The organism is Gemmatimonadaceae bacterium (assembly GCA_035633115.1).
In the GTDB taxonomy this organism is placed as follows: Bacteria; Gemmatimonadota; Gemmatimonadetes; order Gemmatimonadales; family Gemmatimonadaceae; genus UBA4720.
In genome coordinates this window covers 57,672-112,462 of sequence record DASQFN010000014.1, presented here as the reverse complement: position 1 = coordinate 112,462, position 54,791 = coordinate 57,672, and the positions used below count along the sequence as shown (strand labels likewise).

Below are 54,791 nucleotides of genomic sequence, written 5' to 3'. Positions count from 1 at the left end.
TAAGGGTTCCGGCACCGACTTCGGGCGCTCGCAGCTTCCATGGCGTGACGGGCGGTGTGTACAAGGCCCGGGAACGTATTCACCGTGGCGATGCTGATCCACGATTACTAGCGATTCCAGCTTCATGCCGTCGAGTTGCAGACGACAATCCGAACTGAGGATCGGTTTTGGGATTGCCTTGGCATTGCTGCCTCGGCCCCCACTGTCCGACCCATTGTAGCACGTGTGTAGCCCTAGACGTAAGGACCATGATGACTTGACGTCGTCCCCACCTTCCTCCGGTTTGGCACCGGCAGTCTTCCTAGAGTCCCCGCCATTACGCGCTGGTAACTAAGAACAGGGGTTGCGCTCGTTGCGGGACTTAACCCAACATCTCACGACACGAGCTGACGACAGCCATGCAGCACCTGTGCATGGATCCCGAAGGAGGCTCCTCGTTTCTGAGGAGTTTCCCATGCATGTCAAGCCTAGGTAAGGTTCTTCGCGTTGCGTCGAATTAAACCACATGCTCCACCGCTTGTGCGGGCCCCCGTCAATTCCTTTGAGTTTCAGCCTTGCGGCCGTACTCCCCAGGCGGGGTACTTCCTGCGTTAGCGCCGGCACCCAAGGGGTCGCTCCCCCAGGCACCTAGTACCCATCGTTTACGGCGTGGACTACCAGGGTATCTAATCCTGTTTGCTCCCCACGCTGTCGCGCCTCAGTGTCAGTAACTGCCCAGCAGGCCGCCTTCGCCACCGGTCTTCCTCCGGATCTCTACGCATTCCACCGCTACACCCGGAATTCCGCCTGCCCCTACAGTACTCGAGCCTGACAGTCGGCATGGCCGACCCGGGGTTGAGCCCCGGGCTTTCACCACACCCTTATCACGCCACCTACGCGCCCTTTACGCCCAGTGATTCCGGACAACGCTCGCACCCCCCGTATTACCGCGGCTGCTGGCACGGAGTTAGCCGGTGCTTATTCACCCGGTACCGTCAAATCAGCTGAAGCTGATAGTTCGTTCCAGGCAAAAGAGGTTTACACTCCGAAGAGCGTCATCCCTCACGCGGCGTCGCTGCGTCAGCCGTTAGGCCATTGCGCAAGATTCCCCACTGCTGCCTCCCGTAGGAGTCTGGGCCGTTTCTCAGTCCCAATGTGGCTGGCCATCCTCTCAGACCAGCTACCCGTCGTAGCCTTGGTGAGCCGTTACCTCGCCAACTAGCTGATAGGCCGCGAGCCCCTCATGGTGCCCCGAAGGTTTCCTCAACTCGAAATGCCTCGTGTTGAGCGTATGCGGTATTACCCGTCCGTTGGGACGGCTATCCCCCACACCTGGGTAGGTTGCTCACGTGTTACGCACCCGTTCGCCGGTTGCCCAAGGCTTGCGCCTCGGGCCCCCTTGACTTGCATGTGTTAAGCACGCCGCCAGCGTTCATCCTGAGCCAGGATCAAACTCTCCAATAGTTTAGAGATTTGTCTGCTCTCCGAACGCGGCTATACCAGACGCATAATGCCTCTGGCATTCACTGCGTCCGGAATCACTTGTAATGTTTTCAGGTTGAACTCTAACCGCATCCCTGAATGGACACGGATCATCGAGTTCGCCTCGCACATCACTTGATCTCAACTTCGATTTTCAAAAAGCTCTGGTGCCCATTCTTGGGCAGCCTTCAATTATATCAGACCGAACAGGCCCCGTCAAGTGTTTTTCACAAGTTTTTCGGGGGCCATTTCGTCGGCCGCGACTGCCTCCAATCAACTCCCGCTCCGCCGCGCTACCGACATCTCATGTTACCGATTCCGAGCCGCAACTTCAACCCCTCGAACCACCCGGAAATCAGTTCGTTTTCAGCGGCCGGACAACCTATTACAAACTTCCCGAAGAAAAGTTTCGAGCGAGAGAAAAGAATACTAACGCGCCGGCGGATTGTCGCGTCTCTTGGTGGCGATCGTCTGAAACAGTGGACCGATGCGTAAGAGAACATGTCGTGCCCAGGGCCAACGCGTGAACATATTGTAGATGCGCGCAACTGTCGCCCGCGGCTCACTGAAAGTCTCGAGCTCGTAATCGGCAATCGGCGGTGCGGTGATCACGGCGTCAAATCCTGTGTATCGCTGAATGATTCCTCTCAATTCCGCCGCGCTGAGAAGCCACGTCTGCGGGTACGCCCGCCCGCTTCTCCGGCGGATGAAACCTTGCTGATACCGCCGCGGAAGCCAGCCCACTCCCCATACGAACACGTGCGGCTCGGCGGCAAAACTGTACCGGTTGGGAGTTCGGCATGCAAGAACTCCTCCCTGTCTGATGACCCGGCTCACCTCCGCGAGCGCAGCCGACGGCCTTTCGATGTGCTCGATGACGTCATACATCACAACCCCATCGAGCGACTCATCGGCGAGTGGGAGAGACTCCGCATTGCCCCAGCGGCGAGGATTGCTGTACCGCCGGCTGACTCGATGAGTTTGCGAGCGATGACCAGAACGTCCATCCGGTTGTCGATTCCGATTCCAGTAACGCCCTCCGCGTGAGCAGCCGCGAGGAGGCCGCCGAAGCCGCAGCCAAGATCGAGAAACATTCCGCCTCGCGCCGGAGAACCGAGCCAGCCTCTCAGGTCGCGTCGAAGAGCCTCGGCTGCCGTGAGGGAAGCGCACGTTCTATAAGCGGTATCGCGAGCAGTCCAACCATCCTTCCCTTCCCGTTCAGCGAAGAAAGATCTGATTGCTTCTTCGGCGGACAAACCTGCCAGCTCTGCGCTGCGCTTTCGTGCGGCTGCCCTGTCGCGGAGGGTCTCGCTCGACTCGAGCCGAGGATCGCGGAGGTCTGGAATTCCCAGCAGCATCTCGTAATCGTGCTGACAGGTCGAGCAACGAAGTGCATCCCCAGCGGCACCGAGCTCACCATGACAAACGGGGCATCGCCATACTTGCAGGGGAAGAACGCTGGGAAAGCCGCGCGCGCTCATCATGATGAAGGCAGACCTCTCGACCGCCAATTCAAAGCTTCAATCGCCCGTTTTTCTTTGCGGTTGGCTCACGCTGTGAAGGAGCGCCTGGCCGCCCAAGCTGTTCCCAGGGGAACGTGGTTCTTCGTGCCCTTCGTGTGGCTCGTGGTCACTTCCGCCGCAATGCAAACTACATTCTGAAGCGTGTCCAAGCCCCTCATCATCGGCATCGCCGGCGGATCCGGAAGCGGCAAGTCCACCGTCGCCCACAAAGTTGCCGGCGCTCTACCCGCGCCGGCCCTCTCTGTAGCGTTCATCGACATGGACGCCTACTACCGCAACTTCGACTCGCTCACGCTCGACGAGCGCCGCCGAGTCAACTGGGATCACCCCGACGCGTTCGATTTCGATCTCCTCACCGAGCACCTGGAACATCTCTCGGAACGCGGCACGATCGACAAGCCGGTGTACGACTTCGTCACTCACCTCCGGTCTTCGAACGTCGTTCGAGTTGAACCGGCGGACGTCATAGTAATCGACGGGATTCTTCTCTTCGTCGACGAGCGCGTCCGCGAGCTGTGCGACGTGAAAGTGTTCGTCGACGCCGACGCTGACATCCGACTCATCAGGAGATTGCGCCGCGACATGCGCGTCCGCGGGCGTCCGCTCGACGAGATCATCAAACAGTATCTTTCGACCGTGCAGCCGATGCACTTGCAGTTCGTCGAGCCAAGCAAGCGTTACGCTGACATCATCGTGCCTCGCGGGGGACACAACGCCATCGCGATTGAAATGATCGTCGCAAAAATCAGCCGGCGGCTCGCGGCCGGAGTGACCTAGACCTTCGCGACTTCCGGCCTGGCGGCCTTGTAGGACTCGATCGCCTGGCGCAGTCTGAGCAGCGCCGAGGCCTCGAGCTCGTGCTCGATTCGCAGCGCCATGAACTCGTTCTTGCTGTGGCCGTCCTCGCCGCGCAGCAGGCGCTTCGACGCGGCCTGGTGTCGCAGGTACTCCGTCGCGTTGCGCCATACCATGTTCGACTTGTGCCACCAGTCGTCGTTTCCGTGGCCGGATTCCTCCAGACACGCGATCTCGTACAAATCGACCGCCTCGTCAAGAACCTCGTCCGAGGCCCGCACGGCCGCCCGCGCGGCCTTCTGCTCCCCGTCACTGGCATCACGATCCACCAGCTCCGCGTAGCGCCGGTGCTCGCGGCAGGATTCGGATGCACCGCGGTAGAGAGTATCCGCTATGTCGCGGAGCGCGGCCTTCGCCTTCGCCTGCGGGGTCACCGTCGCGGCCGGAACAGCGACGACATGAGCCCGGTTCCGCGGCGGTCGAACTCCTCTATCATCTCGAGCTCGCCTTTGTCGAGCCACATGCCGCCGCATTCCTCGCACTCGTCCACCTTGATGTGATTGTGCTCGCGCTCCCGCAGATCGCAGCCGCATTTCGGGCATTTGTTAAGATGCGACGACCGCTCCTGCTTGAGCCGCTCGACGTCGAGTTTCACGCGGCGTTCCTTCATCAGCTCCGCGTCGAGACGGGCAAAGTATTCGTCCTCGTTCCTGCTCGGTTTTTCTTCGATTGCCATACGCCGTCCTCTCGCTCAGTTCAGTTCTCGATCATTGCCTGGAGACTCGTGAAGAATTATTGTCCGACCGCCGAACAAACGGAAGTGCGCGTCCGTCCCCCGGGCTTGCGCGTCCGGCACGCTACGAGCCCGCGAGGATAAGCCCGCAACTTGGAAGCCATAAAATCATCCTACCAATTCCATCGGGAATTGGAATCGCCGGTCTCGTTTGTCCGCCGCGAATGGCAGGCCCTGACGGTCTTCGGCGGAGTCTTCGTCATCGTCCTTCTGATCGGCGTACTCGCCGTCGATCCCGCGTATTTCTATCCGCGCCTGCAGACCGATCCGCTCCTCTATTGGCTCAAGGGCCTGGCCTTCGCGGAAACGGGACATACGGTCGCCCGAACCGCAATCAACCGAGTCCCGTTCAATTACGTCGCGATGCCCGGGGTCATGCGGGCTCCGTTCATGATGATGTTCAGCGATTTCGACAACCAGCTGCGGGCAATCCAGCTGTCGAACATCGTCCTTCTGCTCATCATCGCGGTGATGTTCGCCTACGTGTTGTCCTGGGCTCTGCCGCGCTCGAGGCACTGGATCGCCATCGGATTCACATTCGGATTCCTGCTGATCAATCCGAACTGGGTGGCCAATGTGTTCGCGCCGCTGGCCGACGCACCGTATGCGGCGTTTACGCTCGGGGTGATAATTCTGGCAACTCGCCTCCTCACTTCAGATCGACCATTCGGCAGGAGAGCACTCGCGATTGCGGGAGTCGCGGCTCTGTTCGCGATGGCGTTCCTGGTGAAGTTCACGGCGCCTGTGCTCGCTGTTTACGCGGGAGTGCTCGCCGCCGGACGACCACGAAGCCACGCTCTTCCGCGTCGCGTGAAAGTCCTCACGGGGCTCGGCGCGATCGCGGCCGTAGCAGTGCTGATCGCACTCAACTGGGGTCCACTCGTCAACAGGTACCTGCCGGAGCCATTCATATTCCTCCGCCGCGCGAGCAAGACGGGGATGCTCCTCAATCTCATGGGAGTCGCGCTGCCGTCGAGCATAATTCCGGTTTACCATCTGGCGTTTGCGCAGTATCCGATAACGAAAGGCGCGTTCAACCCGGCTTTCGGCGCGACGATGGGAGACATGGCAATCACCGCTGCCGGCGTAGGAATCTCGCTCGTGCTCATGTATGGAATGTGGCGCGCGCGTCGCCGATTCATGCCTGAGATCTTGTATTTCCTGGCTGCGCTCCCGGTGCTCACTGTGATGATTCCAAGTACAAGGCGCTACCTCATGCCGTACCAGCCGTTCATCTGGATATTCTTTTATGTGGGTGCGGCCGCACTGCTCGAGCCCGTGACGAGGAGACTCAGACCGGTACGGGTTCCTGCGATCGTCTCGGTGGGGCTGGCTGGGGCACTCGTCCTTGGGTTGCTTTTCCTGCGCTCACAGCGCGTGGCCGGAACGACTGTTGATCGCGGTGCCGCGATCTCCATCGGTCAGACCAGGGGATATGTCGGCGAGGTCGTCTCGACCTTCGGGGACCTTCGTCGGTATCTCGAGACTCTGCCCAGGGATCGATCGCTGCTGATCGGAGGCCCTGGAGAGGGAGGCCGCTGGAAAGCAATTGCCGGCCTCGACTACTACCATGCCGACAGCACGCTGGCCGTGGCCGCGCGCCAGTACGACATATATGTTCTTGTCGAATGTGGAACGGTGGACGTCTGCCAGGACTTCGAGAGCTGGGATAGCCGGTTCCGCAAACGAATCGATAGTGTCGGCCCGTTTGCCTACGAGCGCGTCTTCTCGCGGTCTACCGAGCGCGCCAAAGCGCGGGTCTACCGACTAAGGAATCCTCAGTGACCGATTCCGTCCAGTTCAGCTCGAACCTCTCGACAGCCACACCGCTGGCCGCTCCGACGATTTCGGCCCCATGAAGCTGGGAGCATCGGAGGCGGGGAGCGCGAGGCAGTTGAGGCCGGGCGATCGTATCATCGTCTGCGGTGCCGGGCCGGCCGGCCTCACGGCTGCGTATCTGCTGGTGAAGCAGGGCTACCAGGTGACCGTGCTCGAAGCGGATACTGTAGTCGGAGGCATTTCGCGCACCGCTCGTTACAAGGATTACCGGTTCGACATTGGCGGTCACCGATTCTTCACGAAGATCTCCGCTGTTCAGTCGTTATGGGAAGAGCTGCTTGGCGACGAGCTGATCGACGTTCCCCGGCTGTCCCGAATCCTCTACAACGGGAAGTTCTTCAACTACCCACTCAAGGCGAGCAATGCCCTTGCGGGACTCGGGTGGTGGCAGGCGGCGATGATCGTTTTCAGTTACGTGCACGCTCGCATGTCGCCCCATCCGGTCGAGGAGAACTTCGAGCAGTGGGTCTCCAATCGTTTCGGCCACCGCCTCTACCGGATCTTCTTCAAGACGTACACGGAGAAGGTCTGGGGCGTACCCTGCACCGAGATCAGGGCCGAGTGGGCCGCGCAGCGCATTCAGGGGCTCTCACTCGCTCACGCAATTCTTTCGGCTACTTCTCTCAATCGCCGCGCGCCTGCGATCAAGACGCTGATCGAGCAGTTCAAGTACCCTCGCCTTGGGCCGGGGCAGATGTGGGAGGAGTGCGCGGCGAGAGTGGCGCAGCTCGGCGGCACGGTGCTCCTCGATCATCAGGTTGCGGGCCTCGAGACGGACGGCACGCGCGTCGTCGCCGCTACAGTGGATACGCCAGGCGGAACACGTCGCATTGAAGCCGAGCATTTCATAACGACGATGTCCCTTCGTTCACTCGTGCAGGCGTTGGGGCCCAACCGACCTCCCGAGGCGCTCGAGGCGGCGGAGGCGCTGACCTATCGCGATTTCATTCTCGTGGCGCTCATTCTCGACAAAGAGAATCTGTTTCCCGACAACTGGATATATGTGCACACCCCTGGTGTCACAGTGGGACGCATCCAGAATTTCCGGAACTGGAGCGCCGCGATGGTTCCCCACGCAGGCCAAAGCTGCATTGGCATGGAATACTTCTGCTTCCACGGTGACGAGCTCTGGAACAGCAGCGACGCGGAGCTGCTCGAGCTCGGCATGCGTGAGCTCGAGACCCTCGGGCTGGCCAGGTCGGCGAAAGTCGTCGATGGCGCGGTAGTTCGAATGCCGAAGGCTTATCCGATTTACGACTCGACCTACCGCGAGAATCTGGACGCTGTCCGGAAGTACATCGACCCCATCGAGAATCTGCATACCGTGGGCAGAAACGGAATGCACAAGTACAACAACCAGGATCACTCGATGTACACGGCAATGCTCGCCATCGAGAACATGCAGGGCGCGGCGCACGATCTGTGGGAGGTCAACACCGATCTCGAGTATCACGAAGAGCAGCGCGTCGAGAGCTCTCCGAGTGATCGGACTACGGCGGCGGCATGACCGTAGACAAATCCATCACGCCGAGCGCGGCCCCGATTCCCGCCGGGGAGGACGAGCCATCACTACCGCCGTCGACGACGCTTCTGTTCGCCCCGGTTGACAAGCGCGCATTTGGTGTGGCCATCGGTACTGTGACGGGGCTGGGAATTTTCACGGTTACGGCAATTGATCTTCTCCGCGGCACGCCGTGGCGTGGTCTTCGGCTGCTTGCCCAGTACTTCGTAGGCTACGATCTGACGTGGGAAGGCGCGTTGATCGGACTGGCGTGGGGATTCGCAGTGGGGTTCGCAGCGGGCTGGTTCGTGGCATTCACACGAAACCTGGCGCTGGCAATATCGCTTTTCATTCTTCGAACTCGAGCCGAGCTCGACACGACTCGTGATTTCCTGGATCACATCTAGATGAACGAGGCGAAGATGGTGGAGACACAGGACGAGGTCAAAACGACGCTTTTGCGTCTGAACGCGCGCGCATGGGGAATCGCCGTCGGATTGCTTTTCGGGGCGGTGCTGTTTCTCGGGACGATAGTTCTTGTGATGCGCGGGGGACCGAGGGTTGGACCTCACCTCGGTATGCTGTGGGTGTTCCTCCCGGGATATCGCGTCACGGTAGGCGGCGCGTTCATCGGCTTCGCCTATGCGTTCGTCATCGGTTATGCGGTTGGACGGTTGATCGGCTCCGTATACAATGCATTGGCGCGCTCGGAGAGCTGACGGCACCGTCTGACTCCAGGTCGTAACGCGTGCGGGGAGTTTCGCGACGCCTCTTACGGAACGTTTCGCTCGCAGCGCTTTTCCTGGGCGGCACTTCCGTTCTCTATCTCGCGATTGATGGACCGCCCGCGCAACGGCTCAGCGTGGCGACGGCTTACGTCGGGCTGCTGCTTCTCGCCGCTACCCTGCTCGTGGGTCCGCTGAGCGATCGAAGCGGACGGGCGACTCCCGTGAGCACAAACCTGCGTCGAGACATCGGCATCTGGGCGGCGATCGGCGGACTCATGCATACGGTCGTTGGCCTGCAGGTCCATATGCGTGGACAGGTCGTGCGTTATTTCGTTCCTGATACGGAGATGGGTGCTCTTTCGAAAGGTGCGATTGCGTTTCTTTCGGCGAATTACACCGGCCTTGCGGCGACTTTGCTGCTTGTGCTGCTGCTCGCGATCTCGAACGACCTGGCCCTGCGAAGTCTGGGGACCGCGCGATGGAAGCGGATTCAGCGGTTGAATTATCTGCTCTTCGCGTTGGTGGTTGTCCATGGAGCCCTTTATCTCGCAGTGGATAGAGCGACATGGCGTCTGATCCTACCGTTTGTGCTCATCGTAGCTGTCGCATGCCAGATCCAGCTTCAGGGACGCCGCTCTCGAGCGAGTGGCATCCGCCAGTGAGACGACTTGCTTCCTAGCTCTTTCTTCCGCTGATGAAGTATTGCGGTACGATTGGGCCCATCATCCATCGAAGCAGCGGTATGTGTCGCATCATCTCCCAGATTCGTCGAGCCCGTTCGTTCCGCTCGCCCAGCTCGCCCGGCTCGTAAACGGGCAGCTCCACCCGCCCGGTGTCGCGAAAAAGTCGACGCAGCTCGCGCCGGGAGTGAAGGCGCGCCTTGTACGGGGTTTTTCGGAGCGCCAAAGCCATCCTTTCCATCCATCTGCGGGGGATGAGCCCGAACCCGAGGATACGAACGTGCGGCTCCGGAAGGATGCTGAATCTGTTGTTCGTTGTGAACAGGAATGCTCCGCCGCCCCGCAGAACCCGCATCGTCTCGCTTTGCATCCGTGTGCTGTCTCGCACGTGCTCGAGCACCGAGTCGGCCATCACGGCGTCGAAAGTCGCCAGGCGGAATGGGAGCGCCTCCGCATTCGCGCAGATCAAAGCGACTCCTACAGCCGGCGCGCCCGCTTCGTTCAGCCGCTGGCGGGCAACGAGGAGCCAACGCAGCGCAGCATCGACAGCCACCACTTCGGCGAATTCCTTCGACGCCGCGAGAGCAAGCGCGGCGGTGCCGCAGCCGAGATCGAGAAAACGCGTGCGCCCAACATCGGGAAATGCGTTGCGCAGCTTTCGGAGAAGCGCCTCATCTCTTGTGGCACTGTTCTCGATGGCGGCGACGTAACGGACGTTGAGCTTGCGCGGACTCTCCGGTGACAGGTCGTAGTACCTGGTGAGAAGCTGACGAAAGGTCGGCGCGGGAGGAGCGAAGAGCCTGTCGATCTTCGCCAGCTCGTCCGCAACCGACACGTACTCATCGGGCCAGAGCCTGAAATCGGGAACTCCATGCCTTATGGGATATGCCGCGGCGCAGGACGCACACCGGTAGAAATCGGCGGAGCGCGCGACGTCACCGTGGCATGCGGGACAGACGAGCAGCGCCTCTATCCACCTCGTTACGGCGTGATGCGGCCCCAGAGCAAATACTCCCTTGTTCCTGGTGGAGATGCCACCTAAACTGACTCTGCGTCGTTGTCCGGCAGCGACGTCCCATCCTGCACGCAATTCCGACTACCAGAAGATAGCAATGAGAGATCGGCCGTGAACGCCGCGCAGCGGGTTAGCCGCCATATCAGGCTGACGAGCGACGCCTACCTGGGCGTCGAGACGCCGCCGTTTCTCGTGCTGTTCATCAACTCGATCTGCAACATGAAGTGCGAGCATTGCTTCTACTGGACGGCGCTCAACAAGAAGGACGACCTGACGCGTGACGAGCTCTTCGCCTTGTCGCGGGAGCTTGGTCCGATCGAGAATCTCAATCTCTCAGGCGGTGAGCCGTTTCTCCGTCCGGAGTTCGCCGAGATCTGTGCGCAATTCATCCGGCACAACGGAGTCAAGCAGATCTACGTTCCAACGAACGCCTATTTCACCGCGCGCGCAGTAGAACAAATCTCACGCACTCTCGCCGAGAAGTTGCTCCAGCTCTTCGTGGTCGAGATCTCGCTCGACGGAATGCCCGAATTTCACGACAACTTCAGAGTCACCCGCCGCTCGTTCGAGAAGGCCATGGAGACTTACGACGCGCTTGCCGAGCTGCAGAAATCCGACGAGCGACTGCGGATCCATTGCATCTCGACTGCGACCGATATCAATATGGATCAGATCCGTCAGCTGACGACATTTCTTTATGAGCGCTGTCCGCAGATGGATCATCATAACCTCGCCCTCATCCGCGGCGACCGTAAGAATCCTTCGCTGAAGGGGCCGTTGCTCGAGCAATACGAGGAGCTGTACGAGTACATCAGGCGGCTCTGGGCGCCGCGCGAGGAGGGACGCTACGGCGCAATCGTCGAGCCGATGCTTCAGTGGGCCAAGGTGAAGACGGCGAGAGAAGACCGACAGGTAATCCCGTGCACGGCCGGCCGGCTCGCCGCCGTGGTCCATGCCAATGGCGACGTCGCCGTATGCGAGCAACACGCGCCGCTCGGCAATCTGAGGCGAAACACTTTCCGCGAAATCTGGGCATCAGAGGAGGCCACGAGGCTGAGGCAGTCGATCGCCAACAGGGAGTGCCACTGCACCACCGAAGTCTTCATGTGGCCGAGCATCACGTACCAGCCGGCTCAGCTGGCGCGCGCAATGGTGGGTGGCAGGGTTTGGCGGCGCCCGCGGGAGCTGCCGGTTCTCGATAGGCAACACATTGTGAGCCGCGACCGCAGCGGAGCGCTGCGCTGAACGCACGACGCGGTCCGGAGCGGGCAACGGCCACCGCTCGAAATCGCCAAAGCGGGAATGCACAGCCGGTTTCGGTGTCGGTAGCAGTCGTCGCTATCTGCGGCGAGTCGCATCTGGAACGCTGTCTGAATGCCCTGTCACATCAGCACGAGGCCCCCGAATTCGACATCGTGATCGCTGCCGCGCCGACGCTCGGTGAACTCGGAAACGTGCGACAACGCTTTCCGGATGCGCAAATCAGGATTCATGAAGGCGTGACCTCGCCCGTGGAGCTCGCCGCGAAAGCGCTGGCCGGCGCTCGCGGCGACGTAATCCTCCTCACAGAAGATCATTGCGTTCCCGACAGCGAGTGGGTGAAGAGTCTGACCCGCACGGTACAGCGCAACGGAAGCGCGGTTGGCGGAGCGGTCGATCCGCTGGACCCCGAGGACATGACGGCTTTCGACTGGGCATTTTACTACGTGGATTTCTACAGGTATCAGGCGCCGCTCACGGCGGGAATCGCCGACTCGCTGAGCGTATGCAACGTCGCATACCGACGCAGCAATCTGGAGTCTCTCGATGAGCCTTGGGACACGTCGTTCCACGAGACCCGGATTCATACGGCACTTGCGAGACAGGGCGCTCCACTATGGATGGAGCCGCGTGCGTCTGTTCGAGCCGGACGCAGGGTACATCGCAGCGATGCGCTGCGCGAGCGATACTCGTTCGGACGATATTATGGTTGTCGCAGAATCGAGCCGCCGCACGATGGCAGCCGGCTTCGATTGCTTATCGCCTCACCCTTGCTACCCCTGCTTCTCATTGCACGAATGGCCCGTGCCTCAGCCCGAGATGACAGGAGGGCGCGAAGGTTCCTGCGCTCGCTTCCGGACATTGCCGCTCTGGTGCTCGCATGGTCGATTGGCGAAGCACTCGGATATCTCACTCGGAAAGCTCCCGCGACAATGGAGGCCGCCTCAGAGCGTGGTATGGCCGGGCCGCAACCCGGCGACTGAACGGGCAATCAATCTAGCCGACGGCGCCCTCGCGCCGGAACGCGGCGACGATCGCGTCGCGGGCAGCGGCCACGTCGGTTGATTCAGTCGAGCCGATGGGCGACGCTTCCTTCGCCCCCACGGCCGCGTAGAACCTGCGGATGAGCTCGCGAAGACCCGGGAACGCCTGCTCACGGCGCGAGGCGCGCCGCAGCAGATTCGAGCTTGCCGCAGCCAGAGTTTGACCCGAAGCAGCGAATGGGTGGATGATCTTGCCGAAGCGTGAAGCTCCTACATCATCGAACGACACGAAGCCATGAAACAGGTCGAGGTTTGCTGTTCCCCGCTCACCGGTTAAACGCAACGCGTTGACAGGCGGCCGGCTGTGAGTCGAGATCTGAATCGAGAGTGACGCTCCCTGGTGAGTGCCGACCGCCTGCATCTCGCCGGACTGCGCCCGAGTCACATTCCAGCTCGTGTTGGCCAGACTTCCCGGGATCAGTCGCCCAACAAGAGATAGAGGATGCGGCAGGACGTCCATGGCCAGTCGGTCGCGCGCGGCGTCGTCGCCTCCGTCAGAGCCGGCGCTGGACATGAAAGCTGCCGCTGACGTGAGTCGGCCAAGCTGCGGCAGGCGCCGCGTGAGACGCATCACGCCCTCCTGAAACAGATATTGATGGACCGGACAAAGCAGCAGCTCTCGCTCTGTCGCTTCCGCGTGCAGCTCGGCAGTAGTCGCCGCTGTTTCCGCAAGCGGCTTCTCGCAGATGACGTGCAGTCCGGCCACCAGCGCCGACCGAACAATCGCGGGATGATCCGAGGGAGGCGTGCAGATGTGGACGACGTCCACGAGGTCACCCGAGAGCGCTGCGCCGACCGAGCCGGTGGATGCCGCGCCGACGCCAAGCTCCCGGGCGAAACCGTAGGCACGAGACGGATCCTTGTCGGCCACGATCGCAACGACTCCGCCAACTTTTCTGACGGCGTCCGCGTGCCATTTGCCCATGAGACCAGCCCCGACTATCGCCGCCCTCAGCCGGGTGCCATCGCTCATTGTTCGAGTACGGCGCGCGGTCGCTCCGCCTCGCCATCCGAAGCCGCCGGGGCATCCTGTCGCACCGGGGTGCGACGGCCGGAAGCCGCGGCACTGTAACACGCATCGATCACCTCGAGCGCCGCGCGTCCGTCCGCGGCGCTCGCCGGCAATGGGCCGCCCGATCGAAAAGCGGCCAGAGTTTTTTCGAGCAGATATCGTGTGGCGGCAACGCGAGGATTTTTCGGGTTCCGCGCCAGTATTTTCCGCGACTTGCCCGTTTCACGCCAGGCGATTCCGGATGCGCCGTACTCGAATCGCAAATGCGGAACGGTGCTGCGGAAGAGTCCGAGGGTTAACCTCGCACGACCGCCGAACGATGCGCGGTACGAGGCATTGCGACTTTCAGCTCGAACCTCGAAGTACTGCGTGTCGCCCTTCGACAAACGGTTTTGAACGAGCTGCGCGAGGCGGCCATCCGAAAACTCGAGCGCGACGACTGTAAGAGCGTCCGCTCCTCCGTCCAGAGTCCCGCCGTCGAGCATCGAGGCCCAGACGGCGATTGGCTTCTCGCCGAACAACGCCAGGAGATAGTCCACGAGGTGGACTCCGGCTTCGTGGAGCGTGCGACGCTGCATCTGTCGGCGCCACCCCGACTCGCTTCCGGGTGGCAGATAGATATTCTGCCACGCCTGGGCGAAAAACACGGCTTCGCCGCTTTCCGGACCGGCGTGCTCGAGCACCGACCGGAAAATCGGCATCTCGCGGAATTCGTGATTCAGTGCAACGCGCCGCCCCGTGAGGCGAGCTGCATCGATCACGGAATCCGCCTCATCCAGAGTCGAGACAAACGGCTTCTCGCAGATCACGTCGATGCCCGCTTCGATCGCTTTGAGACATAACGACGCATGCGTATCCGGCGGCGTCGCGACTATGAGCACATCGGGCCGGCCCACAGCCAGCATCGAATCGAGATCAGTAAAGAGCGGGACGTTGAACTTCTGCTCAGCTCGAGCCCGATGGATCGGATCCTCGGCACACGCGCCGACGACGGTTACTCCCTTGATGCCGGAGAGCGCGGGCAGATGTATCTCGTAACCGGCCTCGCCGAGGCCGATGATCGCTATCCGGTCTGCAGCCATTGCGTGTCTCGTCCTAATGCGCCTGCGTGGCGTGCGCTGGGGTCGAGCGTGCGGAGGTCTACCTCGGTGCCCGGTTTGCGCGACAGAGCGCAAAGATGGTTCGTCCAAAGGGAAGTTGCCAACCGGCGGCTATCGCGCGACCCTCGAGGTCGAGCCAGGTTGTCTTGAGGAAATGAGCGACGCCCGCCTTGCGTGTCGGCAAGCTGAGGAGACCCGTGTAGGAGGGCGCCCCTGAGCGGTTCGCGCGCAACTCGCGTGGTATCTCAGCCAACCCGAGCAAGGAATTGCTTCTGCCGAGCACCATGATCTCAAAACCGGCCGCAGCAAGATGACCGCGAAGCTTGTCGGGTTCATACCTTCTATAAGAGAACACCGGATCGTCGCGAGTTTTCGGATAAGCCTGAGCGTTGGTCCGTATCAGCAGCGTGCCTCCGGGCCGCAACACCCGATGGAACTCCCGGAGCGCTCGCTGATCGCCGCCATCGAGCGGAAGATGCTGAAGCAGGTCCAGTGCGATGACGAGGTCGAACGTGCGGCTTGCGAACGGCAGCTCGAGGGCGCTTGCCCGTTGTACCGACAGATGTGCGCCGCGCGCCGAAGCCAGCGGCTCCGGAGCGGCGTCAATACCCGTAGCAGTCCATGCGGAGTGAGCGTCGAGAAACCACGACATTGTCTGGCCCGATCCGCAGCCTGCGTCGAGAAGCGAGCCATTGGCCGGGAGCTTCGCCCTCGCGAGGAGGCGGGCCGCGATTTTCCGCATGCCCGCATTCCACCACGACATGCTCTCGAGATCACGCATTCGCGCGTAGTACTCGGGAGAGAAGATTCGTGGAGCGGCAACCGCTCGCTCACGCGCATGTTTCATGGTTGACCGGGTTGTGCTGATCGGCGACCTTTCCGGCGCCTCAACCCACAACATTCATTGACCGCAGCGATTCCCGCCAGCCAGTCCCGCCGCCAGATCGGGGTGGGAGGATTCCGAACGAGCGCTCGCGCTAAGCAGCTGGTCAACGAGGTGCTCGACAGCAACCGCCTCACGGCCGGCCCAATGATGAGCCGGTTCGAAAAGGAAATCGCCTCGCTCCACGGCTGCCGGTACGGCCTCATGTGCGACAGCGGGACCGCCGCGCTCCAGATAGCTCTCGGCGCTCTCAAGGAGTCCTGCGGATGGAGTGACGGCGACGAGGTGCTGGTCCCCGCGATCACTTTTGTCGCTACGGCAAATGTCGTTGTCTACAACAATCTTCGACCGGTTTTCGTCGACGTCGATCCGAAATACTTCACGCTCGATCCGTCTCAGATTGAAAAGCGAATTACGTCGCGCACGAGGGCGATAATCCCGGTCCATATCGGCTGTCTCCCGTGCGACATGTCCCCCATCGTGGAGATTTCCCGCGCGCATGGTCTCCGGATTGTCGAAGATTCCGCGGAAGCGATGTTCGCGCTGTGCGACGGCAAGCCCGTTGGATCGTTTGGCGACATCGCCTGCTTCTCGACTTACGCGGCTCACATGATCACGACGGGAGTCGGCGGGCTATGCATCAGCAACGACGGCGATCTCGTGACCATCATGAAGAGTCTCATGAACCACGGGCGTGATTCGATCTACATCAGGATTGACGACGACGAGGGCAAGACAGGCGAAGAGCTTTTCAGAATCGCAGACAGTCGTTTTTCGTTTGTGAGGATGGGTCACAGCTTCCGCTGCACGGAGATGGAGGCGGCTGTGGGCATCGCCCAGCTGGACGATCGCCACGAACACTGGGCCTGCCGCCAGAGTCTCGCAGGCAGAATGCTGGCGGGACTCGCCAAGGTCTCAGACCGATTGCAGCTGCCATCGGCACGGCCAGGATCGGACCACGGCTACATGTTCTTCCCTCTCGTGCTTCGGCGCGATTCGGACAACCGTTCCGAGCTCATCCACCACCTCGAGGAGCACGGCGTAGAAACGCGATATCTTCTACCGCTCATCAACCAGCCGGCCTACCGCAAAATGTTCGGTAATCTCGACCACGAGTATCCGGTGGCCGCAAGGCTGAACGAGTTCGCCTTTTATGTCGGCTGCCATCCGGAAATGAGCGACGCCGACGCCGATTACATAGTGGACTGTCTCGAGTCCTACTTCGCCGCGAGAGGTTGACGCAGCCGCGAATGCCCCGGGAGGCAACCAGGCGCCCACTTCCTTCGGCGAGGCAAAGCGACCGCGCGCGAGCGGTTCGATGCCAGATCTGCCGCGCAAAGACGACGCCTGGACTCGACGTCGGACCGCAACCGGTTGGCGACCTCGTTCTCTCGAGATCGCAGCTCAATCATCCCGAGACGTTCTATCCCATGCAGCTCCACCACTGCGGCGACTGCGGTCTGACGCAGCTGGGCTACATCGTGAATCCGCGAATCGTCTACCGGAATTTCCCGTTCGTCAGCGGTACAACCGAGACTGCCACCAGACACCTGCAAAGCCTGCCGCCGCGGCTTGTCGAGATGCTGCGGATGAACGAGCGCTCGTTCGCAATCGATATCGGGTCGAACGACGGTACCCTTCTCAAAGCGTATCGGCCATCCGGTGTGCGATTCCTTGGCGTCGACCCCGCGGGTGATCCCGTGCGCATCGCGGTGGACGCGGGAATTCCCACCCTTCACGCTTTCTTCAATGAAGAGGCAGCGTCGGCCATTTTCGCCGAGCACGGGCAGGCGAATGCAATCACGGCGTGCGGAGTATTCGGACACGTTGCCGACCTTTCCGGCCTCATGCGAGGCGTGAAGCTGCTTCTGGCTCCGGGCGGAGTGTTCGCCACCGATTCGCAGTACTGGCTCGATACGATGGCGAAGCGGCACTACGACAACATGTTTCACCAGCACCTCCGCTACTATGCCCTGAAGCCTCTGCACCGACTGTTCGCGCAGTACGGTATGGAGATGTTCGACGTGGAGCGATCGGAGGTCTATGGCGGCTCAATTCGCGTGTTCGCCGGCAACGCGGGAGAGCACACGGTGAGTTCACACGTCAATGAGCTCATGGAGATCGAGGAAACTGAGAAGCTCTACGACGCGGGGACAATCGCGCACTTCGCCGCGGACGTTCAGGTTCGCCGCGAGAAACTGTTCGACGCGGTGCACAAACTAGCCCGGGCTGGAAAAAAAGTCATCGGCATCGGCGCGCCGGCGAAGGCCTCGACCGTTTGCAGCTACTGCCGGCTTGGTCCGGAGATGATCGTGTACATAACCGAAGTCAATCCGCTCCGCGTCGGAAAATTTCTGCCCGGCGTGCACATTCCAATTGTCGACGAGCAACGAATGTTCGACGATGAACGGCCGGCCGATGCGGCGGTCCTGTTCGCGTGGAACTATTACGGCGAGATCGTGCCGCGACTGCGTCAGCGAGGCTTTGCCGGTGAAATAATTCTCCCGTGACACCCTGATGCCGGATCAATCAACAGGCGCGGGCACGATTCTCTTCGGTGGAAGCGGCTTTCTCGGGCCGTACATTCTCGAGAACTATCCGGACGTCATTTCAATTGGGAGGACGCAGCCGACGACGAAGAATCGCCATATCCATATCGATAGTCTGGCGAATCTCGATGTTCTGCGCGACGTAGAGTTCGACAAGGTCATATACATCATCGGCAACACGGACCATTACAGTCTGGAGCAGGAGACCCTGTCTCCGGGCGAGCCGACGGCCTTCGACTATCACCTCTTCCCAACCGTTCAGGTGATGGAGCAGCTCAAGCAGTATCCGATCAGGAAGCTGATCCACTTCTCGACAATCCTGCTTTACGACCGGAATCGGATCACGCTCCCGGTGTCAGAAACGGCGCCAATCGATCCGTATCGCACGCGCTACGTGCTCAGCAAGTACATGAGCGAGGAAGCCTGCAAGTTCTACTCGGCCTGGATTCCGATCGTCAACGTCCGGCTTTCGAACATCTATGGCCCTACACGTTTACGCCGTTTCGATCTCATCCATGTGCTCATCAGGCAGCTTCTGGAGACGAGGCGCGGCTCGGTGTGGACGACCAAACCCGAAAGAGACTTCATCTACGTCGAGGACGTTGCCCACGCCGTGATGCAGCTTCTCGAGTCCGACTATACGGGCACCATCAACCTCGGGACCGGAACTGCAACACGGGTGAAGGCTGTTGTCGACGTGCTCGAGGAGCTGAGCGGCACCAAAATAGAGGATCAGAATCTGGACGTCAGCGGGCCGATGCGCTTCCAGTGCGACATGACGACAGTGAACCGGATAATCGACTGGGAGCCACGGTACACCATGAACGAAGGTATCCGCCGAACGTGGTCGATGATGAAATCATGGTCAGGAAGCTGACGCTGGGCATCAGTGGATGGCGCTTGCATGGGCAGCGCACCGGCATCGCCCGGTATCTGTTGAGCATCATCGAGCAACTCACGCCCGAAATCGTGCAGGATCGATTCGCCTCGATCACCGTTTATACGCCGCGTTCGCTGGCATCGTCTCAGATTCAGCTGCCTGCGGGCGTCAGGGAGCGCGTCCTCCGCTCACGCCTCCCGCTGCTCCCATGGGAGAACTTTCGCCTCGGTCCGGCGGCCGGCGACGACGTCGTGTTCTACCCCGCGTACTCGCGGGCGCTGGCAGCGCGTGGTGCGACCGTCGTCACGACGCACGACGCAACGATGAAAGTAGTCCCCACGATGTTCGACCGGCGTGCGCGATACCTGTACGCTCCTCTCTACGGCTGGAGTGCCAGAGCGGCGACGGTGGTGCTTACGACGTCGGAAGCGGCGCGGCGCGACATAGTCGCTGCCTGGAATGTAGAGGGCGAAAAGATTCGAGTGACACCGCTCGCGGCCGCAACCTCTTTCGCGCCGCTTGGCGACTCAGCGGACCGTGGTGAGCTACGCGCGACGATGTTGGGCGAAGACGTTCCGTATTTCCTTATTGTGGGTAAGGCAACCGGTCGACGAAACATCCCGGAGTTGATGCGCGGGTTTCTCGCGTTCAAGCGGCAGACCACCCTTCCCCATCGCCTCCTGGTTACCGGACCCGACTACTCGATCGAGCTGGCTCGCCGGACCGCCGACGAAATAGGCGTAGGCGATGACGTCATGACACGGCCATACGTTCGGGATGACGAACTCAACGTGTTGTACAATTGTGCCGAGGCGTTCATCACCCCGTCGGTCTATGAGAATGGATCGCTCCCGGTTTTCGAGGCGCAGGCCGCTGGCACACCGGTGATCTCAGTGGATACGGACGGCACTCGAGAGGTGACTGGAGGGGCCGCTCTTTTCATGTCGGCATTGACTGCGCACGAGGTTGCAAATGCGTTGTCGACCATAGCCGGCGATCTGGAACTGCGACGCGACCTCTCCCTGCGCGGACTTGCAAACTCCAGGCAGTATTCATGGGAGCGGTGCGCACGCGAAACGCTCGACGCCTGCTATGACGCTGCGCAGATGCATCGTTCGTGACAGGGTTCGACGCACTTGCCCGCGGGTTCACACTGCTCGGCTTGGTGCGCTGCGCTCTGAGCGCCGTTTAAGCGAGTGTGTTATGACACTGTATCCGAGCGCGGCCACGTTCGTGGCGTGGTAGACGAGATGCATTAGAGCGGCGCGCGCGGCGAACCACGGCCCGCGAACCCGTGCGAACCAGCCGAGCAGACGTCGATTGACCAGGACGAAAGCGGCGATACAGGCGATTGTGCCAATGAGCCACCGCCAGTCGCGGAAAACCACGGCGCACGCAATCGCCATCACAGTCACTGCGATGAGCACGGTGCTCGCCTTGTCCGAGCTGCCGACGCTCAGCCCCTGGGAGCTCAGCAGCCGTCGACGCTCGAGGAGCAGGCGCGCGTAGGGCAATCCACGATGCTGGAAGTTCGCGCGGACCATGCCGCGGAACGTCCATCGCTTCAGATGGGTTCCCTGAATCTGAGGATCAAGAATGATCCGATATCCGCGGTCCCGGAGCCGGTACCCCAGCTCGATGTCTTCGATCTGCGGGGTCGTGTAGCGCGCCTGGTCGAACATTCCGACTTCGAGAAAAGCGGCCCGTCTCACCGCTCCGCAGCCCGCCCAGAAGCTCTCGACGTCTCCGCTCTTCTGCTGGTGCACGTAGTGATGCAGGAGGTTCCGGTACTGTGAGATAAAGCCCGGCTCCGCAGGCGACGCGTCGTACGATCCGAAAACGCCGGCGAGCTCGGAGTCTCTCCGAAAATGCTCGACAAGTCGCCGCAGCACGTCCGGCCGAACGCACACGTCGGCGTCCACGAACGCGACCAGCGGTGCACGTGCTGCTTCCGCGCCGGTGTTTCTTGCGGCCGCGGGCCCTCGAGGTGTGCCGTGCATGTCGAGCACCGAATCGGCGCCGGGTACCTTTGGCGCACCACCCGGGCTAACGTCGTCCACGACGATGAGCTCCCACCGCTTGCGCGGAAGATCACTCTTCAGGAGCGCAGCAATTACTAGGGGAAGAAACGGTCCCGCGTTGTGTGTCGGGATAACGACTGAGATGACAGGGGCCTCATTCATTCCCGCGACCCAGCAGCCGTCCCACACTGCTCTTCAGGCTCCGCCCCTGCCTTCGAGCTCTCAGGTAGCGGGCGAATGCCGGTGTACCGAAGCTCTCCAGGCGGCCGCGTCGCCGCAAATAGTAAGCGTCGACTCGCGGCACCGCGTAGGGATCCTCGTCCTCGGCGATGGGTCGGAGCTCCGTCGTAACTGCCACCCGGTACGCACGCGCGGCTGCGGTCCTCTCCCTTTCCGTCGCATCGCCGTAGGGATAACAGAACGTTGCCGGCGAGATTCCCAGCTCGCGTCGAAAGTCATCCAGCGAGCCACTGAGTTCGTCTTCGAGCTCCTGCTGCTCGAGCGAGGGAAGACGGCGATGCGTTCTCCCATGTGAGCCGAGCGTAACGCCCCGCTCCACCGCCCGCGCGATTCCTGCCCAGTCGAGGAGTGTAAGTACCGGCAGCGACGCCGCCGCGGCGCCGGGCTCCCATGCGTTGGTACCACCGACCTTCCCGGTGACAATGAAAACCGTCGAGGCGAGGCTATGCTCGGAAAGGAGATCCAGGGCGATTTCGCCGAAGCTCTTGAAACCGTCATCGAACGTCAGTGCGATGGCGTCGGAGTCAACGCCCGCTGACAGTATCGCTTCGAGAGGCACGACAGGGACAGAACCACTCGCGAGCCACTGGATGTGGCGCCGAAACTCCGCCTCGCTTATGGAGATTGCGGAGTTGGAAGGATCTATCGAGTGGTAGGTGATGACGGCGCGCACCAGCCGTCTCCTAGGTTGGCGTCAGCCGCATCCGTCGGTCTGCGATAACGTCGGCAATGATCTGCTCGAGCGAGCGCTTCGGCCGAAACCCGGTCCACTTCTCGATCTTGCTGCAGTCGGGTACGCGCCGCTCCATATCCTCGAATCCCTCGGCGTACGCTTCCTCGTAGGGAACGAGCTCGATTGGCGAAGCGCTGTTTGCAGTCCGGCGCACCAGCTGCGCAAGATCGTGCATGCTGATCTCGCGGTCGGAGCCAACGTTGAACACCTGCCCGTCTGTGTCAGGCGTATCGAGCAGTCGTATTATCGCTTCGACCGTGTCGCTGACGTGACAGAAGCAGCGCGACTGCCGCCCCGTGCCGAACACCGTGATCGGCTCGCCGGCGAGGGCCTGGTCGGTGAAATTGGGAAGCACCATTCCATAACGCCCCGTTTGGCGAGGTCCGACCGTGTTGAAGAAGCGGGCAATCGTGACAGGCAGACCGTGCTCGCGCCAGTGCGCCAGACCGAGCCATTCGTCCATCGCTTTCGAGCACGCATAAGCCCACCTGGAGTTGGTCGTCGCGCCGAGCGTGAGATCGTCGTCCTCTCGGAACGGTGGGCGGTTGCCTTTTCCGTAAACCTCCGACGTGGACGCGAGCAGCACGATCTTGCGGCTGCCTGCTCTGTGTGCATCAGCAGCGGCAGTAAGAACCGCGGCGGTCCCGAACAGATTGTTCTCGATCGTGCGCACGGGACTTTCGAGAATGAGACGCACCCCGACGGCGGCAGCCAGATGAACGATCGCATCGCTCCTGGCGACGAGTGGCGCAACCACTTCATCATCCGAGGCGGAGCCGACTACGCATTGAAAGCTCGGGTTGCCACGAAGATGCGCGATGTTGTCCGGGGATCCACTCGAGAAGTCGTCGATGACGAGCACGTCGTCGCCGCGGGCCAGCATCCTGTCGGCCAGATGGGACCCGATAAATCCCGCGCCGCCCGTAATCAGCACCTTCATCTGCCGAAGCCCTCCACCACTTCGAGGTAGCGCGGAATGACTGCGCTTTCCGACCACACGTCTATCGAAGCACGATAGGCGCTTTCCGCCAGCCGGTTCCGGTAGTCAGTGTCACCTTGAAGACGACGCATTGCCGCGACGAGCTCAGACTCGCTCCCGAACAGCTCCCCACCGTGTGCTCGCTCCACAATCTCGGGGAACGGTCCCAGCCGCCTCGCGATCACCGGAGTTTTCTGTCGAAACGATTCAATGAGTATGATCCCGAAAGTCTCGTAGCACACGGACGGCACTACCGTGGCCACGGCATGCTGATAGTAAGCACGCAGCCGCTCGAACGGAACGCGCCCGAGGAACACCACGCGCGGGTTGCTGGCCGCCAGCTCGCGCAGATGGCCTTCGTAGTTCCCGTCGCCGGCGATCAGGAGGTCTGCGTCCTCATAGTCATGGAACAGCGGAATCACGTCGTCCAGACCCTTTATCTTCTCGAGCCTGCCGACAAAGAGAAAATACGGACGCGCGTGCCGACGCTCGAATACCGGCACGGCGGCTTCCGGGCCGGGGCCGGGGTCGGCGAGGAAGTACGGCACGACTTCCATCTCGTGCGGAAAACCGAATTCGTGATGCTTCGCGCGGCTGAACTCGCTCATCGCGATAAATCCATTGAGGTGTTGCAGCTCCCTGCGCATCAGGCCGGTCCAACGCCACCACTGCGGCGGCCGGCGATAAACGAGCTGACACCGAAGGCACTGACGCTCATCACACAGCTCGCGGTTGTGACGCCACAGCACGTGCGTTGGACAGACCAGCCAGTGTTCGTGCGCCATGTACAGCTTGGTGGCGCCTCGGCCATACGAAAAGATTCCAGGCCCGCCGATCAACGACGTGTTGTGAAAGTTGATGACGTCGAAGCGGCCATCATCCAGTATCGACCGAAGACGGCGGGCATTGGCCATTGGATGGCCAGTCTGCTGAGTCAGCACTGGCGCAAGCCATCCCACCTCGCTTTCGAGTCCGATGACGTGCACGCCGTCATCGGAGGTGACTCCGCGCGGCTCTTTGCCGTTCGTCAGAAGTCGATACGCATCCTTGTTGTAAACCACCGTCACTTCGTGGCCCCGCCTGACCAGGGCACGCGCCAGACGCTGAACTCCGACAGCGTCGCCGCCGAAGCTGTACGGCGGATAGAAAGTTGTGGGGAAGCAGAAGCGCAATGGGCTCAACGCGCCGCCTCCCGGATCGCGGCGAGCGCTGCGCGAGCGCCCCTGTCCCACGTCAGCTTCCTTGCGGCGGAAAGCGCGTTCGCTCCGAGCTCCCGGCGTGTCTTCTCGTCGGTCGCCAGCGTGCGCATCGCCGAGAGGAGCGAAGCGTCGTCGCCTGGACGAATGAAAATGCCACCTCCTTCGAGCAGCTCCGGAAGCGGACTGTCGGTGGTGGCAATCACGGCCGTTCCGCACGCCGCGGCCTCGACAGCGGGAAGTCCGAACCCCTCGGCTTCCGACACGAGCACCAGCCCGAGAGACCCGGAGTGCAGGTGTCTCAAGGTCTCATCCTCGACAAAGCCGGTCCATTTGACGAGATGCGATGCGCCGCCGGTCTCGATCGCAGACTGAATGTCGGCGCCTTCCGTCTGAAAGACGTCTCGGTCGCGCGTTCCAATAAGCAGAAGATACGGGGCGGCGTCGCCGAGCTCAGCCGCCAGCGCAGCGTGCGCGCGCACGATCGCCGGAACGTTCTTGTGAGGATTGAAGCCCCCGAGGTAAACGAACCATCGCGCGCCCGCGGGCAATCCGGCACGCTTGGCGGCTGCGGTGACGTCGCCTTCGCTCGTCGAAGGACGGTACTCCGTCGCCGGGGCTTCGACGGCGACGCGTATCTTCCTGCGGGCGACACCGAGCACGCGCACAAGGTCGTTGGCGGCGTGATCCGACACTGTAAGAACGATGCGCGCCTGGAACAGGGCAAGCCGAACTTTCATCCGCCAGAACAGCCTCGACCGCGCAGACGGGAATGTCAGCTTCGAGAATCGTTCAGGAATCGCGTCGTGAATTGTGATTACCGCAGGAATATTCAAGGGAAGCGGGAAGTACGTGTAGACGGAGGGCGATAAGAATACATCCAGCGGCTCACGAGCGACGGCGCGCGTCATTCGCAGTATGTCCCCAAGGCCCCGTCGGCCCGCAGCTGATGCAGCAACCACCGGGGCCTCTCGAAGATCGACAACTATCGGACGGACGTTCGACTCGCTCAGCGAAAACACATCTGCTGCTTTCCGATCGAGAAAGCAGATGAACTCATTCTCGGGCGCCAGGGCAGCCATCGCTGTAACGATCTCGCGCGTGAAGCGGCCGTACCCCCGTTTATTTGCCCAGCAGGTAGCGTCAATTCCGATGCGCACGCGCAGCCTCGAGATCCGGCGCCTGCCGCGCGCCCGCGCTCGGGCGCAGTGCACCGACCGCTTCACCGAAGGCCCAGGATGAGGCCAGCCAGAACATGATCGGTGTCGCGCTGAAAAAGCCGATCAGTTTCGAACCGCTCCGTATCACTCGCCGTGCCGTCCTCGCAAGCAGCAGCACGGGAACAGCAGGAGCAGCCACGACGATGCGCGACGCCGACACGAGCTTCTGTCGAACCCTCCAGGCACCGTAGTGCCGCCCGTGCGCGAAGCGATAGCGGGTTATCAGCGCCAGCGGAAAAGTGCCGGCGAGGTCCGCGCCGGCCGACTGAGCCATGACGAGACGGCGGCCTTGAGCGCGCAGCGCGTGATGTATCTCGACCTCCCAGAGCCCGTCTGCAAGCGAGGAGCGGTGCTCGTCGAAAACCGAGCGCTCGTACATGGCGTTGTCTCCGGCGATTTCGGAAACGTCGACAACAGCGCGTCCATCGCTCGGCATGAACGCGGAGTAGCGAAGAAAGTAAATTGCGCGGTGGACAAGCGAGGCCCCGGGCCCTAACGCGATGGGTCCGCCAGCACCGGCGGCTCCCGTGTCGAGCGCCTTGTTTAGGTCGATAGCCCACACCTGGGGAACGACACAGTGCCCTGTAGTGAACGCAACGCGCGACCCTCGGGCGGACGCGAGTCCTGTCGACCAGAGCACGGGTATCAGCGTTCCCGGTGGAAGACAAGTCAGCTGAACTTCGGGAAAGTACCGGCGCACGAGTGAGGCGGTTTCGTCGGTGGAGGCGTCGACAACGATTATCTCTGAGCGGAGGCCCGCACAGCTTGTGAGGACAGACGCGAGACACGCCCGAATCGAGCGCTCAGAAGCAACTGACCCGACAACAACCGTCAAGTCGATCAATATGTCATCTCGCCGCACATGAGACCCGCGCTCGGAAGCCGTATGATCCAAAAAAAAGAGCCGCGTCTTGAGGCGGCTTTTTTTTCGGCTCAATGCGCCGTGTAGGAATCGAACCTACAACCTAATGATTAAGAGTCATTTGCTCTGCCAATTGAGCTAACGGCGCGATCGGTCCTGCACTGTGGCGCGCCAGGAGGGAATCGAACCCCCGACCCACAGCTTAGAAGGCTGTTGCTCTATCCAACTGAGCTACTGGCGCTCGTAGTCTTTCAAGATAAGTGTTCCAATACATCGATACAATCGGGCTGCGGGGAGTCGAACCTCGCGTCGCCTGCCACTGTCAGGCACCCGTGCGCCCTTACCTACGTTAATCCTGCCTTACCGAAGGGGCAATTGCGGCATTCCCATCTCCGCGCGGCAGCTCGAGCGTGAATGCGGAACCCTCGCCAAGCGTGCTTTCAGCAGTCAAATCGCCGGACATCGCGCGGGCAAGATCGCGGCTGATGGCGAGGCCGAGACCGGTGCCCTCGTGAACGCTCGTGAGCTTCCGGTCGAGCTGAATAAAGGGCTCGAAGATCGCCGAGAGCTTGTCGGCGGGAATTCCGACGCCAGTGTCGCGAACCTGAATTCTGACCTTGTCGCCGTCGACGTCAGACTCGATGGATACCTTGCCTCCCGCCGGTGTGAACTTGATGGCGTTCGACAGAAGATTCAGCATTATCTGCCGCATTTTTTCAGCGTCCGCCTTGACCGCGAGACCGCTGTCACACTCGTCGTATTCGTAGCGCAGTCCCTTGCCCTGCAGCTGCGCCGTGATCAGAGACTCGATGTCGGCGAGGAATTCGTGCACCCGAACGTCGCGCGTGTCGAAATCGATGTGTCCGGCTTCGAGCTTCGCATGAACATCGCGGCACCGACCACCGCCGGCCAGAAGAAAACGAAGATGATCTGGTTGACGTACGGCCTGGCGGCCATGGGGTGCGGATAGGTCCTGATCCGATTGCGCGCGCCGGTGGGAGTTCCAGCTTTGCTCCGCGGCCATCGCGTGCGCCTGTCGCGCCGCTACCCTCGGGTGGCGGCGCGCCGGCCCCAGTGTCCCCCTCGCTGAGTTTCTTCTGCCCTCATGAATTCTCGTTGATCCGCGATTGCCCGAGGGTGACGCGCACGCCTTGAGAAAAAGGGATGAGGACCAATCGATGGGCCCCAATGTAGTGCGATACGCAAACCGCGAACAGGTCGTCAGTCAGCGGGTCGGTACGATAGCGATCGTGCAGCGCGAAACGCAGACAACGCGCGCTTCTTCATCAACGATCTCGACCATCCACACGTGGGTCGAACGTCCGATATGAGACGGAGTCGCTGTGCCACGAACCGTCCCTTCACGTTTCGCGCGAATGTGGTTCGCGTTTATCTCGAGCCCGACGGCACTCGACTGGTGCTGATCGATATTCATGATCGCGCCGAGGGATGCGAGCGTTTCCGCAAGCGCGACTGAAGCGCCGCCGTGGAGCAGGCCGTAAGGCTGCCGCGTGCGCTCGTCGACAGGCATGGTCGCCACAACCCTGGATGCCGTCAGCTCCACGATTTCAATCCCCAGCTTCTCGGCCAGACCGTTCGTTGCGTGAGCGAGTATTGTTTCCTGCGAGTCGTTGGAAAGCGTCATTGTGTCGGTGGCGAGAGAGCGGTGAGCCGCAGAAGGCTGTGAGGCCAACTTAGCCGGTTTCGCAAGCGCGACGTTGGCGGCTTACACGGGACAGCCGAGCCGACTATCAGACAATACGTGAGGACGCGCGTCTAACCGTTTGGCGAGCATCAAGATACGATTTGACTCAATAATCGTAGGTTGCAGCCGTCTGAGCACGTTTAATGACCGGCCCGACGCACATCGGTGGCATGGCACGTGCCCTCTTGATCCTGTGTTCGACTCCTCTATCGGGACATAATCATGACAAGCTCAAAAATTCTGGCAACGCTCGCGATTGTGAGCGTCTTTGCGTGCGGCAAGTCCGACACGGCGGCGACGGACAGCCTCTCTCTCGCGGCACGGAATCAGATGTCACTCGATTCGATATCGGCGGCGGAACGGGCAGCGGCTGCCACAGCGGTCGCTCCAGTAGCCACGGATCCGTCTTATGCGCCGGCTGCGCCAAGCCGTTCGACAGGCACCAGCGCGCGACGCACGAGTGGATCGCGCTCCACGAGCTCCGGTGGAACCTCGAGCGGCACCGTATATCCTTCGCCAGCCCCAACGAGCTCGGGCACCGTCACCATCAAGAACACCGAGCGTGATGCGAAGATCGGCGCGGTTGCCGGTGCGGTCATTGGCGCAACGACGAGCAAGAACAAGGTGAAGGGCGCGATCGTGGGTGGCGTGATTGGGGCCGCAGCGGGCGCAGTGATCGGCAACAACATCGACAAGAAGACGGTGAAGAAGTAGGGATCCTGCTCAACGACGACTCATTCACTATGGAGGCAGAGGTGCGGCTTGCTCGCTGGAGGGAAATTGCGATACTCGGCACGATCGCTGCCGGCATCGTCCTTCTAGTGCGTCTCACTCAAAGATCGCAGAAGCGAAAGGAGATGCACGATACTGCAGTCGCGACACTGACCGAGTCGGGCGAGTTTTTTTTCGCACCGGTGGACGACAAGCCGGCGAGCACCTCCATAGCTGGTTCCTGAGCGGCGTCGCAGGAGCTGGAACAGGCAAGCGGTCCGGCGTTTAGAGCTCCGCTCGGCAGGCGAGAGGAAAAGCCTGTCGGGACCACCCTCCGGGCGGGTTTCTTACTTTCCGCGCCGCGACGTACTCCGTTGCTTTCTCGGGGACGGGCGTGACTGTAGCTTGTTTACATCATGACAAGTCAGCATTCCGTTCTTCCAACGCTGGTGGGCAACTATACGCTCGAGCGTGAAATCGGGCGCGGCGGCATGGCCACGGTTTATCAGGCGCGCGATCACCGGCATGAGCGAGGCGTAGCAGTGAAGGTCTTGAACCGCGATGTGGCTGCATCCCTCGGCCCCGAGCGGTTCCTTCAGGAGATCAAGACCGCGGCGAGTCTCACTCACCCGCACATCGTACCCGTCCACGATTCAGGTGAGTACGACGGCTCGCTGTTTTACGTAATGCCGCAGATCGAGGGCGAGACTCTGCGCGGCCGCCTCGACCGGGAGAGACAGCTGCCGATGAGTGAGATTCTCCGCCTAGTCAGACCCCTCGCTGCGGCGCTCGACTTCGCTCACCGGCATGGCGTTGTCCATCGCGACATCAAGCCCGAAAACATCATCCTCTGCGAGGGTGAACCGCTCATTCTGGATTTCGGGATTGCCAAAGCCATTTCAGCCGCGGGTGGCGACAGCCTGACGCGAACGGGAGTGGCAATTGGCACTCCTGCTTACCTCAGCCCCGAGCAGGCGAGTGGTGAGACTCAGCTGGATGGCAAGAGTGATCAGTACAGCCTGGCCTGCGTGGTTTACGAGATGATCGCCGGAACGCCGCCATTCACGGCAAACACTGCACAGGGAGTGATCGCAAAGCGATTCAGCGAGCGAGCGGCGCCGTTGCCGAAGGTACCGCCGGCATTGTCGGATGCGGTGCTCAAGGCACTTTCCCTGGAGCCCGCGCGCAGATTCGCGAGTGTGTCTGAATTCGCGCAGGCACTGGCGAAGGCAGCTGGGGCAGATGGCGCTTCAGCAGCGGATTCGGACCGCCAGTCCATAGCGGTTCTGCCCTTCACCAACATGAGCGCCGATGCTGACAATGAATACTTCACGGATGGCATTGCAGAGGAGATCATCAACGCACTGACCAAGGTGCGCGCGCTCGGCGTCGCGTCACGCACATCCGCTTTCGCGTTCAAGGGGAGCAAGGACGACATAGCGGAGATCGGCCGCCGACTGAAAGTGCGGACGGTGCTGGAAGGCAGCGTTCGCAAAGCCGGCAACCGCTTGCGCGTGTCGACTCAGCTCATTGATGTTGCAACGGGCTTCCACCTCTGGTCCGAGCGATACGACCGGGAGCTTGAAGACGTGTTTGCCATCCAGGACGAAATCGCAACCAGCATCGTGAGCGCGCTGCAGGTGGTGCTGACGGCGAAGGAAGAGGCGGCGATAAAAAAGGTTCCGACTCAAAGCGTTCGCGCTTACGAGTACTACCTGCGTGGACGCCAGCTTTTTCACCAGCGCCGGCCCGAGACTCTGGATGCGGCCGAAGACATGTTCCGCCGCGCGATCGCGCTCGACCCGGACTATGGCCTCGCGTTTACCGGCCTTGCCGACTGCTCGGCATTTCGGTTCTTCGAGCATGCCGGCGGCGACGAGGCGCTCGCGCAGGCTGAGGCTGCCAGCAGCAGGGCGCTCAAGCTAGACCCCGAGCTTGCGGAGGCGCACGCATCACGGGGACTGACATTGAATTATCAACGACGCTTCGACGAAGCGGCGCGCGAGTTCGAGCGGGCGATGGAGCTGGACCCCGCGCTCTACGAGGGGCCGTACTATTACGCGCGCTCATTGCAGGCGCAAGGTTTTCTCGACCGGGCGGTCGAGTACTACGACAAGGCCGCGGACCTTCGCCTCGATGATTACCAGGCTCTCGCCTTTGCCGCCTCTGCCTACGAATCGCTGGGTCGTCGTGACAAATCGGCCGATTTCTCGCGTCGCGCGATGGCAGCAATGGAACGCGCATTGTCGCTGAATCCAGGCGACTCGCGCGCGATGTACCTCGGCGCAATTACTCTGCAGCGAATGGGTGAAGCAAAGCAGGCAGAGGAGTGGGCTCGGCGCGCCGTGCAGACTGATCCGACGCATCCGCTGCTTTCCTACAACGTCGCGTGCTTTCACGCTCTGGCGGGACGACCCGGGCTTGCACTCGACCACCTGGAGCGAGCGATGGAGCTCGGAATGCGCAATCGCGACTGGCTCCTGACAGATCCGGATCTGGAGTCTGTTCGAGCAGACCCGCGCTTCCAGGCGCTGCTCACTGACAAAACGCCGACCGCGTAGGAATTCAGCGGAAAAAAACCCGCCGCGCAGGACGCGACGGGCAGAATGTGCTAGTCGGGGCGACTGGATTTGAACCAGCGATCTCCTGCTCCCAAAGCAGGCGCGATACCGGGCTACGCTACGCCCCGAAGACTACAGAGATTGCAAGCTACTATGCCCAGCCGCGCTCGCGCAACGCAGGCAAAAGCGCGCGAAACGCACGCCCGCGATGGCTCACTCTCGACTTCAGAGACCAGTCCGCTTCGGCAAACGTTCCCCCTAATTCCGGCGACTCGAAGTACGGATCGTAGCCGAACCCGCCGGCGCCGCGCGGGTACTCGACTATGCGGCCTTCGATCTTCCCATCGCGAATCAGCTCGCCCTCCAGGCTGACAAATGCCGCGACGCACACGTACCGCGCCGTTCGGGGAGCCGTGCCTTCACCGCGCTCAAACCTTTCAGCGTCGACGCGCGAGAGCTCGGTCGTCAACTTCGCGTTGTTTGCTGCGTCGAGGTCGGTGCCGCTCAAATCACTTCGCCCCGAGAATCTCTTGCTCAGCACTCCCGGCGCCCCGCCGAGTGCATCCACCACCACGCCCGAATCATCGGCGAGTGTGGGCATTCCTCCGCTCTGGGCGTGAAAGTATCGCGCCTTCGCCAGGGCATTCTCCTCGAACGTCGGAAAGCTTTCAATTGCATCCTCGTCAGCGCTCAGAGGAATTCCGACGGCGGTGACGTCGATCACGTCCAGATCGAAATCGCGGAGTATCTCACTCAGCTCGCGAAGCTTTCCGCTGCTCCGCGTCGCCAGCAGTATTCCCGGGCGCTCAACCGGCAAGCGCTGCCTGTTGCTCCGCGTCGAGCCGCTTGATTCCCGAGATTGCCAGCTCCAACAGCTCGTCGAGCTGCGCGCGGTCGAACGTGCCGTTCTCACCAGTGCCCTGCACTTCCACAAACCTTCCCGCCGAGCTCATCACGACGTTCATGTCGACCTCGGCGCGGACATCCTCCGCATAGTCGAGATCGAGCCGCGACTCACCGTCGACGATTCCGACGCTGATCGCGGCGACACGCCGTTTTACGGGAGTCGCTGCGATCTTCCCCGATTCCACCATCCAGTTGAACGCCTGCTCGACGGCCACGGCGGCGCCAGTTATCGCCGCTGTGCGCGTTCCGCCGTCGGCGACGAGAACGTCGCAGTCAATCTTCACGGTGAATTCGCCGAACTTGAAATCATCGAGCATGGCGCGCACGCTGCGACCGATCAAACGCTGAATCTCCTGCGTTCGTCCGCCGAGCTGAGATCGCTCGCGCGAGGTTCGAGTGCGTGTTGCGCGCGGAAGCATTGCGTACTCCGCGGTGAGCCATCCTTCGCCACGGCCGCGGCGCCACCCCGGGACGCCGTCCTCGACGCTCGCGGTGCAAAGCACCCGCGTGGTTCCGAAGGTGATCAGACACGAGCCTTCAGCATAAGGAGCAACGCCAGGCTCGAGCGTGATTGGACGCAGCTCGGAATTCGCCCTGTCACTCCGCGACGCGCGCTTATTGGGCACTTAGCTTCTCGATGATGGATGAGGTGGACTGACCGGGTGTGAGAGGCACGACCACAACTTCTCCTCCCCAGCCTTGAACTTCGCTCGCGCCGACAATGGAGTCTACCGTATAGTCGCCGCCCTTCACGATCACATCCGGACGGAGCGCGCGCACGAGCTCCAGCGGCGTGTCCTGGTCGAAAAGCACGACGAGGTCCACGGCCTCGAGCGCGGCCAGCACGTAAGATCGCTCCGCCTGATTGCGGACGGGGCGACCGGGTCCCTTTAGACGGGCCACGGAATGATCGGTGTTCATGCCGACTATCAACGCATCCCCGCGCGAGCGCGCTGCCTTGAGCACGTCCACGTGCCCGGGATGAAGAAGATCGAAAACACCATTCGTGAAGACGACCTTCCCCGGCATCTGCTCGCGGCGCGCCACCGCGTCATTCCACGACGCAGCGACTTTACTTGCCGGCTCTCTCAAAACGCCGCGAACCCGTCGGCGAATTCGGCGAGTCCGCCAAAGCCGATCAGAGCCGCTGCTCCACCGAAGGCTTCAGGTGGATCGACTTCTCGAGATTGAACGGCAGTCGAAGCGGCTGGTCATACTCGCTCCAGATCCGGATCGTATTTTCGCCGCGAACGATGCTTATGTCGCTCGCTTCTTCCGGAAGTCCCACGGAATCCGCAAACGATCGAATGCGATCCCTGATCTGCGTGTCACTCCTCAGCGTTGCGAAGCGCGCCTCCTGCTTCATCGCATCGCGAAGGCGATAATACTCGAGGAGATCCTGACCGGCGTACAGCCCGAAGTAGAGCAGGCCGCCGAGGATGACCAGCTGGATCAGACAGCCGAGGCGGCTCGCTCCACGCTGGAGTCGCAGCACCGCTCGTGTCACCATTGAGACTGCGCGCCTTGAATGATGTCGTTGACGATCCGGTCTATCGCCTGCTTGCGGCCCTCGGCCTCCCCGCGCTCGTCGTACTGGCCCTCGGCCATGAGGCCCTTCTTCTGCCACAAGGTTTTTCCGCTAACCTGGTCGACCATCTCGATGTCGACCGTGATCGAGAGCTGCCGCCTCGCGCTCGTCTGCTCTTTGTTGGTCGCGGAATATCCGACCGGGATATCCGTCTCGTAGCGCTGAATCGTTCCGCGGACAATAGCGTTGGCGCGCGCTTCCGCGGCGTCCCGAAGACCCAGACGGTCGCGCAGCCCGCCGCGGAGTGATTCAACGAGCTCGCGCTGAATCTCCGGATTCGCAGTGAGATTCGCGAACGGAATTATCGCGACGGTCTCCACATGCGACGGCAGACCTCCGCCGGCGAAGCCGTAAATGCAACCCGTGAGCGTCAGTACGAGGCTAGCGAGTCCAGATCGTCGGATCAAAAGCAGGTACCTCCTCATCACGAATGATCCCCAGCCATAACTTTCGCCGGCCCGGGACTTCATAAAGCAGACGGCCGCCTTCGTCGCGCGTCACCAGCTCGGCGATACGTCCGCCGCTCAATCTCGCGAGCTGCATAAGACGTCCTCCCTTGACGGTCACCCTCCACGTCGCTGGGCGACCGACGTCGGCGTACAGCGTCCCTCCTTCCTCGGTAACGACAGTATCCGGCAGTGGCGGAATTGCAAGTCGGCCCAGTGCGGCCCACATCATCGGAGGAGGAGGAAGAACACGCTCGATTTGAGCCTTGTTCCGCGCGCGAAGCGAATCGCCAATCAGCACTGCGTGTCCGGCCGCGATTCCGCCGGTCAGAAAGAGATCGACCCGCGCGCTGTCGGGTGCAGCAGTGCGTATCGCACCCTCGCCGCGTGTCATCAGACTAGCCTCCTCGAAATCCCACCGAAAAACAATTCGACGGTGCGCGCCTGGCAGCTGGATCACCGGGAACGCCCTGTTAGGCGCCGGCGCACCCTTGAGCGCCGTCACCCTCGGCGCGCATCCGCCGGTCAAAGCCGCAAGCGCTACAACCGAAACGAAGAGCCTTGGCGTCATCGGGGCACGACCGCGAGAATCGCGTCACCCTGCACGGTCGCGTCGAGCGCGCGGAACCCGCGCACGACGCGACCGAAAACAGTGTAATGCCCGTCGAGGTGCGGCTGGGGCGAATGCGTGATGAAGTACTGGCTTCCTCCGGTATCCGCACCCGAGAGCGCCATTCCGAGCGCGCCCCTGTCGTACCTTCGCGGATTCATCTCATCGCGGATTGCGTAGCCAGGTCCACCGTTGCCGTCGTCGCGCGGATCGCCGTCCTGCGCGACGAAGTTGGGCACCACACGATGGAATCTCGTTCCGCGGTAGTACCCGGATCGCGCAAGGGTTAGAAAGTTGTCGACGGTAATCGGCGCGTCGGCCCCGAACAGATCGAGAACGATATCGCCTCTCAGCGTCCGGATGGTCGCGCGCTGTCTGTTTCCCGCCTGAGCGGGGATTATGTATGTCCTCACGAGTCGCTCATACCACTCGAGTGCCCGCGGTGTGCCCGAAGTGGATTCCCAGCCGCGGAACGCCGAGGCTCCTGCAGCTGCGAACCGCACGAGAGGGTCAGGCGACGGGTGCAGGCGTCCGAGACTCGTCCGCAGTGTTGGAGAAAAGGCGGCGCTGTCGCGCTTCCATGCAGCGGCGAGATACTGAATTGCCGCGAGCCGCGCGTCATTCCCGGGATCTCGCGCGCTTCGCTGGTACGCGTTGAGAACGAACGGAGCGTCCGCCGCGTTTGCGCGGCGCGCCAGACTTCCAATCACTGTCGCGCGCACGATGTAATCCGGGTCGATCAGCCCGCGCAACAAAGCCTGCCGCGCCCGCACGCTAAGAACGGAGTCATTACCGGCAATGACGGAATAAGCCGCCGCGCGGACGCGCCGATCGGTGTCGGAAATCATCTGGTAGCCGACCTGACTGCCGAGCGTTGCATTCGGAAGGCCGCCGGCGGCATCGAGCGCCGCGGCTCGATAGCGCCAGTTGGAGTGCCCCTGCCACGTGACGAACTCGGGGAGCATCGCGCCGGCGCGCGCAGCCGCGGTGAGCAGGCTCGATCGATACATCATGCTCGTGTCCGCACCCCATAGCGGCTTCCAGCTCACGACGCTCGAATCGAGAACAGTGTTCAACGATTGCGCGGCGGCGATGCGGGTATTCGCGTCCGGGTCGCGCGTGGCCGCGACGACCATGTCGCGGGCACGAGGGCCGAATGTCGCGAGAGACCGCACACCGTTGATTCTCACGTGCGGATGCGAATCCAGGACTAGCCGCGACAGCACGGGAACTGCGCGATCAGCGAGTGAGTCACCCGCCGCGGCTTTGCTCAGGCCACGCGCGAGATCGGCTTTCGCTCGCTGCAAGGCAACCGACGGCGACACGTAAACTTCGGCGGTGAGCAGCCGCGCGGATGTTGCAACATCGGCGGAACCCTGGGCGGCTGCCGATGCTCCCGCAAGCGGCGGAAGGGCGGCCGCTGCAATCAGGTCTCGCGCGCCGGCAGGTGCGCGCGAACGTGCAATAGAGTAGATCGCTGCCCAGAGTACAGACGGGCGACTTTCGTCGGAGAGATATCGGCGGACTGCCTCGACCGGCACCGGCCGCAGCTTGCCTGCGGCGAAGAGGAGCTGGATCGTCCGCGCCTCGTCGGAGCCCGGCGTTGCAAGCGCGGCAACGATCGTGCTCCGCGCCTGTGCGCCGATCTCACCGAGCGCCCACGCAGCTTCACGCGCAACGCGCGGAGGGCCGCCGAGGGCTGCTGCGAGTGCGGAGACAGCGACCGGTGTCGAATCGCGCAACAGCCCGAGGGCGTAGGCGGCGTTCGACGCAACGACAAGATCGCGATCCGCGAGGAGCTCGCGCAGCCGAGGCGCACCCGGCATTCCATGCGACGAGCCAACCTGTCCGATTGCGAGTGTGGCCGCGGCGCGCAAAGACGCCCAGCTGCTGGCAAGAGCACTGTCCACGAGCGCTGCAGCGAAGGTGCGCGAGTCCGTCATCGCCAGGAGGCGCGCATACAACGCCACGTTGCGGCGGGAGCGAGCCTGCGTTGCGCTCTGTGCGGTCGCCTCGACAGCGGCTGCAGCGAACACCAACGATGCCAGAGCGACGCTAGCTGCGCGCATCTTCCATGAGCTTCCGTATCTCCGCCGGCAACGCGACAAGTTTCCCCTCCTTGTTGAGTGACGCGAGAGTCGTTCGCGCCGATGCCAGGCGCGCTCCGCTAACCGCATTCTCGATGATGTAGTCGAATGTAACCGTCCGCGATCTCACGTCGCTGATCACCGTCCGTACGCGAATGAGATCATCATAGCGCGCGGCAAAGTGGTAGCGCACCGACGCGTCTGTCACCGCCAGACCGATTCCGTTGCGCTCGAGGTCGGCGTACGAGGTGCCGAGGTGCCGTATCAGGTCCGTTCTGCCTATCTCGCACCACACGAGATAGTTGGCGTGATACACGACGCCCATTTGATCTGTCTCCGCGTAACGCACTCTCAGCTCGATTGTGGTTTCGCGGGGCGCCGCGACAATGCCGCTCATGCAGATAAAATACTGGATGAGGGAGCCGGCCGGATACGATTGCGACACGGCGATTTGTGCAGCATGACACTGCCCGCTACAATTGCGATGTGCCAGCTTCCCCCTGCTATCTCGTCTCGGATGCGCACATCGGAGTCGCACCGCTCGACGTAGAGCGCTCGTTCGTGCGATTTCTGCGGGAGCTCCGCGGCCACGCCGCGTCGCTTGTCATCAACGGCGATTTGTTCGACTTCTGGTTCGAGTGGAAGTCCGTCATTCCGCGGTCGAGCTTCCGCGCTCTCGCCGCGCTCGCGGAGCTGCGCGACAGTGGAATAAAGATTCTCTGGCTGGCAGGTAATCACGACTGCTGGGGTGGTGAGATTCTTCGCCAGGACGTCGGCGTGGATTATCATGTTGGACCCTGGACCGGCGAGCTCGCGGGGTGGCATTCGCGCGTCGAGCACGGCGACGGGCTGCGTCAGGAGGAGGATCGGGGCTACCGCGTGATTCGCCCGGTGATGCGGAACCCGCTGGCAATTCGCGCATTCCGCGCTCTGCATCCCGATTGGGCAACGTGGCTCGCGCAGGGCAGCTCAGATGCGAGCCGCGAGTATCGAGCGCGCGACGAGGGCCGGGGGCTTCGCGCGGTAGCAATGGCCGAGCTGGAGCACGACAGGTCGCTCGACCTTCTCGTTTACGGTCACTCGCACGTGCCCGCTCTCGAGCGCGCACCACGAGCGGGCGTGTTCGCAAATGCCGGCTCCTGGCTCGATGCCCCGACCTATCTTCGAATCACGCCTGAATCGATCGAGCTGCTCGAGTGGCGTGAAGGCTCAGCCGAGGGTCACCGTCTCCACGCGGTCGATCGCCTTTCCGAGAAAGCGCTGGCCGACGCGTAGGAACTGATCCGGCACATCGGAGGCGATGAACCGATACGTCGGGTCCGCTCCGTCATCATGTGACAATGAATGCGCACGCAGCGTCTCGGCAGTTTCGGCCGCGGTTTCTTCCGCGCTGTCTATCAAGCGCACTTGTCGTCCTACGACTTCACCGATTGCCCGCTTCATGAGCGGATAGTGTGTGCAACCCAAAACGAGCGTGTCGATCTCGGCGCCTACAAACGGCCCGAGGTATTCTGTCGCGATCAGTCGCGTTGCTTCGGTTTCCAGCCAGCCTTCCTCGATGAGCGGAACGAACAAGGGACATGCTCGGGCCATGACATTTGCCGTGGGCAGCTCAGCGACGATGGCGCGCTCGTACGCCCGCGAGTTGATCGTTCCATGCGTGCCGATCACGCCAACATTCCCGGAGCGCGTTGCACGCGCTGCTGCGCGCGACCCCGGCTCGATGACACCGATGATCGGGAGGTCGTACTCGTCGCGCAGCGCCGGCAGTGCGTGCGCCGTAGCAGTATTGCACGCAACGACGACTGCCTTGACACCCTGATCGCGAAGAAACGACGTGATCTCACGGCTGTAGCGAATCACTGTCTCCGGACTCTTCGGTCCGTACGGGACTCTCGCCGTGTCGCCGAAGTAGATAATGCTCTCATTCGGCAGCTGGCGCGTCAGCTCTCTTACGACGGTGAGTCCGCCAATTCCGGAATCAAAGACGCCGATGGGGGACGAGGCACTCGTTTTTTTCACCATGCAACGTATGCGGCCACGCGAATGCCGCGACCGATAGTGGTAACGGTAACGTTGGTGTTGAAGTCGGCCAGGTTTGCCGCGACCCAGGCGTCCGCGCCCGAGAAGAGATGGTTGAAAACGATTGCGGCGAGCCAATCCTCGAGGTGCGTGCGTCGCGCCCGCCGGCGATCCGCGAGGTTCTTGTTCTTCGGTACTCCCACCGTTTTCGGTAAACCCGTCTCCGGATCGATGACTGGTTGTCCGTCCACGTCCAGAACCGGCTCGATCGTAGTGTCGCGCCGCGCGGCTGTTGCTTCGTCGAGGTCGTGCTTGGACTTCAGCGCCATGCCAATCGAGCCGAGCTCGGTGCCCACGAAGAGCGCTGCCGCTTTCGGGCGGAGGAGCTGGTATTGCGCGAATCCCGGTAAGAGCAGAGAGCGAATAAGAGCGGCGCGTGGGGAAAGAGGCACGCGACAGTCGGGCAGCTGTTTCTCGACCTCCCCGGCAATGACGACGCTCGGAACGTTCGGAGGTGACGGCGGCTTTCGGCCCGGCGGCTTGCAGAGTGTTTTCGCGGCCTGTGCTGCGACTGTTGTGTCGACTCTTTGCGCTTGTGCGATCAGTGGCGCTAGCGCAGTCGCAAAAAAAAACGCCAGCGCCGGGAGTGCGGTGGCGGGAGAGTGTGGGAATCGAACCCACCCGGCCCGACTTGGTCGGGTCACACCAGTTTTGAAGACTGGGGAAGCCACCAGGCCCCATCCACCCCCGTTCTGTTCAGTCAACCACGATAGCAATGTTCTCTCGCTCGAGCACTTCGCCGATTTCCACCGCTCCTTCGATTTTCGAAAGATAGCCAGCGACTCGGCTCGGTGGCACGGCGACGAGCAGTCCCCCCGATGTCTGTGGATCGCACAGCAGCGCACCCTCATCGGCGGACTTGCCGCGCCATTCAATGAGATCCTTCAGGTATTCCTGATTACGTTTGAGGCCGTCCGTTGTAGCGCCCTGACTGAGTGCTTCGCGAGCACCGCCCAGGATCGAGACCGAGGCCGCGCGTATTCGAAGTGTCACCTTGCTGGCACGGGCAATGTGAGACGCGTGCCCGAGCAGTCCGTACCCCGTGATGTCAGTCGCGCATTTCACGCCGGCCGCGAGGGCCGCGCGGCTCGCCGCGCCGTTCAAGCGCTTCATCACCTCGAGCATTTCCGCGCCTGCAGACGGCGGCACGATGCCCCGCTTCAGAGCAGTCGCGAGAATCCCGTTGCCGATCGGCTTTGTAAGCACCAGGCGATCGCCCGGTTTTGCTGCGGCGTTCGTGAGCAGGAAATCCGGATGCGCACGTCCAGTAACGGCGAGTCCGTACTTGAGCTCCGTGTCGATTACGGTATGCCCCCCGATTATGAGTGCCCCCGCCTCGTGCACCTTCGCCTGCCCGCCGCGCAGAATGTCCGTCAGCACCGACAACGGCAGCTCTCCCGTAGGAAACGCGACGATGTTGAGAGCCGTGAGCGGCTGGCCGCCCATCGCATAGACGTCGGACAACGCGTTAGCGGCGGCAACCTGGCCGAACTCGTAGGGGTCGTCGACTATCGGCGCGAAAAAATCAACGGTCTGGACGAGAGCGACGCCGTCGGCGATGAGGTAAACACCGGCGTCGTCGAACGTTTCACGTCCGACGAGGAGGCGCTCGTCCGTCATCGACGGCAGAGGCGCAAGCGCTGACAACAGGTCGCCCGGACCCATTTTGGACGCTCAACCGGCGCAGCGCGCAAATGCAGTGAGGCGGAACAGCTCTTCGCGCGTCTTGGAGGTGCCGGTCATTTTCGAATGTCTAGGTGGATGAGGGGAGCAGCGCTATCAGGTCCATCTCGATGAGCGCGCCGCGGGGTAGCGCGGCTACCTGAACCGTCGATCGCGCAGGACGTGCGTCGCCGGTCCAGCGCCCGTAGATCTCGTTCACGGTCGGAAAATGCGCGAGATCCTGAAGGTACACCGTAGTCTTCACGACGTCGCTCCAGGCGGCACCCGCCGATTCGAGGATGCCCTGGAGATTTTTCATTACGCGGTCGGTCTGCTCGACAATGTCGGCCTTCACCATCTCACCGGAAACAGGATCGAGCGCTATCTGCCCTGCGGTATAGAGGAATCCGTTGGCGATGATACCCTGAGAGTACGGGCCTATTGCTGCTGGCGCGTTGTCAGTCGTTACATGCTTCAGCATCCTTCTTCTCCAGTTACCCGTTGGCCGTTGCCCGTACCCGTTGGCCGCCACCCGCCGGCTGTTGCCCGCCGGCCGCTACCTGCTACCGGCCGCCTGCAAAGTCGCGACGCAATGTTACTCAGAGTGTTGTCACCGCCGCCAGACTGAAGAGACGCACCGCGTTCGCCGCTACTGTCGCGCCCATTTCCTCCGCAGTCACGCCACGCGCTCTCGCGAGGCGAGCCACTGTAAAGTTGACCCACGCCGGCTCGTTCCGCTTTCCCCGGTGTGGAACCGGCGCCAGGTACGGTGAATCGGATTCCGCCAGAATTCGGTCGTCTGGCACCAGCCTGAGGAGATCGTCATCGGTCCACTTGCGGAAGGTCACGATGCCGCTGAAGGAGATGTACCAGCCGGCTTCGAGCGCCGCTTCAGCCAATGAGTGCGTGCCGGTGAAACAATGCAAAACACCAGACACTCCGGCCTTTCCTGCTTCGCTCACCATCGCACGCGTGTCGTCCTCGGCGTCCCGCGTGTGCACCACAACCGGGCGCTTCACCTCGGCTGCAAGTGCGAGCTGCTCGGCGAATGCCCGCCGCTGCTCTAGTCGAGGCGAGTTGTCGTAGTGGTAATCGAGGCCGCACTCGCCGATCGCTACGGCACCCGCGCCGACGAGCTCGCGAAGCTCTTCAATATGAGAGACCGGGTCGAATCCCGAAGCATCGTGCGGATGCACACCGGCCGAAGAAAAGACATAGCCGGAATTCTCGCGGCTGAGCGCAGCGGCGTCACGCGCTGCGCCCATGACGTCGTCGGCGCCACTGCCGGATCCGATGCAGACTATGCCGCGGGCTCCCGTGTCGCGAGCCCGGCGGATTACCTCGTCGCGGTCGCCGGCGAACGCGGAGTCGGCGAGGTGCGCGTGGCTGTCGATGAACGGCGCGCGACCGATGTCTTCCTGGGCCATTTTCGCTCGATCCAGATGAGAATGGGAGCAGCCACATACATGGAGCTGAATGTGCCCGTGAAGATTCCGAACGCCATCACCCACGCGAACGGCCGGATCACCTCGCCACCCAGGAGCAGCAGCGCAAGAACAGACGTCAGCGAGAGCGAATGGGTGATGATCGAGCGTGGCAGCGTCTCGTTGATCGCACGGTTCAACGTGTCATAGAGCGACTCATTGCGTGCCTTGCGAAGGTCCTCGCGCAATCGGTCGAAGATGATGACCGTGTCGTTCATCGAATACCCGATCACGGTGAGCAATCCGGCGACAACCATCAGAGACACTTCGAGATGCATCAGCTTGAGGAACACCAGCGTGGCAACGAAATCGTGTGCCGTCGCCACGACGGCAGCCAGGCCCATGCGCCACTCGAAGCGCACCGCGAGATAAATGAGGGTGATGAAGAACGAAACGATCATCGCAATGAGAGCATTGCGCCGCAGCTCGCTTCCGACTCGCGGGCCGACCGCTTCCGTTCGCATGACTTCGGCGTTGCCCGCACCGTAGGTCGACAGGAGCGCCGTCCGGATGCGCCGCGCCACGGTGCCTGCCGCAGTGTCCTGAGAGGCTACCAGTCTGGCCTCCTGAGCGCGAATCGTATATTCCGTCGGCGACCCGAACTGGGTTATCTCAGCACCCTGCACGCCGGCAGCGGTCATCCGCGCGCGCAGCGCCGCCACATCGGGCGGCTGGCGAAACTTCACTTGGACGAGCGTGCCGCCCGTAAACTCGATGCTGTAGTTGATGGGAGCCTGGATGTACGAGGCGAGGCCGATGAGAAGGAAGGCCGCCGTAAGGCCGGCAGCCCACTTCCACCAGCGAATGAAATCGTAACTCGTGTTATGGAATATTCTCAGCATCAGATGCTCAGGGTCTGCGGAGCTGTGCGCTGGCGATTCAGCCACACCATATAGAAGGTCCGGACGACGAAGATGGAGCTGATCATCGAGGCGATGATGCCGGCGAGGAGCGTGACCGCGAAGCCGCGGACCGGCCCTGTTCCAAACTGGTAGAGAACCGCCGCGGTGAGTGCGGCAGTGACGTTCGAGTCGACGATGGCAGTCATCGCGTTGCTGAACCCCTCATCGATTGCCGTCCTGACCGTCTTACCTCGATCGAGCTCCTCGCGTATCCGCTCGAAGATGAGGACGTTGGCATCGACCGCGACGCCGAGCGATAGAACGAATCCGGCGAGCCCCGGCAGCGTGAGCACTGCGTTGAAGCCCGCGAGCATTCCCAGTGTGAACAGGACATAGAGGAGCAGACCGGCGACGGCGAAAGTTCCGGAGAACCGGTAGTAGCCGATGATCAGCACAACAAGCAGACTGACGGCTATGATTCCGGCACGCCGTCCCTGATCGATCGAGTCCTGGCCGAGGCTCGGACCAACGTTGCGGATCTCGACGACCTTGAGCGGCGTGGGCAGCGAGCCGGCGCGGAGAACAAGCGCAAGGTCCGACGCTGCCTGAAGATCCCTGCCACCCATTGTTATCTGCCCTCTGGTACCGATCGCACCCTGAATGATGGGAGGACGTCCCATCACGCGATCGTCCAGCACTATCGCCATGTAATCACGCAGGTGCTTGGTGGTTTCGGTTCGGAACCGCCGGCCACCCTCGTTGTTGAGAGTGAACGTCACCAGCGTGCCCTCGGTCGGATCCGTCACAGGCTTTGCATCAGTCAGATAATCGCCTGTGATGATCGGTCGCGCGTCGAGGACATACAGCGGGCGGTAGGCGTTATTGCCGAGGGACGTCGTGTCGCTTCCCCAGCGCAGGACCTTGCCGGGCGGCAGTGCCGCCTGAACCGCGGGCAGCGAAAGGTAGTAGTCGATCTTGTCCACGTCGGTTTGCGCGACGAAATACTCGCCGGGCATTTGCCCCTGCTGAATGAGACGGGAGAACGGGCCGCCGGCGGCGATAGCAGTGTCGGTCTTCGCACTGTCTGTCTTCGCGCTGTCCGCCTTCGTGGTGTCCGCTTTCTTCGTGGTGTCCTTCGTGAACAGGGACTGGAGACCTGCCGCTGCGGCCGCCGCACTGTCCGTGCGCGCCGAGGCCGCGGTACCGGACTGCGTCTGCGCTGCAGCCGTGGAGGCGGTGGATTTCGCCGCGGCGTCTATGCGCGCGAACGCCTTCTCCAATGCCTGAGTCTTATCCGTAATCTGAAACTGCAGGAAGGCGGACTTCTGAACCACGTCCTGCGCCCGCTGCGGGTCGTCAATGCCGGGGAGCTCGACGATGATACGATCGTCCCCCGATTTCTGAACGAGCGGCTCCGACACGCCGAACTGGTCGATTCGGGTTCGGACGACCTTGAGAGCCCGATCGAGTGCCTCGACCTTGTCGGCAACCCGGCCCTTCGTTTCGTCGACCTCCAGCGCGAGGTGCATTCCGCCTTGCAGATCGAGGCCAAGCTTGAGGGGCACGCGCTGGAGGGTGTCGTAAACAAAGCCGTTCGGCCCTCTCACACGCTCCACGACCTGACGCGGATACAGAGCGAACAACGAGGCAGCGATTAGCCCCGCGACCAGTAAAAGCCGGTACCTCAGATTCATGCGACTGACGGGGTGAAAGTTCCAGTTCGGGAATAACCTTTAAGGTTACCCGAGGCGGCAAATGGAGTCAACGAACGAAGCGCGTTCTCGCGGTCGCGCTCGAGCTGGCGTACAAGCTCGTCGGCGCTCGCGAATTTCCGCGTGTCACGCAGAAACGAGATGAAATCGATCCTTACGGTAGTACCATAGAATCCATCCGTTGCTCCGAAGAGGTGCGCTTCGAGTGTGGTTTCGGTCTCTCCGAACGTCGGGCGCGGGCCGAGATTCATCATCCCACCATACGGTCCGTCCGCGGTCTGTACCCGGACGGCGTAAACGCCTTCGGGAGGGAGGAGCTTGCGTGGCGACGGCGGCGCAACATTGAGAGTGGCGAAGCCGAGCTCCCGGCCTCTTCCCTGCCCGCGGACGACGGTTCCCCCGACCGAATAAGGTCGGCCAAGTCCCTCCGCCGCACGCGCCAGATCTCCGCCAGCAACCGCACGCCTGATCGAGGTTGACGATACGTGCTGTCCATCCGACAGCGAAACGGCATCGACAACATCGACTCGAAACCCTGAGCTCGCTCCGAGCTCACGTAAGACGCTCACGTTGCCGGCGCGGTGGTGACCAAAGCCGTGATCGTGCCCGATCAACAGCTCGCGCATCCGGAAGCGGCGCCGGAGAATGTGCTCGACGAAATCCTCCGCCGAGTACGCCGAAAGCGTGTGGGTGAACGGGACCACGGCGAAGTAATTGATTCCTGTTTCTGCGATCACCTCGAGCTTTTCATCGAAGGACGTTAGCAGAGGTGGCGCCGCGTTTGGATTTACGACTTCCAGCGGGTGCGGGTCGAAGCTCACGAGAACGCTCGGCATGCCCGTCGCCGCAGCTCGGGCCACAAGGCGTGCGAGGACGTCGATGTGGCCTCGATGGACACCGTCAAAAGTGCCGACCGTGACGATGGTTCCCGCGACGTTCGGCGGGAGGGACGAATCGAGCGAGCGCTGAGCGAGATCAGGCATCGCCGGCCACGACAGTGAGAGCGAGAAGGGGTGGCGGCGAATTGCGAAGATCTTCGAGCGACGCGGCATCGGCTACATCGAACCGTCCGCAGCGCGTTCTGCGGAGTGACGCCAGGTGCGCCGCACTTCCGGCTGCGCGACCGAGGTCGCGCGCAAGCGCCCGAATGTACGTACCGCCCCCACACGTGATGATCGCGGTCAACGACTCATCTCGCTGGTCCTGTATTTCCCAGCTGTGCACCATGACTGCCGCGGGCGGCAGGTCGAGCGGCTGACCCTGGCGTGCCGCATCATAGGCGCGTGTTCCACCGGATGACTTCGCGGAGTACGCCGGGGGAACCTGCATCAGATCGCCCGTGAAGCGGGACATGCTCTCGCGAACCGACGCCGGATCCGGTAACGGCGCCGAGCGAGTCACGATTCCGGTTGCATCGTCGGTATCTGTCTCGGTGCCGAAGCGAATCGTCGCTTCGTACACTTTCGGCTCGGTGTCGATGAAGGTCGCGAGCCGCGTCGACCGCCCGATCAGCATTATGAGAAGTCCGGTGGCGAATGGATCGAGCGTGCCAAGGTGCCCGATGCTTCGCTCGCCATAAGCGCGGCGGGCAGCGAGAACCATGTCGTGAGACGTTACCCCCGCCGGTTTGTCAACGAGGAGCAGTCCTTCGACCGGCGCGGCCGCCTGTGTTCCGTTACCTGTCCCGGCTATCAATGCCGCCCTCCGAGGACGACGGCGAGTCCGTTGTGCGTTGGGCCGCGGGCGGCGAAGCATCGCGGATCTCCGCCAGCAGCGACTCGATTCTCGCCGCGCGCGCGATGCTGTCATCCTCACGAAACTGTATCTCGGGAGCGACTCGCAGTCTGAGCGATCGTCCGAGGTGCGATCGCAGATGTGTAGCGGTGCTGGCCAACCCCTCGAATGTCGCGTTCTTCTCGGCGTCGCTGCCCATGACGCTCACGAACACGCGCGCGTGCCGCAGGTCGGGCGTCATCTCGACGCCGGTGACCGTGACAAACCCGACAATCCGCGGATCCTTGACGGATTCGGCCAGAAATGTCGCGACCTCTTCGCGGATCGCCGCAGCTACGCGGTCCGCCCGACGCGGGTTACGCAGTTGCAGTCGACGTCAGAGTGCGCGCTACCTGCTCCTTTCGATAGCACTCTATGACGTCGCCGACCTTGAGGTCATTGAAGTTCTCGATGCCGATACCGCACTCGAATCCTTCGCGGACCTCCTTCACGTCATCCTTGAATCGGCGCAGCGAGCCGATGACGCCATCATAGATCTCGACCGAATCGCGAATGACCCGCGCGCGACCCTGACGATTTATGAGACCGTTTCGGACCGAGCATCCTGCAATGACGCCCATCTTCGGAACCTTGAAGAGCTCTCGCACTTCGGCCTCGCCGAGCACGACTTCGCGCTCTTCGGGACGAAGCATACCCTCGAGTGCCGATCGAACCTCTTCGACGGCCTCGTAAATGACCTTGTACAGCTTGATGTCCACGCCTTCGCGTTCGGCAGCCGCACGAGCGTTGTTGTCAGGACGAACGTGGAACCCGACAATTATTGCGCCGGCGGCCCGCGCCAGCAGAATATCGCTTTCTGTGACCGAGCCAACGCCGCGCTGAATGACTTCCACCGAGACTTCGTCGTGCGACAGCTGACCGAGTGCGTCCGCCAGTGCTTCGGCTGGACCACCCTGATCCGCCTTGATGACGATTCGCAGCGTACGTTTTTCGCCGGCGGCTGCGGCGGTCATGAAGTCCTCGAGTGAAACAATGCTCTTCGAGGTGCGGCGGCTCTTGGCCTCGCGGTCGAGACGTTGACGACGCTGTGCAATCTCGCGCGACTCCATCGCGTCTTCTACGACGACAAACTGATCGCCCGCCATCGGAACGCCGCCAATACCAAGAATCTGAACCGGAATTGCCGGGCCGGCTTCCTTCACGATTTTGCCGCGCTCATCGAGCAGCGCGCGGACGCGCCCCGAGTACATGCCGCAGATGAAATCATCGCCAACATGCAGCGTGCCGCCCTGAACGAGAACCGTCGCAACCGGTCCCTTCCCCGGATCGAGCTGCGCCTCGACAACCGCGCCGGTCGCGCGCTTGTCAGGGTTGGCTTTCAGATCGAGAATCTCGGCCTGCAGGAGAATCTGATCGAGCAGCTGCTCGACGTTCGTTCCCTTCTTTGCCGAGATCTCGGATGAAAGAGTCGTTCCGCCGAACTCCTCGAGAACGACACCGTGCTGCAGCAGGTCCTGCTTCACCTTGCCCGCATTCGCTGAGGGCAGGTCGATCTTGTTGATCGCGACGATCATCGGAACGCCTGCGTTCTTGGCGTGCGAGATAGCCTCGATTGTCTGCGGCATCACCTGATCGTCGGCTGCAACAACCAGCACGACGATGTCCGTGACCTGCGCTCCCCGTGCGCGCATCGCCGTGAACGCCTCGTGACCCGGCGTATCGAGAAACGTGATGTGCTTGTTGTTCGCGAGCGTCACGTGATACGCACCGATGTGCTGTGTTATTCCACCGGACTCACCCGCCACGACATTTGCCTTGCGAACATAGTCGAGCAGCGAGGTCTTTCCGTGATCGACGTGTCCCATGATCGTGACGACTGGCGGCCGGGGCTTGAGATCCTCCGGGGCTTCGACAGTCTCGACTTCCTCCAGACCCGCGGCATACTCCTCTTCGCGCACGGCCTGGAATCCGAACTCGCCCGCAATCAGCTCGATCTGATCGAAATCGAGACGCTGGTTGATGGTGATCATCAGACCCAGATTCTTGAAAGCAAAGCCGACGATCTGGGTCGCGGGCACTTTCAGAATTCCGGCAAGCTCGCTCACCGTGATGAATTCATTGACGCGAACCGTCTTCTTTTCGCGCTCGACCGCTGCTATTCGCTCGGCTTCCAGCTCCTCGCGGTAGATCGCGTCGTCCCCGCGGCGCTGGCCGGGCCGGCGGGCAGCCGCAGGCCCACGCAGCGCCGACATCGTGCGCGAGATGCTCGACGACACTGCTTCCTGATCCACCGATCCGCGCTTGCCCTTCTTGCCGCGGCGCCCGCCCCGATCGTCGGGACGCATCCCGCGATCATCTCGCCGCGCGCCGGGGAAACCGGTGCTTGCGCCCGGCGCAGCGGATGCGACGGGACGCGGCGGAGTGAACGGCGTTCCTGTCGCGACCGGACGCGGACGTGGCGCTCCCGGTACGACGGGGCGAGGACGCTGGCGTTCCGTGGCTCCCCCGCCTGCTGCCGAGGCGCCGGGAGCTTGCGGCGGCTGCGACTGGCTCGGCGCTGCCGAGGGCTGTGACGGCGGGGGCGGTGCCGATCTAGGCGGCGCCGCCGCAGCACCGTTCGATGCGGCTTCAATTCCTCCAGTATCTCCAACAACATCCGCGTGCTCGACGACGGCCGGCTCGGGGGCTGCCGCGGCTTTTGCCGCCTCTCTCGCTTTAGCGGCCTTGTCGACAATGCCCGATCCTGGAAGGGGCGGCTCCGCAGGAACGGTTTGATCCGTTACCGCTTCTACTGGAGCGGCTGGAGCCTCGACGACGCGGCGCCGGCGGCGTGTTGGCGGCTCGGCCGGTGCCTCGACGACTGGCGGCGGTGCTTCAGCTGCGGGTGCGGCACCACGGCGGCGGCGTGAGGGTGCCGCGGGCGGCGCTGTCGCACGCGCGCGCTTCTCACGCTCCCAGCGCGCACGAATTCGCGCGACCTGGTCGTCGGTCAGCGGACTCACATGCGTGCGAACCGGCACGTCCATCTGACGAAGGAGTGTTACCACCTCGTCGACGGATATGCCGAATTCACCAGCCATGTCGTTAACGCGAAGCTTGCTCAAACCCTGCCTCCTTGATTCCTCACGACCGGTGGCTTGTCGCTGCCGCCGGCACTACTCATCAACGACTCGGGCGCGGCTTCACGAATCCCGCGCGCCAATCCTGCATCGAGCACACCAAGCACCGAGACCGATTCGCGTCCACAGCACGCGGCGAGCTCTTCCGACCTGAACCCCTGCACGATTGTAACGTCCCTCGCGGTGAGGAGCGGTACAACCTTATCCATACTATTCCTCGAAGCGTCGCTCGCAACAAGCGCCAGCTTCAGCCTGCCTCGCCGCGCCGCATCGCGCACCTGCTGCACGCCTACCACGGCACGCCGCGCACGAATGCCGAGCCCGACAAGTCCAAGCACTTTTCGACGCGCCGCGGCATCCATCACTCGCTCTTTACTTTGCCCTTGCCCGAAGTCTTCGCGGCAGGAGCGGCTGGAGCCGCTCCGTCACCTGCCGACACGGCATCGCCGGCTTCTCCGGCCGGTGTCGGGACGGATGACTCGCCTGCGACAACCGCCACCTCCGAAGCCTCGCTCTCAGCAGCCCCACCTGCCGCTTCGACCGGCTGCGCGTCGCTGCCATCTTCCGTCGTCAGCTCGTCGATGATGGTCATCAGCCGATCGGCCTCCTCGGGCGCGATTCCAGCAAGGCGGAGAAAATCTTCGCGCTCGAGGTCGATGATATCGTCCAGCGTTCGGTATCCGGCTTCCTCGAGAACCGCGACTGTCGCCGGCTCCAGACCCTCGATCTCCGACAGCCGGGGATTGACGACGACCTCGACCTCTCCAGGCAGCGGGGCGAAGATCTGAGTGTCCGCTCCACGCTCCATCCACTCGCGACTCGAGTACAGCTCGATCTTCCACTCGGTGAGCTCCGACGCGAGCCTGACGTTCTGTCCATTACGGCCGATCGCCAGCGAGAGCTGATCCTCGTCCACTACGGCCTGAATCGTCTTTGTCGCCGGGTCGCTGAAGACACGAGCAACACGGGCGGGAGCAAGAGCGAGCTTCGCAAACCGCTCGGGATCGGCGGACCACGGTACGATGTCGATGCGCTCCCCTCCGAGCTCGTTGACCACTGCCTGCACTCGCGACCCCTTGAGCCCGACGCAAGCGCCAACGGGATCGACCGAGTCGTCGCGGGAGAAGACGGCGATCTTGGTGCGGTTGCCGACCTCGCGTGCTGCGGCGCGAATCTCGACGATGCCCTGCTGAATCTCCGGGACCTCCAGCTTGAACAGCGCCTTGACGAACATCGGATCGCCGCGGCTGAGCATCAGCCGCGGACCCTTTGGAGTCTCTTCGACGCGCTTCAGAACAGCGCGGATCGGATCGCCCTGATGGAAATGCTCGCGATGATTCTGCTCGCGGTAAGGGATGATCGCCTCAGCCTCGCGGAACTTGTTGAGCATGATGACGAGCTTTCCTCGCTCGATCTGCTGAACTTCGCCGGAGAGAAGGTCACCAACCCTGCTCGAGAACTCGTCTCTGATCTTCGAGCGCTCGCCTTCGCGCACGCGCTGGATGATTCTCTGCTTTGCGGCAAGGACAGCCATCCGGCCGAATTCGGCGAAATCGACGGGCGTTTCCATGACGTCCCCGAGCTGAAATTCGGCGTCTTCGAAACGAGCCTCCTCGAGCGACACTTCCTTCGCCGGATCGGTGACCTCGTCGACTACCGTCAGCAGCCGGACGATGCGAATTGTTCCCTTGTCTTCGTCGATGTCGACTTCCGCCTGCACGTTGGGGCCGTGCTTTTTCGCGAGTGCGGCATGAATTCCGTCGTACAGCAGCCCGTGCAGCTCGGTGCGATCGAGCTGCTTCGAGTTCGTGAGCTCCTTGATCGCGGACAAGATCTCCAGTGAACCAGCCATCTCTTGCTCCTTTACCGATTCCAGTTGAACGCCAGGCGCGCCTTCCTTACAGCCGCCAGCGGTATTCGCAGCGTATTACCAGCACCACTTTCCACCACAATCACTTCCGCCCCGGTGTCACCTTCGACGCCGGCGATCCGAACTTCGCGAGAGCCGGCAGGCGGCCCATCGGCAACCGCATCGTGAGTCACCACTGCATCGCGTCCCACAAACCTTCGCCAGTCACCCGCGTTTCTGAGTGGCCGCTCGAGGCCTGGGGACGAGACTTCGAGCACATATCTCGTTCCGGCGTACGACATCGAATCGAGTCTTGCCTCGATCGCGCGTGATGCGCGCGCACAATCGTCAAGAGTGACATCCCGGCCGTCCTGGTGATCGACGCGAACGTCGAGGACAGGGCGGCCCTTGCTGCCTCCCGTCCGGAGCTCGAATAACTCCAGTCCGAGAGGTGTAAGTTCATGAATGATAATGTCTTCTAGCGCGTCCCTCATCTATTTTCTAGATGTCCCGATGAAACAAAAAAATGTGGGGGGCATCCCCACATTTCCGTCCGCGGCGATCGTCGCGTGACAGGAATGAATCTAGACTTTCGACACTATAGAGTCAAGCTCACCTCGCCTGCGCGATACTCGTGTTCGGAAAGATCTGTGAGATGCTGCAACCCACAAGTGCAGGACTACCAGAGACTAGCGACGATAACCCCGAGCTGACGCCCGGTATCACCGGCGCGGTGGGAGAAGAACAGATCATTGTCGCAGCGCGTGCAGGATGGCGAGACGCTGATCTTCTGCACGCCCGCCTCCTGCGCCTGTTCGGCAAGCAACGCCCGGAGGTCCACATTTCCGGGGCGGTTCGCAGGCTGGCCGGTAAGCTCCGCTCGCACGTCGGCGCTCACCTCGTAGCAGCGCCCGCAGATACCCGGTCCGAGGTGCACCATCAGCTCATCCGGAGGAATCTTGTGGCGCGCCAGCGCGGCCAGCCCGCTGTCCACGATTCGTCCCGCGGTGCCGCGCCATCCCACGTGGAGTAGCGCCACCGCGCCGGACTCGTGCGCAATAAAAACCGGAATGCAGTCGGCGATCGAAACAGTCAGTGCGATTCCCTTCTCCGTTGCGAGATGCCCATCGGCTTCGCCGGTGCGAAGCAGGCCCTCCCATCCACCGGCGTGGGAGAGCACCCGGTTGCCGTGAACCTGCCGACCGATCACGACGCGCCGCGCGTTGCTCGATAGCTCGTCCTGAAGCTCGATCCAGCGTGACATTACTTCTCCAACCGGGTCGGGTCCGGCGAGGCCGAACGTGCCGGCGTGCCGCGTCGTCGTGAACGCGCGAACGCCGATGGCTTGAAGCTCCGGAACGTCCTCTCTCAGAGGCGCCGCTGCTTCCGATTCAGCTTCTCCCGACGCGGTTTCTTCGGGCGCCGTCATTTCCGGCGATCGTCCACACGCCTCACGCCTGCTCCGAGCGCGACCAGTCGCTCGTCGATGCGCTCGTACCCGCGCTCGATCTGGCCGACGTTGTTGATCACGCTCTGGCCTTCCGCCCCGAGAGCGGCGATCAGCAGCGCCATTCCCGCGCGGATGTCGGGCGAATCGAGAGTCGCCCCGCGCAGCGCCGATGGCCCGGCAACGAGCGCGCGGTGCGGATCACACAGAACGATCTTCGCGCCCATCGTGATGAGCTTGTCGACGAAGAAGAGTCGGGACTCGAACATCTTCTCGTGCATCATGATCAGTCCTTCACACTGCGTCGCAGTGACGATCGCAATGGACATCGTGTCGGCGGGGAACGCCGGCCATGGCTGATCCTCGAGCTTCGGCACGTGATCGCCGAGGTCGGCCTGAATCTTCCGCCGCTGCTTTGCCGGGACGATGAGATCGTCGCCGTCCTCCACGCACTCGATCCCCAGGCGTGCAAAGCCCATTCGAGTGGAGCGCAGATGCTCGATGCCGGCGGCCTCGATCCTCAATTCGGACCGCGTAGTTGCCGCGAGTCCAATGAACGAGCCAACCTCGATGTGATCGGGCCCTATTGTGTGCTGGATCTCTTCACGGCCGAGCGGCCTTCCGCCCTCGATCGTCATCGTGTTCGTGCCTATGCCTTCGATTCGTGAGCCCAGCGAAACAAGAAAATGCGCGAGGTCCTGAACGTGAGGCTCACTCGCGGCGTTGCGAAGGATTGTCTTTCCCCTCGCCGCCGATGCTGCGACGAGAGCGTTCTCGGTCGCGGTTACACTGGGCTCATCGAGAAAGACGTCGGCGCCGACAAAGCCCGAGACGCTCAGGCGCACGAGGCCCTTCTCGAAGGTCATCTTCGCGCCGAGCTGCTCCAGGGCAAGAAAGTGAGTGTCCAGACGGCGGCGGCCGATGACGTCGCCGCCCGGAGGAGGCAGTGTGATCTCTCCACAACGCGCCAGGAGCGGCGCCGCTAGCAATATCGACGCTCGGATCTTGGCGCAAAGCTCCGGGTCGAGGTCTCGGGCGTGAACTTCGGTCGCCTGGATACTGAGCGAGTTCGGCGCGCTCCAGTCCACCTGCACCCCCACCGAGCGGATGAGCTGGATCAGAGTCTCGATGTCGCGGATATGAGGAATGTTGTCGAGTCGAACGACATTTTCCGAGAGCAGCGCCGCGGCCACGATTGGCAGAGCGGCGTTCTTGTTCCCCGAGGGACGAATCGTACCCTGGAGGGTACGACTACCCTCGACGATGTACTGGACTGCCGGCATTGAGTCTCTTGCGATGGAGCTGGGGGGAAAACTGGTCCGCGCGGACAAGTAAGCTGCATCGAGCCATTGAGCCCTGGCGGTTGCGCTAATATATCGCTAGCAGCACTGTTTGTACCGCTGCTGCTCGGAGCGAGCAGAGCATGGCCCTACCCTTGCACAAAACCGACACATGAGCGCATGGCTGACTACGGGATCGGCTTGGCTGATGCAGGTCGCCCAGGCTCTTCCCGATACGATCGTCACCAAGCAGGTGGAGGTCGACCCGGGACTTTTCGCGAAGATCACCACCTACGCGAGCGGGCTCGCGTCGATCGCCCTTCTCGTGCTTGCTGTCGCCCTTGTTCCGGCGGCGTGGAACTTCAGAAAGAGCTATGCGAAGATCAGCGACATGCTCGACCGGATCTACGGAGACATCAACCCGATCATGCGGCATGCGAGCACCATCGCGGACAACGTGAATTACATCAGCACGTCGGTTCGCGTAGACGTCCAGAAGGTCAGCCAGACCGTCGCATCGGCGAATCAACGGCTGATGGCGTCGGTGGAGCTCGCCGAGGAGCGCATTCAGGAGCTGAATGCCCTGCTCGCGGTTGTTCAGGAGGAAGCGGAATCGGCGTTCGTCTCGACCGCATCTACATTGCGCGGCGTGC

Annotated in this window: 57 protein-coding genes, 4 tRNA genes and 1 rRNA gene (1 of these 62 only partly in view); 17 read left to right on the top strand and 45 right to left on the bottom strand. The window is 62.1% G+C overall.

Going from position 1 to position 54,791, the window contains the following annotated elements:
• A 16S ribosomal RNA gene (locus VES88_02325) occupies positions 1–1,443 on the bottom strand; the annotation flags it as partial.
• Between the two features lie 447 nt (positions 1,444–1,890).
• Entirely contained in the window at positions 1,891–2,631 is a 741-nt protein-coding gene (locus tag VES88_02320) for a class I SAM-dependent methyltransferase (GenBank protein HYN80309.1), read from the bottom strand.
• A gap of 494 nt (positions 2,632–3,125) precedes the next feature.
• Here VES88_02320 and udk point away from each other — a divergent pair, with 494 nt between their 5' ends.
• Positions 3,126–3,761 carry a uridine kinase gene (gene udk / locus VES88_02315; GenBank protein ID HYN80308.1) on the top strand — a complete coding sequence of 212 codons (636 nt, stop codon included), beginning with the start codon at positions 3,126–3,128 and terminating at the stop codon, positions 3,759–3,761.
• Here udk and VES88_02310 read toward each other — a convergent pair.
• Both VES88_02310 and VES88_02305 read right to left on the bottom strand, forming a co-directional pair.
• Positions 3,758–4,213 (bottom strand): hypothetical protein, encoded by a 456-nt coding sequence (locus tag VES88_02310; protein ID HYN80307.1) that lies wholly within the window; start codon positions 4,211–4,213, stop codon positions 3,758–3,760. The genes udk and VES88_02310 overlap by 4 nt on opposite strands.
• A complete protein-coding gene (locus VES88_02305; GenBank protein ID HYN80306.1) occupies positions 4,210–4,515 on the bottom strand; it encodes a zf-TFIIB domain-containing protein in 306 nt (101 codons plus the stop codon). Before VES88_02305 ends, VES88_02310 begins: the two co-directional genes overlap by 4 nt.
• A 189-nt stretch (positions 4,516–4,704) precedes the next feature.
• On the opposite strand from VES88_02305, the gene VES88_02300 reads away from it, so the two are divergent.
• The 5 genes from VES88_02300 to VES88_02280 all read left to right on the top strand — a co-directional run bounded on the left by VES88_02300 (position 4,705) and on the right by VES88_02280 (position 9,302).
• The gene (locus tag VES88_02300; protein ID HYN80305.1) at positions 4,705–6,357 is read left to right on the top strand and encodes a hypothetical protein; all 1,653 of its coding nucleotides are present in this window, start codon (positions 4,705–4,707) and stop codon (positions 6,355–6,357) included.
• Positions 6,358–6,427: 70 nt separating this feature from the next.
• Positions 6,428–7,918, top strand: coding sequence for an NAD(P)/FAD-dependent oxidoreductase (locus VES88_02295; GenBank protein ID HYN80304.1), 1,491 nt, complete (start codon positions 6,428–6,430; stop codon positions 7,916–7,918).
• On the top strand, positions 7,915–8,319 hold the full coding sequence (locus VES88_02290; GenBank protein ID HYN80303.1) for a hypothetical protein: 405 nt from the start codon (positions 7,915–7,917) through the stop codon (positions 8,317–8,319). The genes VES88_02295 and VES88_02290 overlap by 4 nt, the downstream gene beginning before the upstream one ends.
• Positions 8,320–8,631, top strand: a complete 312-nt coding sequence (locus VES88_02285; GenBank protein ID HYN80302.1) for a hypothetical protein — start codon at positions 8,320–8,322, stop codon at positions 8,629–8,631. It begins immediately after the preceding gene.
• Positions 8,632–8,660: 29 nt separating this feature from the next.
• Entirely contained in the window at positions 8,661–9,302 is a 642-nt protein-coding gene (locus VES88_02280) for a ferric reductase-like transmembrane domain-containing protein (GenBank protein ID HYN80301.1), read from the top strand.
• Between the two features lie 13 nt (positions 9,303–9,315).
• On the opposite strand, the gene VES88_02275 is transcribed toward VES88_02280, so the two are convergent.
• The gene (locus VES88_02275; GenBank protein ID HYN80300.1) at positions 9,316–10,410 is read right to left on the bottom strand and encodes a methyltransferase domain-containing protein; all 1,095 of its coding nucleotides are present in this window, start codon (positions 10,408–10,410) and stop codon (positions 9,316–9,318) included.
• A gap of 36 nt (positions 10,411–10,446) precedes the next feature.
• On the opposite strand from VES88_02275, the gene VES88_02270 reads away from it, so the two are divergent.
• Positions 10,447–11,580 carry a radical SAM protein gene (locus VES88_02270; protein HYN80299.1) on the top strand — a complete coding sequence of 378 codons (1,134 nt, stop codon included), beginning with the start codon at positions 10,447–10,449 and terminating at the stop codon, positions 11,578–11,580.
• A gap of 74 nt (positions 11,581–11,654) precedes the next feature.
• Complete coding sequence (locus tag VES88_02265; protein ID HYN80298.1) at positions 11,655–12,578, top strand: glycosyltransferase; 924 nt, start codon at positions 11,655–11,657, stop codon at positions 12,576–12,578.
• Between the two features lie 13 nt (positions 12,579–12,591).
• Here VES88_02265 and VES88_02260 read toward each other — a convergent pair whose 3' ends face one another.
• The 3 genes from VES88_02260 to VES88_02250 are packed head-to-tail and all read right to left on the bottom strand — an operon-like array spanning position 12,592 to position 15,597.
• Complete coding sequence (locus VES88_02260) at positions 12,592–13,611, bottom strand: Gfo/Idh/MocA family oxidoreductase (protein HYN80297.1); 1,020 nt, start codon at positions 13,609–13,611, stop codon at positions 12,592–12,594.
• Positions 13,608–14,732 (bottom strand): Gfo/Idh/MocA family oxidoreductase, encoded by a 1,125-nt coding sequence (locus tag VES88_02255; GenBank protein ID HYN80296.1) that lies wholly within the window; start codon positions 14,730–14,732, stop codon positions 13,608–13,610. Before VES88_02255 ends, VES88_02260 begins: the two co-directional genes overlap by 4 nt.
• Before the next feature lie 58 nt (positions 14,733–14,790).
• Positions 14,791–15,597 carry a class I SAM-dependent methyltransferase gene (locus VES88_02250; protein ID HYN80295.1) on the bottom strand — a complete coding sequence of 269 codons (807 nt, stop codon included), beginning with the start codon at positions 15,595–15,597 and terminating at the stop codon, positions 14,791–14,793.
• 57 nt (positions 15,598–15,654) lie between these two features.
• On the opposite strand from VES88_02250, the gene VES88_02245 reads away from it, so the two are divergent.
• Genes VES88_02245 through VES88_02230 form a run of 4 tightly spaced genes read left to right on the top strand, consistent with a single transcriptional unit; the run spans position 15,655 to position 20,183 of the window.
• Entirely contained in the window at positions 15,655–16,872 is a 1,218-nt protein-coding gene (locus VES88_02245; GenBank protein ID HYN80294.1) for a DegT/DnrJ/EryC1/StrS family aminotransferase, read from the top strand.
• A gap of 11 nt (positions 16,873–16,883) precedes the next feature.
• Positions 16,884–18,143 (top strand): class I SAM-dependent methyltransferase, encoded by a 1,260-nt coding sequence (locus tag VES88_02240; GenBank protein HYN80293.1) that lies wholly within the window; start codon positions 16,884–16,886, stop codon positions 18,141–18,143.
• Between the two features lie 7 nt (positions 18,144–18,150).
• Positions 18,151–19,059, top strand: coding sequence for an NAD(P)-dependent oxidoreductase (locus VES88_02235; GenBank protein HYN80292.1), 909 nt, complete (start codon positions 18,151–18,153; stop codon positions 19,057–19,059).
• Positions 19,044–20,183 (top strand): glycosyltransferase family 1 protein, encoded by a 1,140-nt coding sequence (locus tag VES88_02230; protein HYN80291.1) that lies wholly within the window; start codon positions 19,044–19,046, stop codon positions 20,181–20,183. The genes VES88_02235 and VES88_02230 overlap by 16 nt, the downstream gene beginning before the upstream one ends.
• Positions 20,184–20,210: 27 nt before the next feature.
• Here the strand turns inward: VES88_02230 and VES88_02225 are convergent, their stop codons facing one another.
• The 11 genes from VES88_02225 to VES88_02175 form a co-directional block, all read right to left on the bottom strand.
• Positions 20,211–21,245, bottom strand: coding sequence for a glycosyltransferase (locus VES88_02225; GenBank protein HYN80290.1), 1,035 nt, complete (start codon positions 21,243–21,245; stop codon positions 20,211–20,213).
• Entirely contained in the window at positions 21,238–21,996 is a 759-nt protein-coding gene (locus tag VES88_02220; GenBank protein ID HYN80289.1) for a polysaccharide deacetylase family protein, read from the bottom strand. The genes VES88_02225 and VES88_02220 overlap by 8 nt, the downstream gene beginning before the upstream one ends.
• Positions 21,997–22,006: 10 nt before the next feature.
• Complete coding sequence (locus VES88_02215; protein ID HYN80288.1) at positions 22,007–22,996, bottom strand: GDP-mannose 4,6-dehydratase; 990 nt, start codon at positions 22,994–22,996, stop codon at positions 22,007–22,009.
• The gene (locus VES88_02210; GenBank protein HYN80287.1) at positions 22,993–24,216 is read right to left on the bottom strand and encodes a glycosyltransferase family 4 protein; all 1,224 of its coding nucleotides are present in this window, start codon (positions 24,214–24,216) and stop codon (positions 22,993–22,995) included. Before VES88_02210 ends, VES88_02215 begins: the two co-directional genes overlap by 4 nt.
• Positions 24,213–25,391 carry a glycosyltransferase family 1 protein gene (locus VES88_02205; protein ID HYN80286.1) on the bottom strand — a complete coding sequence of 393 codons (1,179 nt, stop codon included), beginning with the start codon at positions 25,389–25,391 and terminating at the stop codon, positions 24,213–24,215. The genes VES88_02210 and VES88_02205 overlap by 4 nt, the downstream gene beginning before the upstream one ends.
• Positions 25,375–26,295 (bottom strand): glycosyltransferase family 2 protein, encoded by a 921-nt coding sequence (locus VES88_02200; GenBank protein HYN80285.1) that lies wholly within the window; start codon positions 26,293–26,295, stop codon positions 25,375–25,377. The genes VES88_02205 and VES88_02200 overlap by 17 nt, the downstream gene beginning before the upstream one ends.
• A gap of 93 nt (positions 26,296–26,388) precedes the next feature.
• Positions 26,389–26,461: transfer RNA gene (locus tag VES88_02195), tRNA-Lys, on the bottom strand.
• A 16-nt stretch (positions 26,462–26,477) separates the two neighbouring features.
• Positions 26,478–26,554, bottom strand: a tRNA-Arg gene (locus tag VES88_02190).
• A gap of 108 nt (positions 26,555–26,662) precedes the next feature.
• Complete coding sequence (locus VES88_02185; GenBank protein HYN80284.1) at positions 26,663–27,145, bottom strand: ATP-binding protein; 483 nt, start codon at positions 27,143–27,145, stop codon at positions 26,663–26,665.
• Entirely contained in the window at positions 27,112–27,270 is a 159-nt protein-coding gene (locus VES88_02180) for a hypothetical protein (protein ID HYN80283.1), read from the bottom strand. The genes VES88_02185 and VES88_02180 overlap by 34 nt, the downstream gene beginning before the upstream one ends.
• A 268-nt stretch (positions 27,271–27,538) precedes the next feature.
• The gene (locus tag VES88_02175) at positions 27,539–27,958 is read right to left on the bottom strand and encodes a hotdog fold thioesterase (GenBank protein HYN80282.1); all 420 of its coding nucleotides are present in this window, start codon (positions 27,956–27,958) and stop codon (positions 27,539–27,541) included.
• A 282-nt stretch (positions 27,959–28,240) separates the two neighbouring features.
• Here VES88_02175 and VES88_02170 point away from each other — a divergent pair, with 282 nt between their 5' ends.
• The 3 genes from VES88_02170 to VES88_02160 all read left to right on the top strand — a co-directional run bounded on the left by VES88_02170 (position 28,241) and on the right by VES88_02160 (position 31,290).
• Entirely contained in the window at positions 28,241–28,732 is a 492-nt protein-coding gene (locus VES88_02170; GenBank protein ID HYN80281.1) for a glycine zipper domain-containing protein, read from the top strand.
• Positions 28,733–28,773: 41 nt separating this feature from the next.
• A complete protein-coding gene (locus VES88_02165; GenBank protein HYN80280.1) occupies positions 28,774–28,974 on the top strand; it encodes a hypothetical protein in 201 nt (66 codons plus the stop codon).
• A 171-nt stretch (positions 28,975–29,145) separates the two neighbouring features.
• A complete protein-coding gene (locus VES88_02160) occupies positions 29,146–31,290 on the top strand; it encodes a protein kinase (GenBank protein ID HYN80279.1) in 2,145 nt (714 codons plus the stop codon).
• A gap of 54 nt (positions 31,291–31,344) precedes the next feature.
• Here the strand turns inward: VES88_02160 and VES88_02155 are convergent.
• The 9 genes from VES88_02155 to VES88_02115 all read right to left on the bottom strand — a co-directional run bounded on the left by VES88_02155 (position 31,345) and on the right by VES88_02115 (position 37,324).
• A tRNA-Pro gene (locus tag VES88_02155) sits at positions 31,345–31,418 on the bottom strand.
• A gap of 23 nt (positions 31,419–31,441) precedes the next feature.
• The gene (locus VES88_02150) at positions 31,442–32,107 is read right to left on the bottom strand and encodes a non-canonical purine NTP pyrophosphatase (GenBank protein ID HYN80278.1); all 666 of its coding nucleotides are present in this window, start codon (positions 32,105–32,107) and stop codon (positions 31,442–31,444) included.
• Positions 32,097–32,822 (bottom strand): ribonuclease PH, encoded by a 726-nt coding sequence (rph, locus tag VES88_02145; GenBank protein ID HYN80277.1) that lies wholly within the window; start codon positions 32,820–32,822, stop codon positions 32,097–32,099. Before rph ends, VES88_02150 begins: the two co-directional genes overlap by 11 nt.
• Entirely contained in the window at positions 32,812–33,243 is a 432-nt protein-coding gene (gene rfaE2 / locus VES88_02140) for a D-glycero-beta-D-manno-heptose 1-phosphate adenylyltransferase (GenBank protein HYN80276.1), read from the bottom strand. Before rfaE2 ends, rph begins: the two co-directional genes overlap by 11 nt.
• Positions 33,244–33,334: 91 nt before the next feature.
• Complete coding sequence (locus VES88_02135; protein ID HYN80275.1) at positions 33,335–33,706, bottom strand: hypothetical protein; 372 nt, start codon at positions 33,704–33,706, stop codon at positions 33,335–33,337.
• On the bottom strand, positions 33,700–34,191 hold the full coding sequence (locus tag VES88_02130; protein HYN80274.1) for a hypothetical protein: 492 nt from the start codon (positions 34,189–34,191) through the stop codon (positions 33,700–33,702). The genes VES88_02135 and VES88_02130 overlap by 7 nt, the downstream gene beginning before the upstream one ends.
• Positions 34,166–34,801 carry a hypothetical protein gene (locus VES88_02125; GenBank protein HYN80273.1) on the bottom strand — a complete coding sequence of 212 codons (636 nt, stop codon included), beginning with the start codon at positions 34,799–34,801 and terminating at the stop codon, positions 34,166–34,168. The genes VES88_02130 and VES88_02125 overlap by 26 nt, the downstream gene beginning before the upstream one ends.
• Positions 34,798–36,909 carry a peptidylprolyl isomerase gene (locus VES88_02120; protein HYN80272.1) on the bottom strand — a complete coding sequence of 704 codons (2,112 nt, stop codon included), beginning with the start codon at positions 36,907–36,909 and terminating at the stop codon, positions 34,798–34,800. Before VES88_02120 ends, VES88_02125 begins: the two co-directional genes overlap by 4 nt.
• On the bottom strand, positions 36,896–37,324 hold the full coding sequence (locus tag VES88_02115; protein HYN80271.1) for a thioesterase family protein: 429 nt from the start codon (positions 37,322–37,324) through the stop codon (positions 36,896–36,898). Before VES88_02115 ends, VES88_02120 begins: the two co-directional genes overlap by 14 nt.
• An 89-nt stretch (positions 37,325–37,413) precedes the next feature.
• Between VES88_02115 and VES88_02110 the strand changes: the two genes are divergently transcribed.
• Positions 37,414–38,202 carry a UDP-2,3-diacylglucosamine diphosphatase gene (locus VES88_02110; protein ID HYN80270.1) on the top strand — a complete coding sequence of 263 codons (789 nt, stop codon included), beginning with the start codon at positions 37,414–37,416 and terminating at the stop codon, positions 38,200–38,202.
• On the opposite strand, the gene murI is transcribed toward VES88_02110, so the two are convergent.
• The 17 genes from murI to murA form a co-directional block, all read right to left on the bottom strand.
• Positions 38,137–38,952: a glutamate racemase gene (murI, locus tag VES88_02105; GenBank protein HYN80269.1), complete on the bottom strand. Its 816-nt coding sequence runs from the start codon at positions 38,950–38,952 to the stop codon at positions 38,137–38,139. The genes VES88_02110 and murI overlap by 66 nt on opposite strands.
• Positions 38,946–39,401: a hypothetical protein gene (locus VES88_02100; protein HYN80268.1), complete on the bottom strand. Its 456-nt coding sequence runs from the start codon at positions 39,399–39,401 to the stop codon at positions 38,946–38,948. The genes murI and VES88_02100 overlap by 7 nt, the downstream gene beginning before the upstream one ends.
• Positions 39,402–39,601: 200 nt before the next feature.
• Positions 39,602–39,698, bottom strand: a tRNA-Sec gene (locus VES88_02095).
• 7 nt (positions 39,699–39,705) lie between these two features.
• Positions 39,706–40,752, bottom strand: coding sequence for a selenide, water dikinase SelD (selD, locus tag VES88_02090; GenBank protein ID HYN80267.1), 1,047 nt, complete (start codon positions 40,750–40,752; stop codon positions 39,706–39,708).
• 10 nt (positions 40,753–40,762) lie between these two features.
• The gene (locus VES88_02085) at positions 40,763–41,152 is read right to left on the bottom strand and encodes a RidA family protein (protein HYN80266.1); all 390 of its coding nucleotides are present in this window, start codon (positions 41,150–41,152) and stop codon (positions 40,763–40,765) included.
• A 118-nt stretch (positions 41,153–41,270) separates the two neighbouring features.
• Entirely contained in the window at positions 41,271–42,098 is an 828-nt protein-coding gene (locus tag VES88_02080) for a TatD family hydrolase (protein HYN80265.1), read from the bottom strand.
• The gene (gene secF, locus VES88_02075; protein HYN80264.1) at positions 42,008–42,997 is read right to left on the bottom strand and encodes a protein translocase subunit SecF; all 990 of its coding nucleotides are present in this window, start codon (positions 42,995–42,997) and stop codon (positions 42,008–42,010) included. The genes VES88_02080 and secF overlap by 91 nt, the downstream gene beginning before the upstream one ends.
• Complete coding sequence (gene secD / locus VES88_02070) at positions 42,997–44,691, bottom strand: protein translocase subunit SecD (protein ID HYN80263.1); 1,695 nt, start codon at positions 44,689–44,691, stop codon at positions 42,997–42,999. The genes secF and secD overlap by 1 nt, the downstream gene beginning before the upstream one ends.
• Positions 44,688–45,692 carry a bifunctional riboflavin kinase/FAD synthetase gene (locus VES88_02065; protein ID HYN80262.1) on the bottom strand — a complete coding sequence of 335 codons (1,005 nt, stop codon included), beginning with the start codon at positions 45,690–45,692 and terminating at the stop codon, positions 44,688–44,690. Before VES88_02065 ends, secD begins: the two co-directional genes overlap by 4 nt.
• A complete protein-coding gene (gene truB / locus VES88_02060; protein ID HYN80261.1) occupies positions 45,685–46,404 on the bottom strand; it encodes a tRNA pseudouridine(55) synthase TruB in 720 nt (239 codons plus the stop codon). The genes VES88_02065 and truB overlap by 8 nt, the downstream gene beginning before the upstream one ends.
• Positions 46,385–46,807, bottom strand: coding sequence for a 30S ribosome-binding factor RbfA (gene rbfA / locus VES88_02055; GenBank protein HYN80260.1), 423 nt, complete (start codon positions 46,805–46,807; stop codon positions 46,385–46,387). Before rbfA ends, truB begins: the two co-directional genes overlap by 20 nt.
• A complete protein-coding gene (gene infB, locus VES88_02050) occupies positions 46,800–49,547 on the bottom strand; it encodes a translation initiation factor IF-2 (GenBank protein ID HYN80259.1) in 2,748 nt (915 codons plus the stop codon). Before infB ends, rbfA begins: the two co-directional genes overlap by 8 nt.
• Positions 49,544–49,924 (bottom strand): ribosomal L7Ae/L30e/S12e/Gadd45 family protein, encoded by a 381-nt coding sequence (locus tag VES88_02045; protein ID HYN80258.1) that lies wholly within the window; start codon positions 49,922–49,924, stop codon positions 49,544–49,546. The genes infB and VES88_02045 overlap by 4 nt, the downstream gene beginning before the upstream one ends.
• Complete coding sequence (gene nusA, locus VES88_02040) at positions 49,924–51,414, bottom strand: transcription termination factor NusA (GenBank protein HYN80257.1); 1,491 nt, start codon at positions 51,412–51,414, stop codon at positions 49,924–49,926. Before nusA ends, VES88_02045 begins: the two co-directional genes overlap by 1 nt.
• Positions 51,415–51,425: 11 nt before the next feature.
• On the bottom strand, positions 51,426–51,905 hold the full coding sequence (rimP, locus tag VES88_02035) for a ribosome maturation factor RimP (protein HYN80256.1): 480 nt from the start codon (positions 51,903–51,905) through the stop codon (positions 51,426–51,428).
• Between the two features lie 185 nt (positions 51,906–52,090).
• Positions 52,091–52,840, bottom strand: a complete 750-nt coding sequence (locus tag VES88_02030; protein ID HYN80255.1) for a polyphenol oxidase family protein — start codon at positions 52,838–52,840, stop codon at positions 52,091–52,093.
• Positions 52,837–54,141 carry a UDP-N-acetylglucosamine 1-carboxyvinyltransferase gene (murA, locus tag VES88_02025; protein ID HYN80254.1) on the bottom strand — a complete coding sequence of 435 codons (1,305 nt, stop codon included), beginning with the start codon at positions 54,139–54,141 and terminating at the stop codon, positions 52,837–52,839. The genes VES88_02030 and murA overlap by 4 nt, the downstream gene beginning before the upstream one ends.
• 169 nt (positions 54,142–54,310) lie before the next feature.
• Here murA and VES88_02020 point away from each other — a divergent pair, with 169 nt between their 5' ends.
• Positions 54,311–54,791, top strand: partial view of a hypothetical protein gene (locus VES88_02020; protein HYN80253.1) — the 5' portion only. It continues 122 nt past the right edge of the window; the window shows 481 of its 603 coding nt (coding positions 1–481); its start codon is at positions 54,311–54,313; its stop codon lies beyond the right edge, outside the window.

Bases quoted from the DNA above. Each gene is read 5' to 3' on its own strand.
- VES88_02045 (HYN80258.1), bottom strand. From the start codon at position 49,924: ATGGATGCCGCGGCGCGTCGAAAAGTGCTTGGACTTGTCGGGCTCGGC.
- VES88_02160 (HYN80279.1), top strand. From the start codon at position 29,146: ATGACAAGTCAGCATTCCGTTCTTCCAACGCTGGTGGGCAACTATACG.
- VES88_02170 (HYN80281.1), top strand. From the start codon at position 28,241: ATGACAAGCTCAAAAATTCTGGCAACGCTCGCGATTGTGAGCGTCTTT.
- VES88_02255 (HYN80296.1), bottom strand. From the start codon at position 14,732: ATGGCTGCAGACCGGATAGCGATCATCGGCCTCGGCGAGGCCGGTTAC.
- rimP (HYN80256.1), bottom strand. From the start codon at position 51,905: ATGAGGGACGCGCTAGAAGACATTATCATTCATGAACTTACACCTCTC.
- VES88_02175 (HYN80282.1), bottom strand. From the start codon at position 27,958: ATGACGCTTTCCAACGACTCGCAGGAAACAATACTCGCTCACGCAACG.
- VES88_02135 (HYN80275.1), bottom strand. From the start codon at position 33,706: ATGGTGACACGAGCGGTGCTGCGACTCCAGCGTGGAGCGAGCCGCCTC.
- VES88_02235 (HYN80292.1), top strand. From the start codon at position 18,151: ATGCCGGATCAATCAACAGGCGCGGGCACGATTCTCTTCGGTGGAAGC.
- VES88_02065 (HYN80262.1), bottom strand. From the start codon at position 45,692: ATGCCTGATCTCGCTCAGCGCTCGCTCGATTCGTCCCTCCCGCCGAAC.
- murA (HYN80254.1), bottom strand. From the start codon at position 54,141: ATGCCGGCAGTCCAGTACATCGTCGAGGGTAGTCGTACCCTCCAGGGT.
- VES88_02120 (HYN80272.1), bottom strand. From the start codon at position 36,909: ATGCGCGCAGCTAGCGTCGCTCTGGCATCGTTGGTGTTCGCTGCAGCC.
- murI (HYN80269.1), bottom strand. From the start codon at position 38,952: ATGGTGAAAAAAACGAGTGCCTCGTCCCCCATCGGCGTCTTTGATTCC.
- VES88_02290 (HYN80303.1), top strand. From the start codon at position 7,915: ATGACCGTAGACAAATCCATCACGCCGAGCGCGGCCCCGATTCCCGCC.
- VES88_02305 (HYN80306.1), bottom strand. From the start codon at position 4,515: ATGGCAATCGAAGAAAAACCGAGCAGGAACGAGGACGAATACTTTGCC.
- VES88_02080 (HYN80265.1), bottom strand. From the start codon at position 42,098: ATGGCCCAGGAAGACATCGGTCGCGCGCCGTTCATCGACAGCCACGCG.
- VES88_02260 (HYN80297.1), bottom strand. From the start codon at position 13,611: ATGAGCGATGGCACCCGGCTGAGGGCGGCGATAGTCGGGGCTGGTCTC.
- nusA (HYN80257.1), bottom strand. From the start codon at position 51,414: ATGGCTGGTTCACTGGAGATCTTGTCCGCGATCAAGGAGCTCACGAAC.
- VES88_02225 (HYN80290.1), bottom strand. From the start codon at position 21,245: ATGAATGAGGCCCCTGTCATCTCAGTCGTTATCCCGACACACAACGCG.
- VES88_02215 (HYN80288.1), bottom strand. From the start codon at position 22,996: ATGAAGGTGCTGATTACGGGCGGCGCGGGATTTATCGGGTCCCATCTG.
- VES88_02030 (HYN80255.1), bottom strand. From the start codon at position 52,840: ATGACGGCGCCCGAAGAAACCGCGTCGGGAGAAGCTGAATCGGAAGCA.
- VES88_02115 (HYN80271.1), bottom strand. From the start codon at position 37,324: ATGAGCGGCATTGTCGCGGCGCCCCGCGAAACCACAATCGAGCTGAGA.
- VES88_02295 (HYN80304.1), top strand. From the start codon at position 6,428: ATGAAGCTGGGAGCATCGGAGGCGGGGAGCGCGAGGCAGTTGAGGCCG.
- VES88_02180 (HYN80283.1), bottom strand. From the start codon at position 27,270: ATGGCCGCCAGGCCGTACGTCAACCAGATCATCTTCGTTTTCTTCTGG.
- secF (HYN80264.1), bottom strand. From the start codon at position 42,997: ATGCTGAGAATATTCCATAACACGAGTTACGATTTCATTCGCTGGTGG.
- VES88_02125 (HYN80273.1), bottom strand. From the start codon at position 34,801: ATGACGCCAAGGCTCTTCGTTTCGGTTGTAGCGCTTGCGGCTTTGACC.
- VES88_02085 (HYN80266.1), bottom strand. From the start codon at position 41,152: ATGCTGAAGCATGTAACGACTGACAACGCGCCAGCAGCAATAGGCCCG.
- secD (HYN80263.1), bottom strand. From the start codon at position 44,691: ATGAATCTGAGGTACCGGCTTTTACTGGTCGCGGGGCTAATCGCTGCC.
- VES88_02230 (HYN80291.1), top strand. From the start codon at position 19,044: ATGGTCAGGAAGCTGACGCTGGGCATCAGTGGATGGCGCTTGCATGGG.
- VES88_02250 (HYN80295.1), bottom strand. From the start codon at position 15,597: ATGAAACATGCGCGTGAGCGAGCGGTTGCCGCTCCACGAATCTTCTCT.
- VES88_02240 (HYN80293.1), top strand. From the start codon at position 16,884: ATGCCCCGGGAGGCAACCAGGCGCCCACTTCCTTCGGCGAGGCAAAGC.
- VES88_02285 (HYN80302.1), top strand. From the start codon at position 8,320: ATGAACGAGGCGAAGATGGTGGAGACACAGGACGAGGTCAAAACGACG.